We start from the raw sequence: 56152 nt of genomic DNA, 5'->3' as shown, positions 1-56152 counted from the left end.
CGCCGTGCGCGGGACATTCAGTCCGCTCCGGCGGCGCGTGCGGCCTGCGCTGACGCCCCTGCCTTCTCGCCCGGACGCCCGTCTGTGTGGAGGTCACGGCACCACAGGGGTGCCCCTACAGACTGAGGAGCAGACATGTCCCGATTCATGCAGGGCGACAGCGTGCAGCTGATGGCCACCTTTCCGGATTCCAGCATCGATTTCATTCTCACCGATCCGCCGTACCTCGTCGGGTTTAAGGACCGGTCCGGGCGCTCGATCGCGGGCGACGTGAGCGACGAATGGGTACGCCCGGCCAGTCAGGAGATGTTCCGCGTCCTGAAAAACAACAGCCTGGCCGTGAGCTTCTACGGATGGAACCGCGTGGACACCTTCATGCAGGCATGGAAAGCCGCAGGCTTCCGGGTGGTCGGTCATCTGGTCTTCACCAAATCCTATGCCTCGAAGTCTGCTTTTGTGGGCTATCAGCACGAAAGCGCCTACGTGCTGGCGAAGGGCCGCCCGGCACTGCCGCAGAACCCGCTGCCGGACGTGATGCCCTGGGAATACACCGGCAACCGCCATCACCCGACAGAAAAGCCCGTCAGCATCCTGCGTCCACTCATCGAGAGCTTCACACGCCCCGGCGATCTGGTGCTCGATCCGTTCGCGGGCAGCGGCTCAACTTGCGTGGCCGCTGACCAGTGTGGCCGGCGATGGATTGGCATCGAGTTGCTGCCCCAGTACCACGCCGCCGCGCTGCGACGGATCGGGGAGCAACGCGCCCGGCAGCGTCCTGTTGCCGCCTGATATCCGCACCCCACATACACGACGGGCGGCACTGTCGCCCGCAGAACCGAATCAGTAAGAGAAAAATCATGATGTACGGCACCCGTAAAGAACTGAATAAAAAACTGAAACGCGCCTTTGGTGACAATGAAAAATTTGCCCTGCTGGTCTGGACCCGTGAAACCATCGCCGGCGCGGCAGAGGACATGACGGAGCAGGAAGCGGAGAGCATTCTTGAGCAGATCGGCAGCACCGGCGGCGGCGATCATGCGGAAGAGGGGATTTCTTTTGCCACGGTGCTGGAACTGCTGGCCGGTCTGCGCTCCGCACCGGCAGGGCAGGGCGCTGCGGCCACGCCGCCAGGTGACTTCATAACGCAGGTGGCGGGTATCGAGGAGGCGCTTTATGAGCTTCATCTGCGGCTGTGGAACCTGACAAAAGACAATCTGTACCGGGATGCGTCCCCGGCGCAGAAAATGGCGGGGATGCTGACGGAGCACATGGACATGCAGCTACTGGAGGTTTACCGGCGGGCCGCCGAAATGCGGAAGCATCTGGCATAGCAGTGAGGGGAGGTGGTTGATTTATGACCACCTCCTTTTTTTTCACTGCCGGCGCGGGCGGCAGGCCGTTATCCACAGGTTAATGCCCGGTCTGTGCAGCCCGGCAGTGGAAAAGGCCGTCGCTGCGCTCCTCCATACCAGGCCGCGCCGTGGCGCGTCCGGATCTCCACGCCGTGCCTTCACTGTACCCCGGTGGTCCTGGCCTGCAAGGGTTCTCTTCGCCGTCATCCTCGCCCGTTCCCCGGCATTCGCGGGGCATTCAGCCCGCTCATCCCGGCGCATGCGGCCTGCGGTGTCGCCCCTGCATGCCGGACTGATCACCGGGGTGTCGTGCCGGCACGGCGCAAAGGGCGCCGGCACCACAGGAGACGTAAACGTGAACGAAATCATTAACGATCTGACCCTCAGCCAGATGATGGATCTGCTCTGCCATATCCTCCGCTGCCCCGGTACGCACCGCCACCCCGGCAGTTATCTCCCGCCGCAGGGGGCGGTCTGCCTGATGATGGAGAGTCCGGGTGAAACGGTCTGCCTCTGGATGCTGGACGGGTGGCCGGACGCGGTGACTGTCCCTGAAAGCGGGTTTGTGTATGTCACGGATGCACGCCCGTAACGGATGACCGGGCAGTAATACCAGGTGACCGCCCGCGCGGTCGCCTGTTCTGCGATAAGGCGGTCGTTGCACTCCGCATTCACAGGCCCGGCATACCGGGCCGGGGCTTCAGTCCGTGCCGCAACGGCATTTGCCGTGCCTCTACTTTAGCCCGAACGCTCAGGATGCAAGGGCTTCATCCTCGCCCGGTCGCAGTGTTACGAATGACTGAGTGGCGTCTTCCCGTCGTTATCCCGCTCATTTTTCGCGGGATAACCGTCCAGCCACCCCTCGCTTTTTATCTGCGCTGCGGCCTGCGGTACTTCCCTTGCATCCTTCGCTCGAAGTCGGGCTGACGTGTCGGCACGGCAAAAGCCGGATCTGTACACCACTTTAACGACGGAGGATGTGATGAATACAAAGGCAATGCACACAGAGGCGGTTTTGCTTAAGGGCGCACAACGACTGACATTTTTACCGGCACTTTTCGGACGGGATTTCGTGATGAGCGAGTCCTCAGTCTACGGCTACGCCACGAAATATATCGATAACTATCAGGGCGGGAGCTGGGAATTTTACCGCCTGCCGGGTGGCGGTGGCTTTATGGTACCGGAGATGGATTCCGCGTTTTTCAGCAACCCGCATAACGGCTTTGAGTGCGAACTCAGCGCGGAGGCGGCGGGGATCATCATCACCGCTCTGGTGCTCAGTCACCGGACGTTTGTTCATCACCACCACGATCAGGAAGAGTTGTGTCACCTCTTCTGCCAGCGGTACGGCCAGCTGATGGCCTGGGCTGAAACCCACTTTGAGGCAGACTATATCTTCCGCGCGCTGGACTGACAAAACCGGGGGCGTGAGCGCCCCCTTACCGTGCCCTTTGCAGAGACCGGCGACGGTCTGGCCGCGCGCAAAACCCTCTGCAGCCCTGCGGGCTGCCGGGAAGGGAGGCCCCGCGCCTGCGGCGCAGCGCCTCCCTTCCCGTGCCTCTCTTCCGGCAAAAAAAGTCTGGCCATCTTCAGCAAAAAGATTTTCATCCTGCGGGTGCGGGTGCGGGTGCGGGTGCGGGTGCGGGTGCGGGTGCGGGTGCGGGTGCGGGTGCGGGTGCGGGTGCGGGTGAACATGGAAGTGAAGTTGTGCAGCAGCTGCGCGGGGAAAAACCGGACACCGGAAAAACAAAAGAGGATACGGAACAGGCCACCTTCGGCTCCCCGTCCGTACCGGCCGGGTCGTCGGCCCTACTCCGCCCGTCGCCCGCAGGCGGGCTCCAGTCTCCGGCCGAACCCCTTCGGGTTTCGGGCTTCGCTAGGCCCCGATGGAGAAGGTCAACGGCTCCGCCTGCTGCGACCGTCCCGGTCGCGCCGCGTCCACCGCCCCGGCGCGGCCGGGGCTTTAAGGTCGCCACGTCGTTCCGCCGTGTCGGGTGCGCGCATTCTCTCAGCGTGGTGATGCCACCCCCTTGCCGGCCCCCTCGCGGAGGGCTGTCTGTAGCACCGTCATCCGCCTGCCCGCAAGGGCCGCGCCCCTGGCGCTGTCGCCTGCACCCGTTCGCACTCGCCGAAAATCCGGCTCGCTTGCGCTGCGGCTTTGCCGACACCCGTGCGTTCATTCGTCTGCCGTCGCTCCCTTGCCCTTTGCCGCGAGAGTACCAGCCAGGGAGATGGAGTAACCATCACCACAGGAGAAAACCAGAATGCGCACACGAAACGTCAACGGCAAGACCGCCGGAGGAGAAACCGCCGGAAGATGTGATCAAAACACGCAGGAAGTAATCGCTTTACAGGCGAAGGCGCTGATCGCCCGGTATCGCCGGTTACAGGACGGCGTGACCGTCTTTACCGCACGGGCATCATCACGCGGGGATGTACAGGTTGAGATACGCCAGTTTGGCCGCCTTGTCTGGCATGCATGGTCTTTTGAGCCGGAGTTTCTGGCCACGCTTGAAAACCGGCTGCGCGATGTGCAGCGAAACCACGACTGATTAAGCGCCGTGACCGGACGGCCATCCGGCCACGGCATAACCACCACCGTAACTGAAGAGGAAACAATAATGGTCACCACCCATACTACGGCGAAACCCGCCACACGCAAAGCCCGCACGAAAAAAGCCGCCGCCGCGCCGGCAGCCGTTGAGGCTGCCCTGCAACAGGCTCCCGTGGAATACGTGCCGTATTCCCGCCTGACCCGTTCGGACTATAACGTCCGCATCGTGCCCCATACTGACGAGGAAATCGCCGGGTACGCCGCCAGCATTAAGGCGCTGGGGTTCCTGCATAACCTGGTGGTTGTCGATCATCCGGACGGCCTGCTCGGTGTGGTGTGCGGCAGCGGGCGCACCCGCGCGACGGGCGTACTCGTCGCGGAAGGCTTCACCGGGGCTGATGAGCCGTTCGTCCCGGTCAAACGTATCCCGGAGCACCTGGCGGTCGCGGCCTCGATGGCTGAAAACGAAAAAAGCCGCAAAATGCACCCGGCAGAGCAGGTGACCGGGTTCCGCAAGATGGCAGAGCAGGGATTCACCCCGGCGCAAATCGGCGATCTCTTTGGCTTCACTGCCCGTCACGTCCAGCGCATCCTCAGCCTGGCAAATCTCGCTCCGGCGCTGATTGAGGAACTGATGCACGACCGCATTACCCTGGAGTTGTGTCAGGTGATGACACTTGAACACGATCATGCCCGCCAGGTGGACATCTGGAACAGCGCGAAAGAGACGTTTGGTAGCGGCATGCCGTCGTCAGTGTGGCTGAAGGGGCAGGTGAACAGCATCAAAATAGACATGGCTTCTGCCGCGTTCCGGTTCGTCGGGGAGGATGCCTACGTGGCGGCCGGGGGCGTGGTTGATCGTGACCTGTTCAGTGACGAAGGGCAGGGGTTTGCTGATCGCCTCCTGACACAGCGGCTGCTGCTCGACAAACTGGCTGGCGAGGCGGCACGACTGCAGCGCGAAGAGGGCTGGGCATGGTGTGAAAGCCGGATGGATGAAATCACGCTCCGTGATGCACAGACCCTGCGCGTGTGTCTGCCTGAGCCTGAACTGACTGATGAGGAAAGGGCCACGGTGGTCGGTCTTGAGCAGAAGTTACTGGAGAGCGAAACCGAAGAGGACGAAAACGCGCTTCAGCAGCGTATTGAGGACATTGAGAGTGCGGCGCGCGCGCGCCTGTTCACCCCGGCGTATAAGGCGGCCCACGGCGTGGTGGTCTCGTATGAAGCCGGGGGTTTCTGCATCCAGCGTGGCGTAAAACGCGTCGAACCTGCTCAGGAAAAAGGGGATGAAGATGGCGAACACCCGGCGACAGAAGCCGCGACAGACCGCGTGATCACCACCAGGACCCCCGGCATCCCGGCAGATGCCTTCTCCGAGAAACTGGTCCGGGCCATGTCGTCCGAACGTACCCTGGCGGTGCAGGCTGCGCTGTCCGGCAGACCGCATGTGGCGCTGGCCCTGATGACCTGGACGCTCTGCCGTAATGTCTTCGGCAGGATCGGGGGCAGGGTACAGGCTCCCCTCGGTGTCAGCATCCGCGACTGCACCTGGTCCCTCACGTCAGATGCGCCGTCAGGTAAGCAGGGTGCTGGCTGGCAGAGGATGCAGGACATGAAGGGGGCGCTGCTGCTGACCCTGCCGCCGCAGTGGGACACCGATTTTCGCACCATGCTGGGTCTCTCCACAGAGCAGCTTCTTACCCTCCTGAGCTACTGCGTGGCATGCGGCATCAACGGGGTGCAGGGACGGCAGTACGGACGCACCGGCGACAGCAGTCTGGAAACCCTTGAATCCGCGCTGGACTTCGACCTGCGCGAATGGTGGCAGCCGGATGCGGACTACTTTGGCAGCATCAGCAAGGATCAGATCGGCGACGCGCTGGCAGAGGCCGGGCACGGAGACCGCGCCCGCGAGGCGATGAAGCTGAAAAAAGGCGAGGCCGCGAAGCTGGCTGCCGCCACCCTCGCGGAAACCCGCTGGGTGCCGGACTGGATGACCCGCCCGCAGCCGGATGTTCCGGCGACGCTGAACGACACCGCTGACCACAACGCCGCATAACCAGGAGACGGTTGCCCCACCGGGGCAACCGGGAAAACCACCATGAGCATGAAATATACCCCCGCAGTCCTCAACAGCATGATCCCCGCTGAGCTGGAAGCCGTCCGAGAAAGTGGCGATGAAGAGCGTCGCCAGCTGAGCGACGCCGTCATGAACACTATTCCGGTTCCGCCAGGCTGGCGCGTGAATGCCGAGTACCGCTGTGAATTCGGCGGCCAGTTTCCTGTCCAGCTGCGCTTCGCCCCGGACCGGTCAGACTGTTACTTTCTCTGCCTGTGCAGCCCCGGTGAAATGCTCCCGGCCTGGACACTGTTCCTGCTGGCGGCAGACGGGGGGCTGGTAAGGATCCTGTCGCAGAGCGACAGGCATGACCCGGTGGCCGTCAGCGCCCTGCTGGCGCAGGTTGCCGGACTGCACCGTTTTAACTGCTCTGCGGCCACCATCGCTGAACTGATGAATGCGGAGGTGATGTCATGATCCCCGCCAGTCTCGCACTCGTTACCCTGAATCCGGCACGCCAGGCTGCGCTGCAGGCGGTGGCCGAAGTCGAGCTGCGCCGCGAGAACCGCAGGCGTCTGCCGGAAGACAACCCGCATGCGCGTGCATTCATGCGCCTGCTGACCGGCGAAAGTCGTCTCAGCAGCCGTACCGCTCAGGCCATTCCGGGTCTGGGCTGGGATCCGCACTTCAAAATCTGGTCGCTGCGCAGGCTAGAGGAGGCGCTCGAAGTCCTGCTGGTCAGCCGGGGTGAGCACTGCCACTCGCCGCTGCCGGCAACGGTGCAGGAATGTCTTTACCCGGACGTGGTGTTCCGGAATGCATCCCGGAAGGATCAGCGCGGGAAACTGCATCTGCATAAAGCGATCCGGCGTGAAAATAAAAGCCTCTGCCGGGAGGAAATTCTGCACCAGAGTCTGGTCGCGCAGGCCCGGACAGACCTGAACTTCCGGTCACCGGAGAACGTGGGGGCGTGGTACACGCGCTGGGCTGATGAACTGCGTGAGTACGAGCTGGCAGCACTGTTCTGGCAGTGGCGGAGACGTTTTTCCTCGCTGGCAGAGCTGGAATGGCACCGGCATGAACCGCTCTGGTCAGTACTGAATGTGCTGAGGGATGTGGTGAGCGGTATGAGCGCCAGTGAAAAGGCTGCCGATCGCTGGCAGGTGCCGGACAAGCTGGGCCACGCAGGATAAGGGCTGCAGAAAATGAGGCGGGTGATGCCGGGGCCTGAAAGTCAGTATCAGGGACAAAGGCAAGGGCAGGGGCAGGCCACCTTCGGCTCCCCGTCCGTACCGGTCGGGTCGTCGGCCCTACTCCGCCCGTCGCCCGCAGGCGGGCTCCAGTCTCCGGCCGAACCCCTGCGGGTTTCGGGCTTCGCTAGGCCCCGATGGAGAAGGTCAACGGCACCGCTTGCTGCGACCGTCCCGGTCGCGCCGCGTCCACCGCCCCGGCGTTGCCGGGGCTTTAAGGTCGCCACGTCGTTCCGCCGTGTCGGGTGTGTGCATTCTGTCAGCGCGTTGATGCCCGTCTCCCTGGCCGTTCTTCGCGGAGGGCTGGCTGTAGCACCGTCGGGTCGTCATCCAGGGGGTGAAATGCACTCCGCCAAAACTTTTTGCGAACGGCCGCAAAAACTTTTGTCTCCGCCCCCTTCCTTCCTCCCTTCGCCGTCGCTCCTGTGCCCTTGCCGCGATGAACTCACCAGGGAGATGGACTTAACCATCAACGAGGAGAATTAAAGAATGCACACACAAAACGTCAACGTCAGAACCGCCACGATTAAATCTTCCAGGAAGATGGGGGGCGAAACCCGTGCCGTTTATGCATCAGCTGAGTGGTGGGAAAGTGCCCTGCGCAGCGATGGCTTCGTCAGAAACCTCAATTCTTCAGGTGAGCATGACGTCATCTCTGTGAAGTCACTCCTTGACGCTTTTTCAAAGGCTGCCAGCAAAGGGTGTGGACAGCATCATGAAATTTATGAGTTTTTCTTTCTGGACAGGGCGTGCTCATACGCGAATTCACTGCCGCTGTCACACCGCCCGGCCTTCTACGATGCCGCAGCTGCGTCAGGTTTCAATATTTCTGACGATGCGTATGACAGAAGTGAGCGGGCATTTGAAGCGAAGCTCGAAGAAATTAACGAAGAAAACTACTGATCATTACCACGCTGCCCGTCCGGGCAGCAGATACACAACGAAATGGCGGCTACAGGCCGCCACCAGGAGGAAAAATGTCAGCACCTGAAGCAGCACTCAGACCCACCGAAATGGCCTTCTTTCAGGTATCGCGCTCGCGCATCTGGGCTTACGCCGTGCAGTCAGGCGGGGAATGGCGTTCGACGTTCGGCGGCCAGACCCTGGCGCAGATGCGCGAGGAGATGCCCGATATGGAGCTGATCTCCACCGTAGATGCACTAAAACGCGAGAATGACGGTTACCGGCAGCCCTGGCATGAAATCAGCGAGGCGCGGTACATCGACCAGCTGGAAGTGCTGCCGCCGATGGACTGGCACCGCAGCGGTGAGTGTGAGTCGTTCAAGTCTTCGGAACGGTATGGCGGGGATGTGACCAGCATTTTTGCCCGCTTCCGTGGGCGCTTCTTCGAGTGCCGCGATCTGGACACGCTGACGCCGGAGCAGATTAGAGAAAGTCTCGTCAGCACGTTTTTTGCCGGGGATTCAGCGAATTCCGGGCATTAAAAAAGCAGGGCTAAGCCCTGCTTAATCAAAGGTCGGCACGGAACAGGTGTCGACCACGTCAAAACAAACTGGAGGATGAGATCCGTGATATTTGACCCGCAAACTGTCGCACAGGCGACGGCATTTGTAAATGCTCTGCGCGCAGGAAAATCCGCGCACATTCCCGCCATGCCCTTTGCGCGCTGGCAGGAGTTTATGACCACGGTGTATTCCGGTCTGGGGGCGTCTGCGGACGCAGATAACGGCAGCAGCGTGTATCCGGCGCTGGGTCTGGCATAAGGGAGGCGGCCACCCCTGCGGGGGTGGCCTGCGCCTGAGAGGGAGAATAACAATGAAAGTTAACCTGACTGATACAGCCCCGGAACACACTGCGGCTGAGACAGTTCCGGCGACAGAGCTGGAAGCGCTGGCGGCGCAGCTGCCGATCGCGGAGTTTCCCGTGGTGATACACGACAACCGGCAACGCGTCAGCCTGGCAGCCGAAGCGCTGTGGCTGTTTGCCCAACGCACCGGCATGGCTGAAGATGGCGAGCCGGTGGGAAGCGTGATCGTCGATTTCATGGCGGATATGATGCACCTTTGCCACCAGGTGGGGATCATCTCCCCGGCGGGTAATGGTTTACCGGAGCTGATTAAAACCGCGGAGTATCACTTCGATGCTGAAGCGGAAACAGACCGCTGAGTAGGCGTCCGGAGCGGCTTCAGCCGCTCCGGACTTAACCGCGCTTTATTTTTAATTCACAGGAAATGCTTCAATGACAGGTTACATCAAATACATTACTGATCAGCGCCCTGGGGAACCCGATCTCCTGGTTGGCTCAGAACATGCCGCCCTGGATATTCGTGACTTAAATGGTCAGCTTTTGCTGAATGTTTCAGCTCCGCTAACAGGGTGGACACATGCTTCACTTAGTGAAATTCAGCCGCCGGAAGCGGAAGAGGGTGCTGATGCTTATCTGGGGGGCAACTGGATCGGTTCTACCGAGGTTTAAATAGCCCAGCGGTTGCGTGTGCCTGCCCTGATTCGGGTGCACGCTGCCTGCAATGCCAACCGCAGAAAAGGCGTTCCCCTTCGGGGAACCGAACAGGGCGGAGGCGCCTGCGGCGCTCCCGCTCTGTACCGCCCACCACCTAACCTCAATTCCCATTGTGATCCCACTCTTCCGTTGCTAAGTAACTCTTCTACAGTGGCTGTTGTGCAACGTTTTATTGTGTTGCTCATCATTACCTTATGTTTTCACTATCAACCCCAAAATCAAAATCAAAAACAAGGTCAGGGGCAGGCCACCTTCGGCTCCCCGTCCGTACCGGCCGGGTCGTCGGCCCTACTCCGCCCGTCGCCCGCAGGCGGGCTCCAGTCTCCGGCCGAACCCCTTCGGGTTTCGGGCTTCGCTAGGCCCCGATGGAAAAGGTCAACGGCACCGCCTGCTGCGACCGGAACGGTCGCGCCGCGTCCACCGCCCCGGCGCTGCCGGTGCTTTAAGGTCGCCACGCCGTTCCGCCGTGTCGGGTGCGCGCATTCTCTCAGCGTGGTGATGCCACCCCCTTGCCGGCACTCACGCGGAGGGCTGGCTGTAGCACCGCCGGGTCGTCATCCGGGGGGTGAAATGCACTCCGCCAAAACTTTTTGCGAAGGGCCGCAAAAACTGTTGTCTCCGCCCCCCTCCTTCCTCCCGCGCCGTCGCTCCTTTGCCCTTTGCCGCGAGAGTACCAGCCAGGGAGATGGATTAACCATCACCACAGGAGAAAAGCAGAATGCGCACACGAAACGTCAACGGCAAGACCGCCGGAGGAGAAACCGCCGGAAGATATGATCAAAACCTGACAGACAGTCAGATCCTGGATTTGTTTGACTGGGTGGTTTCCGCTGCGTGCGATGAACAGCAGCCGGAGGTGTTCTCTGTTCCCCCTGGTGCTGTTGAGCTGAATGTATTTGTGGAATGCGCCCCGGATTATTACGCCGTGTGGCTTCTGAAAAATATCCCGGTCGCGGCTGCGCTGCCACTGGATAACTTTTACCGTTTATTACCATCCTGAAAGGAGAATAATCATGATCCGTTTATCCACCCGTTACGCCGCGCCAAACACGATGCGAAATAATCGCCCGCTGACAAACGATGAATTAATGCGTGTCGTGCCGAGCGCGTTTTCGGTTGAAAAACATGAGTCGCGCTCTGAACGCTACACCTATATTCCGACCATTACGCTGCTGGATAAATTGCGTGAGGAAGGATTCGAACCCTATTATGCCGGACAGTCACGGGTTCGTGATCCGGAGCGCCGGGACTTTACCAAACACATGATTCGTCTGCGTCGCGGAAATAACGGCAGCGGGTCAGAGGTGCCGGAAATCGTTTTACTGAACAGCCATGATGGCTCCAGCAGTTAAAAATGATCCCGGGTATTTTCCGTCAGGTCTGCACAAATGGCCTGGTGTGCTGGAAATCGTTCGGCGAAATTAACGTACCCCACAAAGGGGATATTGTTTCGCAGGTTATCGAGGGGGCATATGAGGTGCTGGGCGTGTTCGATGCCGTCGCCGACAATATGGAAAAAATGAAAAGCATCCAGCTCGACAGCGCCGAACGTCGCCTGCTCGGCGCGATGGCGCTGGAATATAAATATGGCGAGGATAAATCGCCGGTCACCCCGGAGCAGATAATTCAGCCCCGCGCCTGGTATGACAAAGAAACCGATTTGTGGACGTCATTTAATATTGTGCAGGAGAATCTGATCAAAGGTGGCGTGCGTGGCAGAACGGCGAAAGGGAAAAGAACCACGACGCGACCGGTGACCGGAATTGATGGCGACATCAAACTTAACCAGGCGCTGTGGAAAATGGCGGAAGAGTTTGCCCGGCTGAAAAGCTGAATAAAAAAACCCGGTTAACCGGGTTTTTTTATATCAGTCTTTCAGCGGCTGCGGCGTTATTTTTGCTGTCAGCTGCGATTCTTCTTCAGATGCAGAACGCTGTTCAAGTATGGATTTTCTGGCCAGCAGAATGCGGTAAATATTTCTGATATCCTCGGCATAGGCCCGTCGCTGTTTGATCAGGTTTTTCGACGGCCCGGTATTATACATTCCCACGCTGTCCCAGTTTTTTCCGTATGACCTGAAGTTATGCGCAAGGACCCATCCGCCGGTGTAAACGCAGACGCATGGATCATTAAGCAGATCCGATCGCGTAATATTAAACTTTTTCAGCTTTCCGTAATGCGAACTGTTTATCTGCATCCCGCATACATCCTCCGAACCGTCATTGTTCGCCTTATTAATCGCAGCGGGCCTGAGTCGGCTTTCTTTGATTGAAATTGACATCAGCAGCAGCGGGTCGATTTGGTAATCCCGCCCGGCCTGGACAAAACACATTTGCGGTGCTGCGCTGCAGGACATTGAGACGCAGAGCAGAATGAGACCGAATTTATTCATATTTATAACCTTTGCGTTTTGCGCGCGTGGAATGTCGCTGGAGCAGCGCAATAAAAAATACCCCCGCCGATCATTTAAATCAATACCCGCTCTTACAAACGCGCAGAGAGCGCTGCGGGTACGTGCCCGGAGTCAGTCTCTGATATTAAAGAGGCTCTGGTGTCGCTTATTATTGGCCGCTCTTTGCAAACATATAAAACATGACACCCCACGCAAGACTTCGTCTTGCAGATTTTTCCTTTGGAATCAGGTTGTTGTTCTGATTATTTTGTGCGGTATTTGAAATATAACGAAAAAGGTGTGTTATTCCCCACACCTGACAGTGCCGTAACCGGCCACACAGCAGTGCCGGAACAGCACACCTGTTGGTGCCGCTGGCGGCACTGTAAGGTGGCCGAAAGGTGTGTACTACGTATATTCAGGAAGTTATAAAGCATATTTGGTTATACAGTGCCGGATTAACACACCATGCAGTGCCGCATGCGAACACCTGTATAAAAGTAATTTTTCATTGACAGGTGCCGGATTAGCACACCATATTACGCAAAATCATCCAGACTCATTTTTTAAAAATCTTTCGCTTACAGTGCTGCTTCCGGCACTGTTTGAACAGGACGGAAAATTAATGCCGCGTAAAAATATCTACTTTAAAGATAAAATCGATCGCGAGATTGAAGGTATTCTTGAAATTGAAAGACAGAAGGGCGCCACAAGCAGCGATGTGAGCTATTCCAATCAGGTCAATGAACTCGTTCGCCTGGGTATCATGGTATATAAATCGCGGGAAGAACCTGCCAGTTTCGATCTCGAAGGGTATCGTCGTGATTTAATAAAAAAAGCCAGCGGTGCCAGGGAAGGAACTATGATACTGATGACAATGATTACAGAAATGTACCTGAATTCTAAAGGCATAAGCCCGGACGGTAATCTGGAAGAGTTACTCAGCCAGAATTTCACAGCTATGAACAATGCAGAGGACGAGGCCGAATCTCACCACTTCATATCTGAAGAAGAATAACAATCTGACCGGCAATGCTGCCGGCCAGACCCGTCACGGTTACTCCGGTTTATTCCACGGAAGCGGCACACTCTCCGCTTCCGATAATTTCTCCCTGAGATACCACTCAAATGCCATGCACAGCACTTTAAGCGCCTGCGCATCCTCGTTCTGGTCGAGAAGACGCTGGGTTAAATAACCCATAGAATTCATCAACCTTGTCAGCATTTCGTCATTCAGGCTGCGTTTATGCACCCGCGCCATAATTCTTATTTCAGAGGCAAGATTTTCAGGAATGCGCATGCTGTAGCCTGACGTCTTTCCGGGAATTAACACCCGAACACCTTCACGCCACATCCAGGCACGCTCATCACGCGCCTTTTCCTTTCTGTTTTCATTTTCATCTTCATTACCATTACTTAATAAATCACACAGCCACTCTTCAAACTTCACTGCCAGAGAAATTAACCTTTCGCCCTCAACCGTTTTAATAACAGGTACATGCGGCTGATAGTTCAGTGAAATAAGCAACCGCGCGATAATTTCATCGTTAACACTCCTCTCACTAATTCGTGCACACACCCGCAGCTCCATCAGCAGATTGTCCGGCGCACGCAGCCGCCACTCCACTGTTTCGCCCGCCGTGAACTTCCGTGGGCGGCCACGCTTTCCCCACAGATTCTCTTTTACTTTCATATTCATAGATCCCTGACATCACAGGCGTCATACCTGCATGACTCAGGATATGTTGCGCCACTGCTCAGATAATTCCTAATGATGTTGAAAAGTGTGACGCAGCTCACAGTTTTTTTTTTTTAGGGTCATGAGATACTTATGCCCGCGTAAACAAGCACTTACGCAAACACATTTTGTTTACTTCCGGAGAAACAAGCATGTTCACTGAGGACAATGCCCTTAAGGTCACAAAGGGATGGGCGGTAGCGTCTTTATTTCGCAAAGCCCGTGAAAATATTCAGATGAGAAAGTATTTAAAAAATGGAGGGTTAATTCTCCTTTCTCTTCTGGCCTGCAATTACGCATTTGCGGGTAGCACTGATTTACTGGCATCACAGTCTTCCACCGTTTCCAGCACTTTCGGTCACGGGTCGTCACTTGAGAAATACTTCTACTACGCGGAAATCTTTATCGCTTTATTTTTGTATATTAAAGCCCGCTCTCCTCTGGTATTTCTCGGTCTCGTCATCGTCATTATTTTTACCCGCATGGGCTTTGCCATCGCAGGCTAAAAATGAACGGGGAAGATGATAAATATTACTTCCCGGAAACCCTCAATCAGCAGGCCCGATTCTTCGGTCTCCCCCTCGACGAACTCCTCGTTATTGCTCCCCTGACCTTACTGGGTATCGTCTGCAATATGTCGACCGCCCTGGGGATAGTTTCGGGCGTGCTGTGGTTGATTGTCAGGTATCTGAAAAAAGGGCAGGGCTCGTTCTGGTTACTGAATTTCTGTTACTGGTACCTGCCCACCTTTATTTTCAGGGTGACCTTCCGGTCAATTCCTGACTCAGGTTTCCGTCACTGGAGGGCGTGAATAAGTGAAAATGAATATCAAGCGAAGCAGGGATAAATACCTGCGACTCGCCTTTATCGGGATGGGCAGTTTCGCTGTTTTATGTACCACAGCAACGATTCTGAGCAGCTCTCTTGCGTGGCACTTTTACAGCACGCAAAGAACCATCACCACACCCATGCCTTACAACCAGCCTTTCAGCTCCGATGCCTCATCTGCCGATACCGCAGGCATGAATATGTTCGCCACTTCATTCCTGTATCTCAGGCTGAACGTCAGCCCCGAGAACATCGACAGCCAGCAAAAGATGCTGCTCAACTACGTGCCCGCGCAGAGCCGCGACGCACTGAAAAAAGCGCTCGATGTGGAAGCTGACCGCATTAAAAAAGGAGGCCTCACCTGGCGTTACGATGTCCGCGCGCTGCGCATGGTCAGTCCCGGCGTGATTGACGCGGACGTCGTGCTCCACCCCTCAACCACCAACGGCAATATCACCACCGAACTGAAGGAGCAGGCACGCACTTACCGGCTCCGGATGCGTTATGAGAACGGCATCATCAATCTCGATGAAATGTCCGAACTCATGCCGGTCACCACTAACTGAATCAGGACTGCCCATGAAAAAGCGTTTTTCACCGGCAGCTGCTGCTGTGTTAATGGCAACGGTCATGTTCACAGGCGGCCTTCGGGCCGCCACCGGACCCGTCGCCATACCGTTTGAGAATGACGCCTCATTCAGCGTTAATCTCAGTAACACCAACCCCAACAAAATCATCATTGACGGGGAACTGGTGACCAGCATCAGCGGGCCTACAGGTGCCTACGACCAGGACCACACTGCCGATGGCGCATTACTGCTCTCGCCACTCGTCGGTCAGAATTTCACGATATTCATCCAGACTGCCGGCGGTGCGGCGCTGAGCCTCAACGTCACACCGAAACCCGGCACGGGTAAGACACTGCACTTTACCCCGCTCAGCGCACCGAAAGTCGCCAATGAGGATGCTAAAGCGTGGGAAGAAGGGCAGAGCTACGAAAAAACGCTCGTCAGCCTCTCCCGTACCATCGCCCTCGGTGATGTACCGGAAGGATATAAAGAGTTACCCGTCAGCCGCATGCCGGCCTATAACCCGGCCGTCACCGTCAGGCTGACCCCGGAGCGCCAGTTCACCGGCTCCCACCTTCGCGTTGTGCGGTTTCGCATGACAAATCCCGGCGTGGTCACCACGCAGCTGCGCGAGCGTGACTTCTGGCGCAAGGGCGTCCGGGCCGTGATGCTGTCGCAGAACCAGCTTTACGCGAACGGGGAAGGGTATGTGTGGGTGGTTTTCTCGTATGACGGAGAGCCGCGCGCATGAACCTCAATGTGAAAACCCGCCGCACACAGCTCGCAGTACTCATCGGTGTCCTGGTCGCTGCAGGCGTCACCACTGCCCTGGTGCTGACCTTCGGCACCGAGGATAACAAAGCACAGCAGGCGCAGAACGCGCCCGCACCCAATATGACCGGCGTCGTCACCGCCACCTTTGACGAGCAGGTCAACCAGTCTGCAATGGCACAGCAGCAGGCCAGAACGTCTGCGCTCGAAGCGCAGCTGGCCCAGCTCGCGCAGTCATTTGAGCAGAGCAAATCCACTTTCAGCCAGCAACTGCAGAAGAAGGACGCTGAAATCCAGCGCCTCAGCGAGCAGATGCAGACGAAGCCGGGTGCCACCGGCAGCAACGAACAACCCTCCGGCCAGCAGACACCACCTGCTGTCGCAGACGGCACACCACTGCCGGGTCCCGTTGCTGCCGGTCAGGCCAGACTCCCCCAGTACACTGTAACCCCTGCGACAGGCACACCGGCCGCCACCGGTCCCGCCACCACGCAGGGCGCCGGATTCTATCCGGGCGGCAGTGGTAATCGCATGAGCGGGGGAATGCAGAAAACGTCTTTCAACTACGAGAGCCTGAAAAAGAAAGCCACAAAGCTGCCCTGGATATCGTCCGGCTCCTTCTCGGAAGCCGTGCTGATTGAAGGTGTTGACGCCAACGCCAGCGTCACCGGCCAGCAGGATTCCAGACCCGTGACCATCCGCCTGCGGGGCAAAACCACCATGCCGAACAACAAGCAATTTGACCTGGACGGCTGTTTTATCGTGGGCGAGGCCTGGGGGGACATCTCCAGTGAACGCGGCAACGTGCGGACACGCTCCATCGCCTGCAACCTGAAAAACGGCAAGGATATCGACATGGAATTCGAAGGCCATGTCAGCTGGCAGGGCAAGTATGGCATCAAGGGCACACCCGTCATGCGTAACGGCAAGATTATCGGGTATGCCGGTGCGGCCGGATTCCTGTCAGGGATTGGCGAGGGCGTCAAATCAGCTGCCACGCCATCTGTCGGGCTGGGGGCAACCGCGAGCGTCAGCGCCGGGGATGTGTTAGGGCAGGGGCTGGGCGGTGGGGGAAGCAAAGCAGCTGAAACGCTGAGCCAGTACTGGATTAAGCGCGCCGAGCAGTATCACCCCATCATCGATATCGGGGCGGGTAATGCGGTCACCGTGGTGTTCCAGAAAGGCTTCCAGCTCGAAACCCGTCAGGATATGGAAGAAGCGAAAGTCCTGGCCGAAGCACAGAAAGCCGGCCAGACAGCACAGAATGCCGTCAGCGGAAACACTGCCCAGGCTGTCCCGGCGTCCTCAACCTCCACGACCTCTGTCGGCAACATCGATCCGGATGAAGTCATGCGGCAGGCGCGTGGCCTGAAGATGGGTGACACCATTAACTGAGGCTGAAAGCATGAATGATGACTACAACATCACGATTCTTCGCAAGACTGGCAGTGATATTCAGAAATGGGAGCGCAACGCCTTTACACCCCGCCAGGTGAGTTTTTATGTGGTGCTCTTTGTGATTGTCATGGTAGTCGCGGCGGGGAACGAGCATATCCCTGTGCCTTTAGGGATGGTTATAGGAGCAGCGACAGGCGTCATGTTCCTTATTCCCGGATGGCGGGATGACGACTGGCCTCGGGCGATACGCCGGCGCCTGTCTCAGTACCGGCCCCGTAACAAGGCAGCCTGGCAGCACTTTCAGGAGACCATTGAACGGAAATTGCGTATGGACCCGGTCGACCTGCGGACCTGGTATGAAAGCGAATGCATGACCGTCTTTCACCCGGAAAAAGCAACGCCGCAGACTCAGGCGAATACGCCGGATAAGGCAACGGTGAAAACATGAGCAAAACACAAAGCAGAAAGCAGCTCCGCAAAATCGGCATGGATATCCAGTTGTGGGAGCATGGTCGCCTTACACTCCGCAGAGCGGCATTTTACGTGGTTGTCCTGATGTTGCTCTTAGCGGTGATGACCCCGGTTGCTTTACTGTTTTACCTTTCCGCCGGGGCTTTAATTGCTGGCTTCTTCATCTGCGCCGGGCTTATCGCATATTTTTGCAGGAAACTTCTGCCTGGATGGGCAGAAGACAACTGGGCCGATGCGATAGACAGAAAACTGGCCGTGTATCAGCCCTGCAACCATTCTGCCTGGCGATGCCTTCAGGAGGCTGTCAAAAGTAAAGGCGGCATTGAAAAGGACGACCTGCGAACCTGGTATGACGACGAGTACAGGGTTGCTTTCCTGCAAACAGACAAACCACTGCCGCACTTTCTGGAGAACACCCCGGATAAGGCAGAGCAGCAAGAGGATGAGCAGTTGCCATGAACCGTTATGCAATGCACACCCTGATGCTCGTTACGCTGGCCCTGCTCGTCTCCCTTGTGCTGATGGTCAGCGCCACTAAAAGCGAGGCTGCTCAGAAAGACTACATAACGCCGCTGCAGTGCTGTTCCTGCAGTGTCAATCCGCCGGAGGGGTATTTCTCATCATGAGCTTCATCAAAAAAGCCGGCTTCGCCATGCAGTGGCTGTGGATACCGTTACTGATTTACCCGGCAGCCCTGAAGATATACGCCTTGCTGATACCCAAAGGCCTGGCAGGTTTTGACTGGTCACTCTGGCGGGTTGCGCTGGTCCTTTCGGTGTTGAACGTGGTGTGTATGGCAGTGCATCTCAGCGACAGAAAAAGGCATTTATCCGTCATGACGGTAATCGGGTTAGGCCTTACCTGGCTTGCCTTCACTGCTGCCTGGCTCATTAAAATTTACTCAGACTGGACTTTTTCCTGGCCGCCCTCTGACTGGTTTCTGAAGGCTTTTCTCAGTACCTGTGCTCTCCCGCTTTGTTGTGGTGTCGCACACGTAATCACTTCTCGCAACTGACATCTCTTTTCCTTTTTTAACCGGAGTCATCCATGCATAAATTACTGGGTGCTGCACTGCTGTGCAGCGCGCTGACCGGCTGCGCCGGTATGAATTCAGATTTCGACTGTAATGCCACCGCCACCGATAAATGCCTGACCACCGCTGAGGCCAATGCCCTGGCCGCAAAGGGGAAAAGCATTAACGACATCGGTCAGGACGCTGCCGTAAAAAAGCCTGCGGGTGAAACCCTGCCGGCACTGCGTAACACGGCACCGGCGGTCAGTTCTTCCCGCCCCGTTTCTGTCGCAGCAACCGGTGTCATCGCCCCGCGCCCGATCGCCACCGTGCCGTCACCGGTGCGCAGCACCCTGACCGGTCAGACTGCACAGACCACATCGTATGTGTCGCCGGCGAGCTCTGTCAGCGGCGCAGGGCGCGTGACCGCGCAGCGTATCCCCGACGCCACACAGCGCCTGTGGATTGCGCCGTGGGTCGACACCGACGACAACTTTCATCAGCCCGCCGTCGTGGAGTTTGTGAAAAACAAATCTCACTGGGATGAAGGTTTCCGCGTTATCGGGGAGGGCGATGAATGAGCCGCAAATCAGCCCGGCGTGTCTGCCGGACCGGCAACGTTATCTGCACAGGGAAACCCGCTGCCGGTAAAAGCTTCCTGCTGTATGACACCCTTATTGCGAAAGGCCTGGTGCCGCCAGGCGATATCGCTGTCCGCCTGCACCACAGCGAGAGGACAAAATAATGTCTGACTTTATTGAAAGCATGATGGATTTGCTTAAAAAGGGTGCTGAGAAGGATGGCTCCGCGACAGCGAAAGCCAACCTGCAGCAGACCTGGGATTATCCCTCCCTGACCGCAGCGCTTCCGTGGCGTTATTACGATGATGCCAACGACATGTTCATCAATGCCGGCAGCGCGGGTTTTATCGTTGAAGCCGCCCCTCTGCCGGGGGCGAACGAGCGGGTGGTGGCTGCGCTGGATGACATGCTGCGCAAGAAGCTGCCGCGCAAAACGCCGGTGACCGTCATCATGGTCGCCAGCAAATGTGTGGGTGATCGCATCGCGCGCGGCGTCAGTACCGACATGTGGAAAGGTCCGATGGCCGCGCACCTCAACAGCATTACCCGCGCGTTCTGGGAAAAGTCGGCACTTGAGGGGATGGCCAACAAACGGGAATATCCCCTCTATCTGCGCCATTACCGGGTCTTTATCGTGTACGGCCGCAAGGTACGGCACTTCACGCCGAAAATAACGGATGAACTCAAACAGATCCGCAACACCATCCGCGTGTCGCTTGACGCCGCCCGTATCGACTCAGTGAACACCACGGCGAACGACTTCCTCTCGCTCATGCGTGAACTCGTTAACTACCGCTCCGGGCAGGTCATGCCGGCCGGTGATGAGTGGAACACCGAGGAGGAGATGAACCGTCAGGTGGTCGATCAGGGTATCGATATCAAGGTTCGCCCGTCGCATATCAGCCTGGCGCTGCCGGACACCATCATTGAAAAGCAGATGCGGGATAACGCCGGTAACGCAACGGAAATCCGGCAGACCCGCGTGGCGGCCTCATCGTGTCGCGTGGTGAACATGCAGCTGACCAAAAACCCGACGCGCTTTGCGCTCTGGCAGGGCGCTGACAACCTTCAGAACCTGCGTTTCCCTGACCTCGGCATCCCTTGCCCCTTCATGCTGACCTGGACCGTTGAGCTGGAAGAGCAGACCCGGAGCCAGGGCGAGGCGCTGCGCAAGAACATGGATCTCGGCAAAAAAGCCAGTTCGGCCTACGCCATGCTGTTTCCGGGCGTGAAAAAACAGGCGGAAGAGTGGCGCAGAATGCAGATGGAGCTGGGCACCAATGAGGTGTCCCTGTGCCGGTATTACTTCAACCTCACCCTGTTCACGCCGGATAATGATGAAGATGCGCTGTCCTGCGAGCTGGCCGCGATTAACGTCTTCCGTAAAAACGAGCTGGAGCTGACCACTATCCAGTATCAGCAGATGCGTAACTGGCTGGCCTCCATGCCGTTCATGATGCAGGAAGGGATGTGGGAAGATCTGAAAGCGACCGGTGCCACACTGCGCGCCAAGAGCTGGAATGCCGTCAACCTGATGCCGGTGGTGGGTGAGCGTCACCTGTCACGGCGCGGCATGCCGCTGCCGACCTACCGTAACCAGACTGCCTTCTTCGACATGTTTGATGAAACGAACGGCAGTACCAACTTTAACATCGCCATCACCGGCACCTCCGGGGCAGGAAAGTCCTTCCTCACGCAGGGGATCCTGCGCGACGTCCTGAATGCCGGCGGGTACGCCTGGGTCATCGATATGGGCGACAGTTACAAGAACTACTGTAAGCAGGCCGGGGGCGTCTATCTCGACGGTTCCGATCTGCGCTTCAACCCGTTTGCCAACATACGTGATATTAAAGTCTCGGCAGAGGGCGTGGTCCGGCTTCTCACCGTACTGGCCAGCCCGACAGACCCGCTGGACGCGGTCTGTGAAGCTATCCTGCAGAATGCGGTGACCTGGGCATGGGAGAGTAAAGGAAACAGGGCGCGCATCGATGACGTTCATGCCTATCTCACCAGTCAGGAGGTCAACGACGCGTTTCAGGACCGGCCAACGATTGTTGCCCGTCTCGCCGAGCTGGCTCTGTTGCTGGAAGCCTACTGCACCACCGGGCCTTACGGGGAATACTTCAACGCGGATCAGCCGACGCTCGATGGCGATACCCGCTTCGCGGTGCTGGAGCTGCTGAGTCTGGAAAACAAACCGAAGCTGCTCAGCGCTATCCTGTTCTCGCTCATTCTGGCGATTCAGGAAAAGATGTACCACAGCCCGCGTGACCTCAAAAAGGTGGCCATTATCGATGAAGCCTGGCGACTGCTCAGCGGCTCTAACCCGCATGCCGCAAAATTCATCGAGACCGGCTACCGCACCGTGCGTCGCCACCGTGGCGGCTTCATCACCATCACCCAGGGCATCAAGGACTTTACGGCGAGTAAAGAAGCCGAGGCTGCCTGGAACAACAGTTCCACCAAAATCACGCTGCTTCAGGATGCAAAAGCGTTCAAGCAGTACGTGGCCGAATATCCCGATCAGTTCTCTGAGATCGAAAAAGAGGTCATCAAATACTTTCAGCCGGCACTCGACACGGGCTACAGCTCGCTGCTGATCACGACCGGCGAGCGCAGTTCGTTCCATCGCCTGTTTGTTGACCCGGTCACACGCGCGATGTTCAGTTCGCGTGGCGAGGACTTCGCGTTCATGCAGGAAGAGCAGAAAAAAGGGGCCAGTTCCGAAGAGGCAGCATACCGGCTGGCAGGCATCAAATATGGTCAGGAACTGGCGGAGCTTGAAGAATGGGCGAAAGAAGCATGAGCGATAATAAACCTTATGACGCGGAGGTGGTGCGTGACGGTGTGACGCTGGCGGGCAGTATGGCATCGCGCTGGCCGAAGCTGGTTGCGTGCGGCGCGGGCGCGCTGCTGATTGTGACCGGCATCGCCTGGGGCGTGGCCAGACTGGTGACCCCGCAGGTGGTGACGTTCGACATGAAGGGCACGATGGACATTTTCATCCAGCAGTCTGCGCAGCAGAAACTCGATGAGGCGAGGGCAAAAGCCCTGGTCAGTCGTTTCAACCAGGCCATGATCGACAGCCTGGCCGCGTGGCAGCAGAAGCATAACGCGGTGATTCTGGTGCAGCCGGCCGTGGTGAGTGTGCAGCCTGACATCACCCCCGCAATCCGCAACGATATCGCGGCGCGTATGCAGTCTCCTGCCGGGGAGGTGAAATGAACCTGACCCGCTGTCTGGCCGTGATACTCCTGGCGGGCATCACGGCCGGTGCCGGGGCAAAAGACCTCGGCACCTGGGGGAATGTGTTTGAGCCGCAGGAGCAGGACATGCTGGTTTTTATCCAGAAGCGCCTGCAGTCGATGGAGCAGAGCGGTGAGCTGAACCAGCTGCGTAACGAGGCGGTTGAGCGCGTTAAACGTAACGCCGTCAGGCCGCCGCCCGTTGCCGGCCTGACGCCTGCCGAAAAGTACCGCGCCTTCAGTTATGACCCCACCTTCACCGTCAACGAAACCATCACCGATATGCAGGGCAACATCATTGCCCGCAAGGGCGATCAGGTGAATCCGCTCGACCGGGTGCCTTACAGCCAGACGCTCTACTTTCTCGACGGCGACAACCGCGGGCAGGTGGCCTGGATGAAGCAGCAGCTGGACAGCGCGACGGATTTCAAAATCATCCTGGTGAAGGGAAACATCAAGGAAACCAGCGATGCCCTGAACGAGCGCATCTACTTCGATCAGGCCGGTGTCCTGACCACGAAATTCGGGTTTGAGCACACCCCGGTGCGTATCACGCGTGACGGGCGGGTTCTGAAGATTGAAGAAATACCTTTACCGGAGGTGAGTCAATGAATGGCACTTATTTTCTTATAGCTTACACAGTGTTGTTGACACCGCTGCAGGTATGGCTCATTGCCCGTATGGTCAGGGAAGAGGATCGGCGGCTGTCGATATGTGCCTCAGTGATTACGTTTCTTATCCAGTGTGTTGCTATTACCATTCTCTGGAAAGACATCACAGCAAAACCCGTTCTCTTTATGTTGTCGTATATGTTTTGTCAGACACAGGTCATTTTCCAGATGAATACAGTGAGGGGATGGGGACCAAAAGATGTGTCCCGGCGTCCACAACCTGCACTGTTCTCAGTCGTTAAGAATTCTCTGGTGTACGCCGTACCCTGGTGGCTTATGACCGGTTTAATGTTCAGGCTGCTACCCTGGTAACCAAAAATTCAGCGCTCTTGTAAGCCCTCTTTTATTTCTGCCCGTGGTGACCACATGAATGTAACTCACTCGAACAGCAGTACCGGTCCGGTACCTGCTAAGCCGCTGCGTGTCAGCGGCAATCAACTGAAAGAAATCTATCCCGAACTTGATGGCTGGGCCAGTCATCTCGTGACCAAAGCCTTTGTGGGCTGGCAGCGCGCCACCGGCGTGATCGTTAAGGAGGCAGAGAAGCGCGATGAGCGGTTCACCGACTTTCTGATCAATGCCTTTCTTGATAAACACCGGGAGAGCCGCGCATGAGAATTCTTTTCCTTATCGGCATGACCGTGATTCCATTTATTTACCTTTTACGCCTGCAGGCAGGAGGTGCTGATGTGAACTTTCAGCGCCTCCTGATTATGTGGGGGATATTCATCGCGGGTTATTCAGTGCTTTATTATTTTTGTGTAATAAAGGAAAAAAAAGTAAAGCAATGGCGCTATGGCACCCCTGTTGAAGCGTCGAAAAACGAGACGCTGACCGATCTCAGCACGGCCATTTATCTCTGGCAGGAAGGTGGCCTCAGTTCGATGCTCCGGATGCTGGAAAGTCTGGAGCACGCGCTTGATGACGCCGGTTATGCACTGACGAGGGAGACCGGGCAGCTGCCCGGAACGCTGTCGATGCAATCCATGCCCTTCGCAGACCGGCAGCAGATTGCCGCCGCCCTTGTCCGTGACCGGGAGCAATACTGGGCACCGGCGCAGACGGAGGAGATGGTGACGGACATTGTCCGGCAGAGCCAGAAAACCGGCTACGGCGAGAGAATGCTGGAAGAGCTGCTCGAAAACCTGCGCAAGCGTGGCTGGCGCTTACAGCGGGTTGCGACACCGGAAAAACCCACCGCGCCAATGTTCTGGCAGCTGATTCTGGACGTGGAGGCCGATGAAGGCATCCCGTATGTCAGTATCTCCCGGGCGCTGGGCCGTATCGGCAGCACCTGGCGGGAAGACCGCTCACTCTTTTCGGTTGAAGCACAGACGGTCACCGGCGGGTTTGAGCACAGTGGTATCGCCGGCAATGACGCCTCACCCGTCCGGTGGTCTGTCACTACCCGGCTCTGTACCGACGGCGCGGGCTTCTTCCCGCAGACCGGCATGATGGCGCTGCCCCCGGCGCTACTGGAGATAAAGGACGCCGCGCCAGTTCCGGGGCGTTTTGTTGCCCGGATCATCGTCCAGGGGACGGCTCAGGATGACCGGGGCACCATGGCCAACCTGCTGCAGAAGGCGATTTTTAAAATGAACTGCGGGAGCGCGGAGGACGTTGAAGTTAATGGTGATGCCGGTTACGGATTCACGTCGCACGTTCCTGAACCCATGTACAAAACAGCCTGAAAAGGTGGACCCATGCTTAAAGACCCTGAACGGAGCGGGGCACACAGATTGATCATCTCTTCCGTCAGGCATAACGCGGATTCCGATGCTTGCCTGAAAGAGATCCTCGGCGAAAACCCGCTCTACAAAACCTCTGTAGTCATCCGTGCCGCCATTGTCGGGCTGCGCCGGATGGACAAGACCGCGCGTGAGCAGCTGATTATCGAAGCAGCGCCCAACGACTGATTTCCCATTTATCCGCCCTCCCGCCGTCCGGTGGCCGTGGCATACCCCGCTGAGGCATAACATGAACCTTCCTGAATCTGTCGGGCCGGTGCCGGTTGTCCGCACACCTGACGGCTACTGGTGCCACCCCGCACTGACTGCATTTTACCGTGACCGGGACTGTGTCCCGCAGGCTGAATATGACCACTGGCTGGCGGACAACGGCCTGGAGGACACGCTGGTCTGTCTGGATACCGATGATGACACGCCTGCGGCGCAGGCATACGCCCGCAATGCCGATATTTCATACTGGACGCCGCCCGTACCTGCTGGTGAGGGCTGGTTTACCGGCGCGATATTCGACGACGAGGATTACGGTCCCGCCTGTATCTGGCTGCGCCGGCGGGAGGTGCCATGCGACGCAGGCTGAGGGCGGTCTTCTTTCTGCTCGGTATTGTCCTCGTCGGTACGGCACTGCCCGTGTCGTCCGCCAGTAATGCCGGGGAAGGACGCTGGGTGAACCCCATCACGGACGTGTGCTGGAAGTGTCTGTTTCCCATGACGCTCGGCAATATCAAACTGGCCTCCGGGCCACAGCCTGACACCAGTAACCCGTCCAGTCCGCTGCAGATATGCCCGGTCGGGGTGTTGTACCGCGTCGGGCTGGCCATTGGTTTCTGGGAGCCGATGGCCATGACGGACGTCACCCGTGAGCCGGGCGTGATGGTCAACATGGGCGGATTTAAAATCGATCTGGGGCGGACCGGGACCGGAACGGCAGGACAGAGCGACAGACCCGCAGCCGGCGCGTTCTACCATGTTCACTGGTACAAATACCCGCTGATATGGTGGCTGAATATCATCACCAGTATCGGCTGCCTGCAGACCGGGGACATGGATATCGCCTACCTCTCGGAAGTCGATCCCCTCTGGAATGACAGCACGCTCTCGATGCTGATTAACCCGGAAGCCGCGCTTTTCGGCAACCTGGTGGCACAGGCCGCCTGTTCGGCAGATGCCGCTGCCGCGTCCGCCGGCCTGCCGCTGTCGCCGCTGTTCTGGTGCGCCGGGGCGCAGGGGTCGATGTATCCCCTGACCGGGTATACCACCGGGGAATTTTCACCGCTGGAGACGTCAGTTCTGGTGACCGAGCGCATGGCGTTCAAAATGCACCGGGAAGGGCTGGTCTGGAACTCGATCGGTGCCAACAACGCCGTCTGTAACCAGTACCCGTCCCCTATTATTCCCAAAGAGCGCTGGCGCTATCAGATGGTGAACATGCTGCCGGAGGCGTCAAACTGCCACCCGTTCGGGGCCAGTACGCAGCTCTGGGGCACGTCCCACAACTCCCCGTCGTCGAAGAAAAACTTCGGTTATCTCCTCTGGCGTAAACGTAACTGCGTCTTTCTCTGAGGTCTTCCATGAAAAATACTCTTTTCCGGGCGCTGCTTGCCGGCAGCCTGGTGCTCTGCCATTGCGCCGCAGCCAGTGAGCAGGCTGACGTTTCCGCCCGTGACCGGGCGTGGATGAAGCAACAGCAGGATAATTTACAGGCTTTCAAAGACACGCTGTCCGGCCAGACGATGACGCTGCCGGCGCAGCAGCAGGATCTGATTTCACGTCTTCAGCAGGGGATCGCGGCAGAGCATCCTGAAGGTGAGAAAAAGACCTTTCCGGCCATTTACTTTGTCAGCCTGGGGCTGCCGCGCGAAGGCCTGGTGCCGATGCTGAAGGATGCTAACCGCTTTAACATCCCGGCCACCCTGCGCGGGCTTCGCAACAATGATTTCCGCCAGACCGCTGCGGCCATGTTTGAGCTGGCCAAGGAGGACAAGGACATCGGCGTCCAGATAGATCCGACGCTCTACAGCGACTATCACATCACCGCTGTACCGGCGCTGGTCGTCACCTGTCCGGGGCATTACGACGTCATTCGCGGCAGTCTCCCGCTGCAGCAGGCGCTCGAGAAGGTGGCGTCTGACGGTGACTGTGCCGCCACGGCACGCCAGCTGCTGGAGGCCGCCCGATGAAACCGGTCATTTTTCTTCTGGCGCTGCTTGCCAGTGGCCTGGTCCGTGCGGATGCGAATCAGGATGCATGGAGTGCCGGGGCCGGCTTTGGTAAGGGACAGGCCTCACAGGGCACCTCGTCCCTGAAAAACCCCGGCACGGTGCAGGGCAGCATTCCGGGCTATACCGCCAGCCCGCCCGAAACGGGCTACTACGGCGGCGTGTCAGGCGGCGACGGTGGCCTGAACAGTAAAGGTCAGCAGGCGCTGCAGAACAGCGGGGCGGGGCAGGCCGTCATCGATGCCGGCACGAAAAACCCGCTGCCGGTGATTGACCCGAAAGCCCCCTTCATCACCGCCGGCAAGAACGCGGAAGGCGCTGCCGACAATATCGTCAATGGCACCGGTAATCCGCAGCAGTGTCAGCCGGGAACCGTCACGAAATCCGTGTTCGACAAATACACCTGCGAGCGGGATGTGTGGATTAACCAGAGCTGTAAACGCAGCGCGACCGTTGAGGTGGATGGCAGCGGCACCACCTGGGAAACGAAAACGGTGGAGTACGAAATGAGTCAGCAGCCGGTGCAGGAGATCAACGGCATGAACATCGCCACTATTGTTCCGACCGTCAGTGGCGAGATTGTCCGTGCCACATACACCTGGTCAGACCGGTTAGGGAACAAGCCGCGCTTTTACATGACCATTTATGTCCTTGGGGCGGAAATCCCCTGGCACAATAAGGGCAGTGCGCAGGATGTGGCGTTCACCCCGGTTCCTGCCACGCTGACGGCCGGCGTGGCATTCACTTCAAAACATCAGCACAGCATTCACTTCGGGTCAGGCAGCCAGACCTTCAAGAACCGGCATGTGCAGCTGAAAATCTCCCTGGTCATCCGGGTGAAAAAAACCAGCAGCGTACCGAAAGTGGTCTGGCGTGAAACCTGCGGCTTCGACAAGAACGGTGCCGTGCCGGTTTCCAGCGTCTGCACCGTGCCCGGCGGCAACCGCCCCGTGGTAATCGACGGCGAGACGCAGCAGGTTCACAGCGACTGCTGGGAGTATGAAGACCAGTACCTGCAGAAAACCGGATCGAACGGCACCTGTACCTCGCTGATGAATAACCCGGCCTGCACCGTTACCGGAACGCAGTGCAAAACTAAAACCGGAACGTACTGTGAGCATGAAGTGGTCAGTTACGAGTGCCAGCGCAACTTCTCCTCCACCGGGCTTATCTGCGGCGGGACGTACTTCTGTAAGTCCGGGAACTGCAGCGATACCGATGGCGCGGGTGACAGCGGGTTTGATACCGCCGTGGCCAAACTGGCCGGTCTCGCCTCAGCCGCCGCCGATGTGAAGGACGATCAGATAAATGTCAAAGCCTTCACCGGCAAGGCGATGAGCTGTCGTAAGGCCTTTGCGGGCTTCTCCAACTGCTGCAAGGACAGCGGCTGGGGACAGGATGCCGGGCTGTCTGCCTGTAATGACGATGAGCTGGCGCTGGGGAAAGCAAAAGCGAAGAAAATCACCGTCAGCGTGGGCGAACGCTGTGACCATGAAGTCCTCGGCCAGTGCGTGCAGAAAAGCAAAGTGTACTGCGTCTTTGACGGCAAGCTGGCGCGCATCATCCAGGAGCAGGGACGACGCGATCAGCTGGGTGTCGGTTTCGGCAGCGGCAGTAGCCCCAACTGCGGCGGCATCACCGTTCCCCAGCTGCAGGGCATCGATTTTGACCGTATCAACTTCGCTGACTTCTACGAAGACCTGATGGCTAACCAGAAAGTCCCCAACTCATCGGTGATGGTGAAGCAGGTGAAAGACCGCATCGCCGCACAGGTGAAACAGACAGGAGGCACAAAATGATGCGCCGCTGTATTTCCCTGTTGCTGATGCTGATGCTGATTGCGCTGCCTGCGATCGCCGAGGAGATTGTCACGCCGGCAGCGCCGTTCACGGGCTGGTCCTGGTACAACGAGCCGAAAAAAGCCCCAGCGCCGCCGCCGGTTCAGCCTCAGCCTCAGAAGCCGCGCGTGCCGGACCTGAGCAAAATGACCGCGCAGGAGCAGGCGAAGGTGCTGCGTCAGTACACGATGGAGGCGCTTAACCGCGCCATCCTGTACCCGACGCGGGAGAACACTGCCACGTACCTCAAGTGGCAGAAGTTCTGGACCGACCGCAGCAGCATGTTCAGTCAGTCGTTTGCCGCCGCGCAGCTGACGCACCCGGAGCTGGACTACAACCTGAAGTACCCGCACTACAACAGCATGGCACCGCTGGTACAGTCCCGCGATCAGGAGCAGCGTCAGGAGGCGATTGCGAAGATGGGGCAGCAGTACGGGCTGTTTTACTTCTACCGGGGCAGTGACCCGATCGATGCGCAGATGGCCGGGGTGGTGGCCGATTTTGCGAAGATTAATCATCTGTCCCTTATTCCGGTCTCGGTTGACGGGCAGGTGGCACCGTCGCTCCCGGACAGTCGCCCGGACAACGGGCAGATACAGGCCATGCGTATCACGCACTTCCCGGCACTGTTTCTGGTTGACCCGCGCAGCCGCAACTTCCAGCCGCTGGTCTACGGCTTCATGACCCAGGATGACCTGGCGAAGCGCTTCCTGAATGTGTCCACCGGCTTTAAACCCAACTTCTGAGGATTACCCATGAGTACATACCGCGCTGCCCGGAGCCTGCGCGCCTGCTGGCGTGCTGCCTGGTTCAGTTTAGTCACCGCGCCGTCACTGGTTCTGTTCTGCCTCTTTATGCTGCTTACGTTCAATAACTCTGTTACCGGTACGTTTCTGGATGCCGCCCGCGATCTGGTCGTGGACGCCCCGACCGGAAAAATATGGGACTGTGCGCCGCCCCTCAGCGCGCCCGTTGAAAAGGTTATGCCCACGGAAAGTGGTAATCCGGCGGTTCCGCCAGCGTTCAGGTGTGAGCGCGCGGCCGTTGATGCCATTGCCTGGCAGAAAAATGTGGATCGTCTGATACGCAATTTGTATGTGACCGTTGCGTTTGCCGGCGCGTTTTTCTGGTGGCTTTTCGGCAGTAAGCCTGGCGTTCCGGAGGCTGCTGAGTGGGCCGGCCGGAAGGTGAAATCATTGCGTAAGACTGTGCAGGAGAAGGAATAGCGCCATGAAACCATTGTCCCTGTCTGACATTGTCGTCATTTTCTTTGCGGGCATCATGTTCAAGTGCCTCAGTGATATCTACGGCGCATATCCCTGGCTTACCCAGTTAATGTGCCTGTGGGGAGGCTATCTCCTGATGGCGCTCTCCGCGCTGCTTCTGGCCTGTAACCGGTGGTGGTACTGGCGACACCGCCATGACGTTATACAGGAGGTACAGGATGAAAAGTAATGCCCTGACCGCGCTTTTACTGCTGTTTCCCCTGCTGGCCAGCGCCGGTGTGCGGGATGAAATTGCCGCCCTCGATGCGGCGAAAATCACACAGCAGCAACCCGCGACAGAGACGCCGGCAAAACCTGCTGACCCGCAGAGCCTGATGCAGCTGCCTGACGGTCGTCGCGTCAACATGGCGGATTATGCCGTGGTTGTCTTTATGCAGGCGCACTGCCAGTACAGCGCGAAGTTTGACCCCGACCTGAAGCACTGGGCTGACCAGCACAATATCCGGGTGTATCCCTACACGCTGGATGGCGGTGGCGATGCCTCGTTTCCGGTGCCGCTGATCCCCCGCAAGAGCGATCCGGCATCGCCCCTGGCGGACGAAATCATGACGTTCTTTGGTAACGGGCTGCCCATTGCCACGCCGACCGCGTTCATGGTTAACGTCCACACCCTGCGGGCCTACCCGCTGACGCAGGGGGTGATGGATATCACCTCGCTGGAAAGCCGCTACGCCAGCCTGATTCAGGCTGATATGGACCAGATTGATCCACAGTCACTTCCCCCGCTGCCGGCAAACGCGCAGGTAACGCCTCAGTAATACAGACGGAAAACAGAATGATCACAACTATGTATGCACCGCATAAGGCGGACTGCTGTCCGCTCCCCGCCGGGCAGGAGGGCGTCCATGCTTAAGACACTGATAACGGCCGGATGCGTGTTTATCGCAGGGTGTTGTGCGCTGCCGGCACAGGCTGACGTAAACGGCGATCTCAACGGCTTCTTTGGCAGCCTCGGCTACAGCGGCAACGTCACCCAGGCGCAGGCATGGCAGGGGCAGGCCGCCGGGTACTTCACCGGCGGGTCGGTTTACCTGCGTAACCCGGTCAAGAACGTCCAGCTTATCTCGATGCAGGTGCCCTCCCTGAACGCCGGCTGCGGCGGTATCGATGCCTATCTCGGCTCCTTCTCCATGATCAGCGGTGAAGAAATTCAGCGCTTCGTGAAGCAAATCATGAGCAACGCCCAGGGCTATGCCTTCGATCTCGCGCTGCAGACGATGGTGCCGGAGCTGAAGCAGGCAAAGGACTTTCTGCAGAAGCTGGCCAACGACGTCAACTCCATGAACATGAGTTCGTGTCAGGCTGCGCAGGGCATCATCGGCGGTCTGTGGCCGGTCACCCAGGTCTCCCAGCAGAAAATCTGCCAGGACATTGCCGGCGAAAGCAACATGTTCGCGGACTGGGCAGCCTCCCGTCAGGGATGCACCGTGGGCGGCAAGAGTGACAGTGTGACGAGCCGTGCCAGCGACAAGGACAAGGATCAGGTCCTGAAAAACAAAAATCTTATCTGGGATGCACTCAGCCGTAACCGGCTTTTTGACAACAACCGCCAGCTGAAAGAGCTGGTCATGAGCGCTGTCGGCTCCATCATCTTCAACAAGGAAGGGCAGGTGACCATCCTGACGCCGCTGGTTGATAACCGCGACCTGGTCAAGGTGCTGATGCGGGGCGGCACGGCGAAGGTGTATGGCTGCGACGAAGAGTCGGTATGCCTGACGCCGATGGTGGTGAGCATCAACGTTCAGGAGCAGAACGGGCTGGTCACGCTGGTGAAAAACCTGATGCTCTCCATGCAGTCGAAACTGGTCAATGACACGCCGCTGTCGGATCAGGAAAAGGGGTTCGTTAACACCACCTCCGTGCCGGTGCTGAAGTATCTCACTAACGCCCAGAGTATGGGGCAGAGCGCGACGTACCTGCTGCAGGTCAGTGACTTCATTGCCCAGGACCTGATGATTCAGTACCTCCAGGAGCTGGTCAAGCAGGCCTCGCTCTCGATGGCCGGGAAAAACTGGCCGGAAGAAGCGGCCTCAAAACTGCGCGACAACGTACTCCATGCTCAGGGACTTCTGGCTGACATGAAACTCCAGTCAGCTGCTGACCAGAATGCGCTGGACGGCATCGACCGCAACATGCAGTACCTGCAGCAGCAGGTCTCAACCATCGTTTCCGGCTCATACCAGAGCAACTACAAGTGGGGGAACCCCTGATGCTTGAAATCTATACAATCTACGGTGGCGGGATGTGGAAGTCTGCGTTTGACGCAGTCGTCGGTATCCTCGGCACCGGGACGTGGAGCACCCTGCTGCGTATCGCAGGCACTTTCTCGGTGCTCGGCGTGCTGGCAACGTTCACCAAAAGCCGTAACCCGATGGTGTTCGTGCAGTGGCTGGCGATATTTATGCTGATCACCTCCGTGCTGCTTGTGCCGAAGCGCTCGGTTCAGATTATTGATATCACCGACCCGGCGGCCGTGTGGGTGACCGATAACGTACCGGTGGGACTGGCCGGCATTGCCTCGGTGACAACCGGCATCGGGTATCGGGTTGCGCAGCTTTACGACTACATGATGGCGCGTCCGGACTCGGTGACCTACACCAAAACCGGCATGCTGTTCGGGTCCGGTATCGTGGCGGAAAGCAGTGACATCCAGACGCAGAACCCGGAGCTGGCGCAGATGCTGCCTGACTACGTGGAAAACTGTGTCATCGGCGATATCCTGCTGAACCACAAATACACCGTGAACCAGCTGCTGAACACCACTGACCCGCTGGGGCTTATCACCAGTAACCCCAGCCCGCTGCGGGGGATTTTCAAAACCACCTCCACGAACCGTGAGTTTCTGACCTGTCAGCAGGCCGCCTCGCAGATCCAGACGCTCGCAGGGCAGGACAGTCAGCTGACCAGCCCGACCTTCTCCATGCTCACACAACGCATCTTCGGAAACCGGATGAACGGGGCGGTGATGCTGGCCAACGCGATGAATGAAAGTTACGGCTTCTTCTACGCCGGCGGAATGAGTGCGGCGCAGATCATGAAAAATAACGTGACCAACAGCGCCATCCGTCAGGGCATCCGCGGCTTTGCGGCCCGCTCATCGGACACCGCGAACCTGCTGAATCTGGCCACCGAAAGTGCGGCCACCAAGCAGCGCCTCAGCTGGGCGGCAGGCAGCACCCTGGCCACGCGGCAGTTACCGTTCCTGCAGTCACTCATGATGCTGATCCTGGTCTGTCTGTTCCCGCTGGTCATCGCGCTGGCAGCGGCAAACCACAGTCTCTTCGGGCTGAACACCCTGAAGCTGTATATCGGCGGGTTTCTGTACTTCCAGATGTGGCCGGTGATGTTCGCCATCCTTAACTACGCCGCGACATTCTGGCTGCAGACAAAAACAGGGGGAACCCCCCTGGTGCTGTCCAACCGGGATGCGGTCGCGCTCCAGCACTCCGATGTCGCCAACCTTGCCGGGTACTGCGCAATGTCGATTCCGGTGCTGTCGTTTTTCCTGACCAAAGGGGCGGCGGCAATGGGATCGCAGCTGGCAGGCAGCGTGATGAGCTCGATGGCGTTTGGCTCTGCCGGCGTGGCCTCCACCACCGCAGACGGCAACTGGTCGTTCAATAACATGTCGATGGACAACCTGAACCAGAACAAGATGGACACCAATATGGTGCAGCGTCAGGGACAGCAGACCTGGCAGGCAGATAACGGCTCAAGCCACACCCTGACTTCCAGTGGACAGAATGTGATCGACGGCTCCGGTGCCATGTCCAACCTGCCGGTGAACATGCGTCTCAGCCAGCTGGCCAGCTCCGGCTTCCAGGAGCAGGCGCGCATGTCGCAGGTGCAGGCGCAGACGGCACTCGATGGCTACAACCACAGTGTAACCAGTGGCTGGTCACAGCTGGAGCAGGTGACTAAGCAGTCGGGCAGCACGGAAAGTCTCAGTAATGGCAGTGAAAACAGCCAGGCCGTGAATGCCACTCGCGGGGCGAACATGATGTTGTCAGCCGCAGAAAGCTATGCGAAGGCTAATAATATTTCGACACAGGAAGCCTATAACGATCTTATGTCGAAATCACTTGAAGGTAGTGTGAATGCAGGCGCAAGTATGAAAGTCAACAGTGGCGATCAGGCCCTCGGCATGGTTGGAAAATGGACCACGGGTGTCAGCGTAGAAGGGCATGCTGGAGCTGAGGTTAAAGGTACTAAAGGTAGTTCACATGGAACCCAGACCAGTAATTCCAACACGTCAGATATGCGCCACGATAAGAACGGGCAAATGGTTAATGACTTCAAACAGGGCATGGATATGGTGGCCAGCAGCCGTGTTAACGAGTCTGCGAGCCATTCCGAAAGTGCCGGCACCAGTAACGTTCAGCAGCTTGCTGCCACGCTTAACGATGCGCAAAGTCAGTACCATCAGTTCACGACCAGTTCGACGAACAGCAACGAATTCAGCCGTATGGCCACACTTGCTCAGAACGAGAGTGCATCGCTTGATACCAACTATACGCAGGAATTCGTGGACTGGGCATCCAACCGCTATGGTGACAAGGCGCAGTCCATGCTGACCAGCGCCCCGACTGCACGAGAGGCCGCGATGGAATTTGTTAATGAGCGCCTCAAGCCTGAAATTATGGGCGACTATGGGCAGGGGCGCAGCGACCTGCAGAGCGGCAATGAGCACGCCGCTTTCGGCGGAGAGCACATCGTCCGCACCGCTGGCGAACCGCAGCCACTTAACTCCACAATATCTTCACAGGGCGGACAGCCTGAAGGCGGTACTTACAGCCCTGCATCCTCCGCCAATCAGCACTTTGTCAGCGAAAGCGGTAATCATTCTGTCAGCGGTGGTAATCATGCGGCAGGCAGCGAAACGGGTGGGCAGACACTGCAGGGTGGCAGCCAGACCTATCACAATGAAAGTGGCAGTGCTCCGTTAACAACCGGGCCGCAAGCTGCAGGTTCTGAAATCAGCGGTTACGGGCATACTGAGCATCGCAGTGTGTCAGGTGTTACCACACCGGGCAGCCATGCACGCGCGAATGGTTCTGAAGAGCCGGTTACGAACAATTCTTCAGGCAGATTCAGTGAGTCAGGCAGCAATGAGATACAACGTGCGGGTGGCTATAATACACAGCATCATAATACTGAGCAGCAGACGGGTCACAGCCAGTTAACGTCTCAGAAAACAGGGGGCAATCTTGAAAGCTCAGGCCATCAGGTACGCGGCAGTAAGGTGCCTGGTGAGGATATGCAGACAGCATTCCAGCAAAATCAGTCACGGCTTCAGGAGCAGGCAGGACAGGGCTTTGCACCACAGGAAGAGCTGCAGCAGCGCGTGGCAGCACAAAGATCTGCTAACGAGCAAAATATCAATAAATCTTCCGGGGAAATAGGCAAAAAACAATCCACTGTTCAGGCATCCAGTGATATATTAAAAGGAGAAGAATACAACGCGCAGAGTAAATTTGCTGATGGTTATGAAGGAGAAAAAGCACGTCAGAAATTTATTCCACAGCAGGCTGATTCAGATGATGTTAAAGCCAAGCTTGAAGAAATGCGTAAGCAGGCTGGTAATGGAGATTAGCGATGGTAATTACTCAAAGTGATGTAAATGAAGATCTTCGTATGCTGATGCAGGATATCGAAGATGATTCTAGGCCCTTGGTTCGTCCTGTAAAAGCGTTAAAACTCAGCATGGCGTGGCCCTTAAGTTGTGCGCTTTGCTATGCAATAGTAATTATTCTCGTCGCAATTAAATTCGAGCCATATGTTAATCATTTTGATAACAAAGTGAATGTTATCAATGAATATGGCTTCGCGTTCTTATTCGGTGGCATGAGTATTTTTTTTGCATTATTTATAGGTGCGATGCTATACGGACCTATGCTGGCTTATCTCACTCTGAGCCAAAGCGTCCGGAATAAATCCATTATCATCAATAGGTTTAAACCTCTAGTGATTAAACTTGGACGTTTTTTCTTTATCTGCAATTTGAGCTTGGCAGTTATATGCATTTGGATACCAGACCTTTTGGTTGCTTCTCCTTTTGTATTTATGTTTTCCTTTTTGATCATGCAAGGCATAGTGAGCGCGGAAGCTACTCGCTATGGAGTTGGCTCATTTATGAGTAAACTGACCAAGCTATCAAAGAAAATATAATATTTTTAATAAAAGCCATCGAAGACCGGTGGCTTTTTATTTGCCACAACCACTCTCAGTCCCATCAATGCAATCCTAGATTCTCCCTATCTTAAACAATCAAAGATAATAAGGTATTTAAATGAAACTGAATAAATTTGCAGTTTGCGGCCTCGCTTTGTCTGTTTTTGCTCTCAGCGGCTGCGGTGCCATGAGCACAGCGGTTAAAAAGCGCAATCTGGACGTCAGAACGCAAATGAGTGAAACCATCTGGCTTGAGCCTGCCTCTGAAAGAACGGTGTATATTCAGGTGCGAAACACGTCGGACAAAGATATGTCGGGGCTGCAGACAAAAATTGCCTCAGAACTCACTGCAAAAGGGTATCAGGTATCAGCCTCTCCGGACGCGGCGTATTTCTGGGTACAGGCGAACGTGCTCAAGGCCGACAAAATGGATTTACGCCAGTCGCAGGGCTTCCTCAGTTCCGGTTACGAAGGAGCAGTGACGGGCGCTGCCCTGGGCGCGGGCATTACGGGTTATAACACCGGCTCCGCTGGCGCAACACTCGGTGCGGGGCTGGCTGCAGGACTTGTCGGTATGGCGGCTGATGCGCTGGTCGAGGACGTCAACTACACGATGGTGACCGATCTGCAAATCTCCGAGCGCAGCAAGGCTGTCGTCACAACGAACAATGTGGCGGCGCTGAAACAGGGCTCCTCCGGTGTGAAGCTGCAGACCAGCACAGAGCAGGGCAACCGGGCGAAATATCAGACCCGTGTGGTCTCGAACGCCAACAAGGTTAACCTCAAGTTTGACGAGGCAAAACCGGTGCTCGAGGCGCAGCTGGCCAGGTCCATCGCCGGCATCATGTAACACCACTTCCCCTCCGGGCATCCTGCCTGACTTCTCTGTTAACAACGCCTTTCCGGTTTCGCCTTCCTGTCGCGCGCAGCGTCGTCGGGTGCATTGCTGTATCCGGAAAGGCGCAACATGATGAGGTGCAATAGTGTCTGTATATATCCCGTATCGCAGGCCGGGTGGCTCAGAAGACCTGCTGGCGCTGATTGCGCTGGAAAGCGATCTGGTTCATGCCCTAGCCATTATCCGCCAGTCCGGAAGCGTTGAAGAGTATGAGCGGCTGGCGCTTGCGCCGTGGTGGGCCGGGTACGTTATGACCCTGGAGGGCCTGGACGCCAGTTTGTGGGACTCTGAAGCCTGCGCGGATGTGGCGTTGTCTGTCAGACATCTGGCCACTGAAATGGATGAACAGGCGTGGCGGACCGGCATCAGGGACGCAACGTATGAACTTAAACAGCAGGAGGAAGACCGGCATTACCTTTCAGTCTCATCGCCATAACCGCTTTCTGCAGGTCTTTCAGCCCGGCGCGTATGTGCCTTTCTCACCCACAGTGGATATTTCGCTTCCTCACCAGACAAACGGCTGCGCCGGTGTCCGGATTGCGGCGAGCGCTGCGGGTTTAACGTCAAGGGACTGTTTCCATCATGAATTCTGAAAACAAGCAGCATGATCTGCCCGGATTATGGTCGCTTATCCATCTTGAAAGTGAGCTGCTGATGACAGCCACCTGTCTGAAGGTATTCGGTTCGCTTCCTGAAGGTAAAGACAAGGCCCTCATTGCGTACTGGGCAGGCTACGTATTCACCCTCTATGGTCTGGCATCCCGGGCGGGACATTCACCCGGTTATACAGAGGTGGCCGCCGCTGTCCGTTCTGCGGCAGTGAGCATTAACGAACAGGACTGGGAGGACGGATGTCATCAGGCAGAGTATGAGCTGAGCCAGCTGGCATAGAACGACCTCCCCCGCAGTACCAGGTTAATCAGACCTGCTTCAACTTTTCTTCCCTGATAACGCACATCACCACACCGGTGATGCGATAACGGCCGGACAAAATCTATGAGCTTTAAAGGAAAAAACCTCACACAGGGCGGGCAGATGACCGCCTACCGCTGGCGCATGTTTCTGCAGGTGAACAACTGGATCGGCTACTGGGTATTCCTGTTGTTTGGTGCCATCACGGCATGCCTGTTCTTCTGGCTGACGCCCCAGGAAATGCTGGATAACGGCAGCTGGTACTGGTTTGCACGGGTCAACGAAAGTTTCATCGACCTGATGCCGGCCGGTCAGGGGAAGTTTTATGAGATCCATTACTTCTACGCGCCGACCAGCACCACCATGACGCTCAAAATGACTCTCCAGCAGATGCTGAAAGACCCGTACATGCAGTTCATGGGTGACAGGCTGGCGGGGCATCTGCAGACCGCCGCAGCGATAGCGGGTGTGATCAGCATGGCGGTCTTCGCCGGCGTCGCCTGGTACATCGCGCGGATTGGTAAACAGGAGAGCGAGGACGAATACCTCTCCGGTATGAAACTCACCGAGTTCGCATCGGAGGTCAATGCCCTGCTGCGTAAAAATGGCGAGCTGTCAGATTTGCGTGTCGGCGACCTGCACCTGGTTAAAAACGCCGAAGTGATGAATTTCCTCATACACGGCACCATCGGGGTGGGCAAGTCCACCGCAATCCGCTGGCTGCTGGATATCATCCGCCGGCGCGGCGATCGCGCCATCATTTACGATTCCGGCTGTACCTTCATCGAGACCCACTACAACCCGGACAAGGATTTCATCCTCAACCCGCACGATGAGCGCTGCGCCAACTGGCAGCTGTGGGAAGAGTGCGTGGATGTTATCGACTTTGAAAACTTTGCAACCAGCCTCATCCCCGTGGAGGGTGAGTCCGATCCGTTCTGGGTCTCCAGTTCCCGGACGATTGCCTCAGACCTTGCCATCCGCATGTCAGCAGACCCTGAGCGCAGTATCGAGAAATTCCTCAAAACACTTCTGTCACTGAGCATGAAAAGCCTGCGCGAGTATCTGGCCAACACGCCGGCGGCGAACCTGGTCGAAGAGAAAATCGAAAAAACGGCCATCTCCATCCGCTCGGTTGTCACCAACTATGCCAAGGCGCTGCGGTTTCTTCAGGGGCTGGATGACGGCACGCGGCCTTCATTCACTATCCGTAACTGGATGACCAGCGAACAGTACAGTGACAGCTGGCTGTTTATCTCCACACAGGCCCGTCACCGCAAAAGCGTGCGCCCGCTGATTTCGATGTGGATGTCGATGGCCACCCTCTACCTGCAAAGCATGGGCGAGAACGCCGACCGCCGGGTGTGGTTCATCATGGATGAAGCGCCAAGCCTTCAGCGTATTCCCCAGTTTGAGGAGACGCTGGCGGAAGGGCGCAAGTTTGGTGGCTGTTTTGTCATCGGTATCCAGAACATGCCGCAGCTTATCAACTCGTATGGCCGGGAAGTGGCCAAAGCGATTTTTGACCTGCTCAACACGCGCATGTATGGCCGCTCACCGAGTGCTGAGGTGGCGAAAATGGTCGAGGAAGAGCTGGGGAATCAGCGACGCCGCGAGGCACGCGAGCAGAACTCCTACGGCCTCGATCAGGTGCGTGACGGGATATCCCTGGGCAAGGACAAGGTCAGCCAGCCCATCGTTGATTATGAAGACGTCATGCAGCTGCGTAACCTGAAGTTTTACGTGCGGCTGCCGGGCGAATACCCGGTGGTGAAGCTGGCGCTGAAGTACCGCAACATCAAAAAAATAAACACGGCATTACAGGAGCGCAATATCCGTGACGCCCTCAGCCCCGAGCTGGAAAAGGTGATCAGGGAGAACGAGCGCGATGCGGCCCTGGCCGGCCTGGTGTTCCCGACCGGGGAAGAGCATCTGGAAAAAGCGGCGGCACAACCAGATACACAGCTGTCAGGTCAGCCGGTCAGTCCGGCTCCTGCTGCCACGCCATCACAGCGGGTCCAGCCAGCCCGCAAGGAAGCCGTGCAGCCTCCGGCCGGAGAATCTGTTAACGCTGCGCCGCTACAGGTTACACGTCCTGAACCATCCCTGCCCCGGCGTCCGGGTGTTGCCCATCTTCGTCCGGTTCCTGCAGAGACACCGCCGGAGAACCCGGCGACAGAGGCTGTTAATGATGCCCCCACAGCAATAAAGCCGTCTCCATTGCCAAAAACACCTTTGCACGAAACGCCTGCTTCTGCCTCCCCGGTAGAACTGCTGAACCGTATGCGTCGTAAGCCACTCGATGCTGATGCTGCAGAAAGTAATGAGAGTGAAGGCGGCGGAGAGGCACAGGAACTCAGGATGCAGGTCACGCAGCTGGAAAACGGTGGGCTGGAGCTGAAGGCCGCCGGCCAGCCCGGAACCGCGTCCGGACACCACAACGAAGACGGGAATACCCGCCAGCGGATGGAGCGCGAGGAGGAAAACATCCTCGTTAACCGCCACCCCGAAGACCCCGGCTTTGATGAAGCCGATTTTGAACGCGATTATGACGGAGAACCCGAACGATGATGTCACCCGCCCCCATCGTGTCTGCCGGTGATGCGGCAGGCTACTACAGCAACAAAGACAACTACTATTTTCTCGGGCAGCTGGAGAGCGAATGGCTGGGTGAGGGGGCCAGTGCGCTGGGGCTGGACGGTCCGGTGCGCAGCGACCAGCTGACGGCCGTGCTCGAGGGCCGCCTGCCTGACGGCTCCCGGCTCGGTAAGGAGGTCAACGGTATCCACTCCCATCGCCCCGGCCATGACCTGACGTTCTCGGCACCGAAAAGTGTCTCCATCCTCGCCCTGGTGGGCGGGGATAAAGCCATGCTGGAAGCGCATCAGTACGCTGTGCGTGTGGCGGCAGGCTACGTTGAAAAACTGATCTCCGCGCGCGAAACCGTGGACGGCAAAACCTCCATCATCCCCACCGGGAAAATGGTGGCCGCGCTCTACACGCACGACACGTCCCGTAACCTCGATCCGCTGCTGCACACACACATGCTGGTTGCCAACATGACGGAGCTGAACGGCAAATGGAAGGCGCTGGCCACGGACTACATCCACAACGCCGGTTTTATCGAGACAGTGATGAAAATGCAGGTCACGCTGGGAAAACTTTACCGCACCGCCCTGCGTGATCGCGTGGAAACCCTGGGGCATGAAATTGAGGAAGTCGGGCCACACGGGATGTGGGAAATTAAGGCCGTGCCGGAAGAGGTCCGTGAGGAATATTCCTCGCGCGGCCGCGAGATACGGGGTGCCGTCGGTGCCGAGGCCACGCTGAAAAGCCTCGATATCGCCGCCAAGAACACCCGTAAAGCCAAAGTCGATCCCTCCCGTCTTCGCCTGATGGAGCGCTGGCAGACCCAGATGAAAGAGAAGGGCTGGGATATGAAAGCCTACCAGGACAGCGTGGTGCCGCGCGATGCGCCCGACGCCGGGGCCGTGGCCATCCCTGCGGCGCACCGGCAACCTTTTCGTGACACCACACAACCGGACGCAACGAAAGCGCCGTCGCCGGCAGAACAGCCTGCCCGTGATGAGCAGGCGACACGCAGTAACGGGCAGCGCGACGCGGAACAACCGGCCCGATCTGCAGAAGGGCGTGACCCGGCTGAGCCTGTGCCGGCACGCAGTGTTCCGGAGCGGAATAGCGCACCGGCGAGCGCAGAGCGGGGCGGGAACGTGAAAACGGCAGATTCGCAGCAGCCCGACGTTCGCCAGGAGGTGACGGATGCCGTGCGCATGGCCGTTTCTCAGCTGAGCGACAGCAAAACCCGGTTCACCTGGGGGGAGCTGCTGCTGAGCACCACCGAATTCAGCGACAAAATACCCGACGTCAAAGAAATCAAACTGGCACTGGATGAGGCGCTGAAGGACGGGCTGATTGTGCCGCTTGATGCAGAGAAAGGCGTGTTCACCTCCCGCCATCACCTTCTCGATGAACTCTCCATTCAGGCGCTGGGAAAGGAGCACCTCAGCGAAACGCATGTTGTCAGCTTCACCCGTCCGGCACAGTACGCGCCGCCCGCCCTTGAGCCTGTTGAGAAGGATGCCCTGGTACTGATGAATGCCCCGAAGGGCGTGGCTGGCATCCGTGAACTGACGGAGCAGCTGGCCGGTATTTCTGCCGCGCATGGCCGCGAAGTGAAGGTGCTGGCCAGCTCGGCTGAACGTGCCATTTCACTGGCTAAATCAGATGCGCTGCGGGAACACATCACCGGGCGACAGCAGCTGCTGAAGGGGGAACTGAGCCTGCGGCCACAGAGCACGCTCATTATTGAGGGGGCAGAGCGTCTGGGGCTGAAGGAAACGCTGATCCTGCTGGGTGAGGCGCGGGAAAAAGACGCCCAGCTGGTCTTTCTCGACAGCGCGGGTCGTCAGGCGAACGGGAATGCCATGTCAGTGCTGGAATCTGCCGGCGTGAAGCGCAGCCGCCGCACGGAGCCGTCGCCGGGTCTTGAAGCGGAGGTGGTCAGCATTGCTGACAAGCGCGATCGGTACAGTGCGCTGGCCACCCGCTTTGCGGAGCTGAATCCGGGCACGGAGCCGGTGACGGCGGTGGTGATTGGGCAGCGCGAGCAGAAGCAGCTGACCGGACTTATCCGCGATGCCCTGCAGAACGCGGGGCAGCTTGAGCGTGACGGTGTCACCATTGAGGCGCGCACCCCGGTGTGGCTGGACAGCAAAACCCGCCGCATGGCCGGGTCTTACCGTGCCGGTCAGGTACTGGAGGACCGGTCGGAGCGTGAAGCCCGGCACTTCATTATCGACAGGGTGCATGAGGAGACACGTATGCTGTCGCTTATCGACAGCGACGGGGTACTGGTACGGCAAAAAATCAGCGACCTGACCGCCGACTGGCGACTCTTCAACAGCGAGCAGTTGCACGTTGCCGGCGGCGATAAACTTATTGCGCTGGCCGCCGACCGCAGTGCAGGCCTGAAGGCAAAAGACAGGCTGACCGTGACCGGCATCAGCCCGGAGGGCATCGGGGTCATGCGGGACGGAAAGGCCGTCACGCTGCCGGCAGACAGGCCGCTGTATGTGACCCACGGCTACGTGGCCGGGCCGGGCAACCGTGACAACGACACCGGCGTGGTGCTGGCCGCTCTTAATTCGCGTGATATCTCAGCCCAGACCATGAACTCCCTGGCGCAGTCCGGGAGCCGCGCCGAGATATTTACGGCCGAGACGCAGGACCGGGCGGAGGCACGGCTGCAGCGAATGCGTGTCGACAATTCGCCGGTGCAGCTTGTGACGAAACTCAGCGGTGAGGCCGACATCAGCAGCGCTGTCCGGACACTTCAGGCCGGTGTGCTGAGTGACGCCGCGCTGGCGGTCCAGCGTGCCATTGCCGATCAGCAGTCAGTCACCCTCAACGAGCTGAAGCTGGCTGAGGCCGCGACGGCGTTTCATCCGGGTCTGACGGAAGTGACGCGTGAAATCAATGCGATGATCAAAAACGGCGACCTGATCCGCGTCCCGAACAAAACAGAGCCCCTGCTGGTAGCCCGCGCGACCTGGGAGATGGAGAAAACCATCATCAGCGCCATTGTCGCGGGCAAGGACACCCAGGCGCCCCTGATGGAGCAGGTGGATAATGCCCTGCTCGACGGCCTGACGCAGGGGCAGAAGACGGCGGCGCAGCTGGTCCTCAACAGCCGGGATCAGTTTACCGGTATACAGGGGTATGCCGGGGTGGGTAAAACCACCCAGGTGCGCGCGGTGAAAAGCGCACTCGACACTCTGCCGGCATCCGCTCGTCCCGCACTGCATGGTCTTGCACCCACGCACCAGGCGGTGAAGGAGCTGCGGGCGGTGGGGATCGAGGCACAGACGGTCAAATCCTTCCTCGTCGAGTATGACCAGATGAAGGCCGCCGGCGAAAAGCCCGACTTCAGCAACCGCGTTTTCCTTATTGATGAATCCTCGATGCTGGGCAACCAGGACACTGCCGCCGCGTATCTGGCCATTCAGGCCGGCGGGGGGCGGGGCGTGTCGATGGGGGACATCGATCAGTTTGAATCCCCGGAATCAGGGGCACCGTTCAGGCTGGTTCAGGAGCGCAGCCCGATGGATGTGGCCATCATGAAACAGATTGTCCGCCAGAAGGAAGTCAACCTGCGTGACGCGGTACATGACGTCATTGATAACCGCATCGATGCCGCGCTTGAGCGGCTGAAGCATCAGCCTGCGGATCTCGTTGCCCGTCAGGAACCGGACTGGCAGCCCCCCTCTGAGGGACTGGCGGAGTCAGACAACCCGGTCAGTGACCTGGTGGCTGACTGGCTCAGCCGCACGCCGAAGGCACGGGACGAAACGCTGATTATTGCCCAGCTGAACGACGATCGCGCGGCCATTAACCGGGAGATTTTTGACGCACTGGACGCGCGGGAGGAGCTGGGCCAGAAAAAAATCAGCGTGCCGGTGCTGGAAAAAATTAAGCATACCCGGCATGAGTTCAACAAGCTGGCGGCCTGGGAGGCGGGGATGGTGCTGAAGCGCGGCGACACCTATCAGGATGTGGTGGCCGTCGATTATAACGGCTCGCTTGTTACCGTCCGGAACGAGAATGACCGGATCGCGATGGTTTCACCCCGCGAGCTGCTCACCGGCGACGTGGAGCTGTTTAAACGCAGCGAGAAAATACTCGCAGCGGGTGCCGTGGTGCGCTTCACCGTCACCGACCGTAACCGGGGGCAGGCTGCCAACCAGAAATTTACCGTTGAGAAGGTGACCGATAGCGGGGACATCGTGCTGCAGGGCGCGGACGGGAAGAAAACCATCAATCCCGTGCAGGTCAGGGCCGAACAGCATCTGGATTATGCCTGGGCCATCACAGGCTATGGTGCACAGGGTGCCAGTGAGGGGTCGGTACTGGCGCTGGAAGGGACGGAGGGAAGCCGCCAGGCGATGGCACACAAACGTGCCTTTTACATTTCGTTATCGCGTGCAAAACAGCATGTGCAGGTCTATACGGACGGGACGGAAAAGTGGGTCAAGAGCATCAAACGAACCGAGTACGATCTCAAGACGGCACACGATGCCCTCAGCCCGCAGACAGAGCGAAAACAGGCGAAGGTGATCTGGGCGATGGGACAGCCAGTCGGTAAAACCGCGATAGGGCGCGCGTGGTCGCGGCATGAGGCGATGGGAGAGCATAACCTCACCGCGAGAGTGATCCCGGCCACCCGGCGTTTCCCGGATCCGTCCCTGGCGCTGCCCCTGTATGACAACAACGGTCGCAGCGCCGGGCTGGCGCTCGTCTCACTGGTAGCAAGTGACACCGGTCACCTGATGCGGGGTGACGTGCGTATGGTGGCCACCGAGGGCGCGACCGGGGCAGTCATGCAGCGCAGCCGCAGCGGGAACACCCATGTGGTACGCACGGCTGACGAGGCGTTTAAAGCGGTCAGGGAGCACCCCGAGGACGGTGTGGTGTGGCAGACCGGCGACGAGAAGCCTTCACCGTGGATGCTGAAAGTCAGCCAGGGCGCAGCCCTGTCGGAAGAGGCTGCCCGTGCACAGACGATCAGGCTTGCTGAGTCAGAGGCCGTGACGGTGCCGACAATCGCCCCCGTTCGTGACGATGAATCTGTTCCTGCCCGTGCCATTGAGCAGGCCATACAGGCGCTGCGGGGAAGCGATGAATATGCGATTGCAGAGGCACAGCGTCAGCAGGAGATGCAGGCGTATGAGGAGTACCAGAGCCGTATTGTGCTGCCTGAAGAAGAGAGTGTCGCGGATATCCGTCTCAGTATGAAAGACGACGCCACACAGGAGCGCCAGCCCGCACCTGACGGGAAGGACATTGCGCGCATTGCCGGCGAGGAGCGGGAACTTCAGGCGGATAAAGCGCGTACCGGCCCGCTGCCGGCACTGTCGCAGGATAAAGCCACCGGCGAGCGTGCCGTTGCCGGGCAGGTTGCCCGGGATCTTGCTGAGCAGCAGCGTGACATGCCGCTGCCGCGCGATATGCCTGAGCGCGGACGTGAGATAGAGCATCAGGAGCACGCCCCCCCACGCACCATTCAGAAAGAACGTTAATCAGGAGAGCACACGTGAACGTAAGAAAGACAACACTGTCATTAGTTACAACAATCATATTGTCTTTATTTACCCCACTCCATGCAGCACCTGCACCGGCATTCACGCCAGAGCAGGAAGCCCGCATCGGGGAAATAGCCGCTGATTATCTGCTGGCACACCCGGAAGTCCTGGTGCAGGTCAGCCAGAAGCTGCAGCAACAACAGCATGCGCGTGAGCAGCTGGCCATGAGCCTGAAGGTCATGGATAACCAGGCGGCACTGCTCAGGGATACTGACACGCCGGTGACCGGCCCGGCCGGTGCGAAGGTAGCCGTGATTGAGTTCTTCGACTATCAGTGTGTGTTCTGCAGCAGGCTGGCGCCGGGGATGGAGCAGGTGATGAAAGCCCGCCCTGACGTGCGTTACATTTTCAAGGAGTGGCCGATATTTGCACAGAAGTGGGAGATGTCGTCCCTGGCGGCGCAGTACGGTATCGGGGTCTGGAAAGCGAAAGGTGCTGCTGGCTACCTGACCTACCACAACGGGATATATCACACGGGGCACATCGAGGGTGACCTGACAACAGAGGATCTTAAGGCGGCAGCTCACGCCGCCGGCGTGGATACGCTGAACGCCGTGGACCATGCCCCTGTTCTGGAAAAAAACGATGCGCTCGCGCAGGCGCTGGGGCTCACGGGTACGCCAGGACTGATTGTGATGCCAGTGGAAAATGCCTCACATGAAACCATCACAGTCTTTGCCGGGCTGGCGTCACCGGAGCAGATTCTGGCGGCGATCGATAAAGCACAGCGCTGACGCGCCCGGTTCCCGCCGGGCTTGTCCAGCCCGGCAAAAGCAGGATGACCCCCTGCCTTTACCGGGTTACTGGTTATCAAGTATGTAAACTTTAGCATGTGCTTGCAGACCGGCATCGTGCCGGTCCGGATTTACATATGCGTGAACATATTAGAAACATTGGAAAGTACAGTTTCTGTCAAAGGTGTCACAAACCTGAACGGACGTGCCGGGAGGCGGAAAATAAACATTTATAATTACATCGACCTGAAGTGTGGTATCGAAGCATAGATACAACTACGACCTGATAGATTAATGACATTTAATTTTTGCCCCATCAGACTACATACATCAATACAAGAGAGGGAACCGTGAAAAAACCAGAGCAGCATTATGACCTGGAAATTCCTGAAGACGACTATAAAATGGCCGCCGTCAAGAGACGGGATAAGGCAAATTTTGAGTCGCCTTACAAATGGGTATACGTAGGTGCTGACTCAAGGTCTCCCGGGGATGCAAAGGTAGGGATTACGATGAAAGACCTGCGTTCCCGCTCTTACAGCACAGGTAACCCAGGATATTTTCTTTTCTGTGCCTTTCAGTGTGACCAGAGAATCACGCAGCAACAGCTCGAAGACATTGAGAGAAGCGCAATAAATTATCTCGACAGAGTATTTGTCGACGATAACGGTATTACGAAGCGCGTGCGCCACTGGGAATCACAACGGCTGTCGGAATGGTATTACGGTATAAATTTTGAGGAGTTCTTTGTCCGGGTGCACGATTTCCTCTATGACAATTACGGCACGTATTTCCAGATTGGTGCTTTCACTAATGAGCTTGGTGAGATGGACGGCCAGGCACTTGCATGGTTTTTCAACCCTCGACTGGAACCTGGTGTGAGTGAGCGATATTTAAGAATGATACTCCGGTACTGACTAGTGAATACAGCCAGAGCGCGTGCAGAAAAAATCCCGCCGGAGCGGGATTTTTCATACCTGCCTCAGCGGTTTTCTATGTAATCCATAATTACCAGAATAATCGCGATCATCGGGTGCATCAGTTTCAACAACTTACTCATATAAGCCTCCAGGCTCAGTGTTTACGTTCATGCCAGTATTCCCTTAAGGTCAGAATGATGACCGTCAGGGGTTGCGCGAGTTTCAGTACCAAAAGCCACATATGCATTTGATTTCTTCCATCTCTTTACGCCTGGCTGTAAACACCCTTGGGCTCGTCTTTACAGTTGTTGTGTCTGGTGCTGGCAGACACATACGGCGTAAATCTCGTTGGGGTAAGGTTCAAGCATCACCAAGAACCCGACTTAGAAAATTCACTTTAGAATCAATGTCAAATCATTAAAGCAAGATAAAATAATTGAAGGATGCCGTTCTTATCGTTAAGCTAATTTCAGCTGGCAGACACATACGGCGTGTGGAAAAAGCCGCAAACTTTTTCCCGTTTTGAAAGGCCCGACCTCATCAGTCGGGCTTTTTCATATCCTTCTCTTGACCTAAAGCTCGCCACAACATCTAGCGGCTACCTCTGGTAACACACCCATATCTAGGCCTTGACAATCATTTTAGTAACCTTTGTTTTGAGTACAAGAGTTGATTTTGGTGCTAACTTGAGGTTGCTAAAGCGTAATAAACGCTAAGTCCTCGCCGCATAAGGCTTGCGGAGGTTGTCAAGAATCTGAAAAAAAAATGAAATTTTGATCGAGTGCTGATTGTTTATCAAAAGAATCACGAAAATGGGCGCGTTTACCTCTTTCCCATCACTTTTCCGTGATGTTACAAGTCAGAAGTAGCAACGTCTCACAGCAGCTTTAAGGTAAAAAAAGTCATTTTGAAGCAAGTGAAAGTGATTAAGCTATTAACATACAGTTAACGTAACAGGTTCAAAGATTTCTCCAGGCACTGGCCGGAACTTTATCCCACAACTGCTTGTGTTTTAGTTCTGCTCTGCGGTGATCAGACGCACTCATCATCGCGTCAAGTTCATGCCCGGACAATTTATCTCTCAAACGCTCAAACACCCTTTCCAGCGTGTCTTCTGATGAACATTTCCTGAATTTCATCAGATAGAAATGCTGCAACTCTTTGTATGCATTTTTATCGTCCACGTTGTTCTCCGGAAGATATATCGGCAGCGATAGCTGCGCATTGTACCTAGGGTCCGCTTGGAAAACGGAAAATATCCTACGTTAAGCCTGTTTTTTAAGCAGGAATGACAGGCAGTTTTGAGTGAACAGCGGACGCTGGGGTTCTTTATAAAAATTCGGTTTGTGTTGTTTTGCATTAGTTTAGAGACGAAAAATATTGCGTCGGTGATTTACCCAGCGCTTTTCTGAACATCGTAATAAATGCGCTGACCGAATCATATCCCAGCGTTCCGGCTACGCGCTGCACGGACTGACCTTCAGCCAGATGGCTCAGGGCAATCATCAAATGCAGTTGCTGACGCCAGCGACCAAAGCTCATTCCTGTCGCCTCTTTTATCAGCCTGGCCAGCGATCGTTCGCTGGTGACCAGATGCGCAGCCCACTGCTTTAACGTTCGCCGATCATCAGGCTCATTAAAAAGTGCCTCCGCCATATTCCGGATTTTAGGATGATCGGATACGGGAAGATGGAGCGCTTCAACCGGCACATCCGGAATATGCTCCAGCAGCACCGCTGCGAGCCTGGCAGTTTTACTGTCAGGAGAATAAGCCTGTCCCTGTTCTGCCAGATACAGAACAAGCTCGCGGACCAGAGAAGTAATCGCCAGGGTACAACAGATTTCCGGCATCGCTGCCGCGCCGGGTTCGATAAACAGAAAGCAGGTATCTGCATTCTTCGTGACCCGGCAACTGTGGGGGATTTCACCCGGAACCCAGACAGCATGTCCGGGTGGAACAAGCCACAGCGCATCCTCAACCTCACAGCTCACTGCACCGCGCAAAGAGATAATAAGTTGTCCCTTACGGTGAGCGTGCGGACTCTGACCTGCATACTCGCCTGACGATGATACATGCAGCGCGATAGCAGCCTGACTGAAAGCATCGGAATTAAACTCATCCGGTGAGGTCACCGGTTTTTTATTAAGTGGCATGATTTAGTTATATGTTGTCAGGTTATCTATATTCTGTAACTCATGCGTCCTTTAAAGTCTTTCTTTTTACCAGAGAAAGCAAAATTTATGTCCCACACTACGAACAAGTGGTCTTCAATCATACTTGTGACCGGCATCCTTTTTATAGCTATCAACCTGCGTGTTCCTTTTACCGCTATCGCACCCGTTTTAGAGTCTATTCGCCATGATTTTGGGCTAAGTATTACTGCCGTTGGGTTGCTTAACTCGCTGCCTTTACTGGCATTTGCCGCCTTTTCACCGCTGAGCGCATCCATCTCACACAAGTACGGTCTTGAACGCACCCTTTTTGGTGCCCTGGCCGTGATTTCAGCTGGCATCCTGCTTCGCTCCACAGGCAGTGTCTGGGCGCTTTATGGCGGAACCATATTGCTAGGTATCGGGATTGCCCTCGGCAATGTCCTGTTGCCTGGCCTTATCAAACGCGACTTTTCTGGTAACGTGGCTTCCGTGACGGGGGCATATTCCATCACCATGGGCGCGGCTGGTGCTATTGGTTCAGCCGTTGTCATTCCTCTGACGCAGAACTGGGGCTGGAACATCGCGTTAGCCATGTTGGTTATTGCACCGCTGCTTGCGTTGCTTTTATGGTTGCCCCAGTTAAAGATGAAGCATCAGTTGCCAGCAGCGGGTGAGAAAACAACGGCGACCGTCGCGGTCTGGCGCTCGCCTCTGGCATGGCAGGTCACCTTGTTTATGGGCCTGAATGCGATGCCGTTTTATGTTGCTGTCGGCTGGCTGCCCGCCATTCTAACGGACAGTGGACTCTCCTCAGCCCAGGCCGGTGAAGTACACGGCATTCTTCAGCTGACCACCGCCATTCCCGGCCTGATTCTGGCCGCCACGCTGCGTCGCCTCAACGATCAGAAAGCAGCCGCTGCCGGCGTCAGCCTGTTAACCGCTGCGTCCTTTATCGGCATCATGTACCTGCCGAATCTGGCGATGCTGTGGGCTGCTCTTCTCGGCTTCAGCTCGGGTGCCAGTATGATGCTGGGCCTGACCTTCATCGGACTTCGTACCAAAAATGCCGGTGACGCCGCCGCGCTGTCAGGCATGGCGCAGAGCGTCGGTTATCTGATGGCGGCGATGGGTCCGCTGCTGCTGGGCAAAGTACAGGAGTTGTCCGGAGGCTGGACATTGCCATTACTGATGACCGCAGCAATCGCGGTCGCAGGTGCCTGCACCGGAATGGCTGCCGGACGAAATGCGCATCTGGAACCTGTACAGCAGACGGGCTGAATTGGCTGGCACCACAGGGGAACGATCGGTTCCTCTGCTGTGGATGCAGTCCATTATCGTTCTGAAGCGTACTCTTGCTCTCAAGACCATCTCTTACCGGGAAGGCCGTTTCTCACCTGCGACATCGTTGAAAAGTTCGCCGACCCAGTCAGCAAAAGCACGCACGGCGGGAGAGAGAAAACGCTGATGCGGATAGAGCATCGTCACCGGCACGGAAGGTGGCTGCCAGTCCGCCAGAACCTCGACCAGTTTGCCTTGCCGCAGATTCTCCGAAATCACATTCTCAGCAAGCTGCGCCAGCCCAAAACCCTCAAGGCACAGTCTGATATAGAGTCCCGTTTCGTTAACGGCTGCATCCCCCTCAACCGGCACAGAGAAGGCCTCAGTGCCTCGTGTGAAACGCAGTTCATTAGTGCGTCTTCCCGAACCGGAAAAGTAATGAATCGCCCGATGCAGCGACAACGCTTCCGGCGTCTCAGGCACACCGTATTGCCTGAGATAGTCAGGCGAGGCGCAGGTCACCCAGCGAAACCGGCCAAGTGGCCGCGCAACCAGCGTGGAGTCGGTTAATTCTCCGGTTCGGATCACGCAATCTATCCCTTCCTGAACAAGATCGACCTGCCGGTCGCTGACGCCAATCATCAGGTAAATATCCGGATAGAGCCGGTAAAATTCTTTCAGATTGGGCATGACGACGAAGTGGGCGATACCCCCTGGCATATCAACCCGCAGCCGTCCCTGGGGTCGCCTGACGGAATCACTCAGGCTGGATTCACTAAGTTCAATTAGCGACAGGATCTCCCGGCACTGCACCAGATACTGCAGTCCTTCAGGTGTGAGGCTGACCCGTCTTGTTGTCCGGTTAAGCAGACGTACCTGCAGGTATTTCTCCAGATTTTTAATCGTGCTGGTGACGGTGGAAGCTGGCAGTGACAGTGTCTCTGCCGCGCGCACAAAGCTTCCGGCTTCAGCAACCCTTATAAAAACCTGCATAGCCTGAATCCGATCCATCGTCCTGCTCCTGGGTAAAAGTGAGTCTGATTATTCGCGAATTATGAATTATGAAAACGCTTTAAGCATCTTATTCAGGCTAATAACGTGGTGTATCGTTTCCCCATTAATCAGGAAAGAGGCAGGTTTAATGACCAAATACATCCGAAATATTGTTAATAATCAGAATAGTACTTCACAGGCTACGTTGATTCGTGGCGCCACGATACTGAGCATGGATGGGAGCGTCGGTAACATTGAGCACGGCGATATTCTCATCAACGGCTCAACTATTACCGCCGTGGGCCAGAACCTGGATGTGCCTGGTGCGCATGTCATTGATGCCACCAACATGATCGCCATGCCGGGAATGGTCGATTCTCATCGTCACGCATGGGAAGGACAGTTGCGCCGCATTAACCCAAACGCCACCTGCCTGGACGACTACAGCAACGCCACGCACTTCTCCTTCGCTAAATATTACCGTCCTGCCGATATCTATGTTGGCAACCTGCTGACGGCGCTGGGCGCTATTGACGCGGGCATCACCACAATGATCGATAACTCGCACAACAGCCGAACCGCAGCGCATTCCGATGCCGCCGTCGAGGCCCTGCTTGATACCGGCATTCGTGCCATTCATGCTTCCGGCGCACCGGTAGCTGGCGAATGGGATAAAGCGCACTGGCCGGGAAACTGGCAGCGTCTGCAGGATAAGTATTTCACCGACAACCCTGAAAGCCTGGTCTCTCTCGCCGTCATGGCCCAGCTGGAGCCGGAGTTGTGGGCCGAAGCCCGCCGGCTGGGACTGTCGATTGTCACTGAGTTCTTTGGCGCTGAGATGGGGTCTGAACTTGAGTCGCTGCATCAGCAGGGGCTTCTGGGTCCGGACAATATTTTCAATCACTGCACGGCGCTGCCCGACAGGGGATGGGAAATTCTGCGGGAGGCCGGTGTCCGGGTGAACGTCTGTCCGCGCTCAGATTCGCACTATGGCATCGAAAGCGGGATGTTCGCCATTGAGGCCGCGCAGCGTCATGGCATCAACCCTGGCCTGAGCGTAGACAATGAAACGTCGTACAGCACCGATATGTTTATGGAGATGCGCGTCGCCTTTTACCTGCAGCGCGTGATGGGCATGCATCAGCAGCAGTGCTGCGATTCTGAACATGCGCTGAAAACGCTTCCGGCGGCGCAACTCCTTAAAGCCGCGACTCTTGATGGCGCTGCCTGTGCAGGGCTGCAGGACAAAGTTGGCAGCCTGACGCCAGGCAAACAAGCCGACCTGGTGCTGATTAGCGTCAGTGATCTCAATCTTTACCCGTCCGGCAATGCCTTTGGCACGGTGGTTCATGCCGCCGAGCGCAGCAACATCGACACCGTCATGATCGGCGGACGCATCGTTAAACAGAACGGTAAGGTGCTGGGCGTAGACAGCGCGCGACTACGTGCGGCGATTGATGAGTCGCGTGAGCACCTTTTTGCAGCCTCTGGCTACCAGCCTGACATTTTTGCTGACACCTTCCTGCCGCTGGTGCAGGCCGACTGACCAGGATGAAAAGCATGGGCATGACCTATTACGTAATCGCTTTTGCCGCAGGTCTGGGGATCACCCTGCAGACGACCCTGAACAGCCAGCTGGCAAAGGGACTGGGCGGCGACCCGGTCACTACGGCGCTGTTTTCATTTACGGCGGGCGCGTTCAGTCTAGGGATTTACGCGCTGCTGCGGGGTGGGTTGATGACATCGCTAGCGGCGATCCCGTCGCAACCCCTCTGGAGTCTGGCGGGCGGAATGATAGGTGCATGTGCACTGTTCAGCTATGTCGTGCTTGCGCCGAAAATTGGGTTTTCAGCTCTGCTCGGGCTGGCGATTGTCGGACAGTTACTTTCCTCGCAGATGATTGATCATTTTGGCTTGTTGGGCGCTGTGCGGCGTCCGGTTTCGTTACTCAGGCTGGGGGGAATGCTGGTTATGCTGATCGGACTTGCCGTCATGCTTTTCAGCGATCGACTTTCTGCGCGTTATCTGCAGTAACTGCGTTTACCCACGTTTACCACAGCGCAGACGCGGGTGAGTCACGCTCAATGTGCAGTACGACCTTTATTTATCCGGAGGATTAACATGTTTTCAATTGCAGCTGATGTCAGGAATACGCTGGGAGAGTGCCCCCTGTGGTGTGAAAGAACATGCAGACTCTATTGGACTGACATTGAATGCAGTGAACTACTCGCCTTAGAAGAAGGCGATGACGCTGTGATGCGCTGGTCGCTGCCAGAACGCCTTGGATCCTTTGCCCTGACCGAAAAGAGTCACATTCTGCTGATGGGACTCGCGTCCAGGCTGGCTTTCTATGATCTCAACACCGGTATTCTTACAACGGTGGCAGCCTCACCGGGAGAAACAGGCACCCGCACAGGTGACGGACGGTGCGACCGTGCCGGTAATTTTGTCTTTGGGACTATGGATGAAGGTTATCCCGTAAAAGTCATCGGTAAGTTTCACCGACTAAATGCTGCAACGCTGACTGTTGAAACGCTTGCGCTGCCCGAGGTCGCCATCCCGAACAGCATCTGTTTCAGCCCCGATGGCTGCACGATCTATTACAGCGACTCGATGCAGGGCAAAATATTCTGCTGCGATTATCCATCTCTGGAGAACCCGCGCGTGTTCACCGAAACAGCAGGCAATGGTGCACCTGACGGCTCCTGCGTGGATGCGATGGGCTATTTATGGAATGCTGAATTGGGAGGGAATCGTATTGTTCGTTACAGTCCGGATGGGACCACAGACACTATCCTGCCATCCCCTGGTATCCAGAGCACCTGTCCGATACTGGCCGGTGAGGGCTTCACCAACCTCTACTGCACCACTGCTTCTGTGGGGCTTTCTGCGCCATCAATTTATGACGGTGCTTTACTGAAGGCCGAATCTGCAGTCTTTGCCGGTTTACCAGAAAGCCGGTTTGCAGCATAAACAATGTGAGAGCTCTAATTGCCGCATGCGGGCAGGACTTTATCTGCTTCAGTCTGCCAGTAATGTCCGCTTCTGGCACCAAACTGCTGTAGGTGAAGCCCATCAGGCTGCTTCGAGCGAGCAGCGGATCTTTGACACTGAGATATTCAGCTTCTACTGGCATTTATTTTGTACCAGCCCTTTTCGGCCTAAATACGAACCGGACATCCCATATATATTTTATTTCAGACGGGTGACTCGCCCAGCACCCAACTGGATCCGGTATCGGTAAAGCCCGCAGGGAAACGACTCGCGGCATTATATGACTGTATCCAGCCCGGATAACGAATCCCTGGATGACTGACCTCATCGAGCATTCCTTTTTCTTCTTCACTGAGCTCAACAGACAGTGCGCAGAGGTTGCCCCTGAGTTGCTCCACATTACGCACGCCCGCTATAACGCTGGTCACCTGCGGTGACGAAAGCAGCCAGGCGAGCGCAATGCAGGCTGGTGTGG

The 56152-nt window shown here is 57.1% G+C and carries 59 protein-coding genes and 2 pseudogenes; 55 read left to right on the top strand and 6 right to left on the bottom strand.

Going from position 1 to position 56152, the window contains the following annotated elements; translation table 11 throughout:
- The first annotated feature begins 135 nt into the window (after positions 1-135).
- From ABIC80_RS21830 to ABIC80_RS21760, 15 genes and pseudogenes are all read left to right on the top strand, one after another.
- Entirely contained in the window at positions 136-789 is a 654-nt protein-coding gene (locus tag ABIC80_RS21830) for a DNA methyltransferase (RefSeq protein ID WP_429178542.1), read from the top strand.
- Between the two features lie 68 nt (positions 790-857).
- Positions 858-1331 carry a DUF1380 family protein gene (locus ABIC80_RS21825; protein WP_225975751.1) on the top strand — a complete coding sequence of 158 codons (474 nt, stop codon included), beginning with the start codon at positions 858-860 and terminating at the stop codon, positions 1329-1331.
- A gap of 376 nt (positions 1332-1707) precedes the next feature.
- A complete protein-coding gene (locus ABIC80_RS21820) occupies positions 1708-1944 on the top strand; it encodes a hypothetical protein (RefSeq protein ID WP_094419039.1) in 237 nt (78 codons plus the stop codon).
- 483 nt (positions 1945-2427) lie between these two features.
- Complete coding sequence (locus tag ABIC80_RS21815; protein WP_277170556.1) at positions 2428-2766, top strand: antirestriction protein; 339 nt, start codon at positions 2428-2430, stop codon at positions 2764-2766.
- 850 nt (positions 2767-3616) lie between these two features.
- On the top strand, positions 3617-3904 hold the full coding sequence (locus ABIC80_RS21810) for a hypothetical protein (protein ID WP_429178541.1): 288 nt from the start codon (positions 3617-3619) through the stop codon (positions 3902-3904).
- Positions 3905-3973: 69 nt separating this feature from the next.
- Complete coding sequence (locus tag ABIC80_RS21805; RefSeq protein WP_429178540.1) at positions 3974-5968, top strand: ParB/RepB/Spo0J family partition protein; 1995 nt, start codon at positions 3974-3976, stop codon at positions 5966-5968.
- 42 nt (positions 5969-6010) lie between these two features.
- Entirely contained in the window at positions 6011-6445 is a 435-nt protein-coding gene (psiB, locus tag ABIC80_RS21800) for a conjugation system SOS inhibitor PsiB (protein ID WP_429178539.1), read from the top strand.
- Positions 6442-7161, top strand: coding sequence for a plasmid SOS inhibition protein A (locus ABIC80_RS21795; RefSeq protein WP_429178538.1), 720 nt, complete (start codon positions 6442-6444; stop codon positions 7159-7161). Before psiB ends, ABIC80_RS21795 begins: the two co-directional genes overlap by 4 nt.
- A gap of 546 nt (positions 7162-7707) precedes the next feature.
- Positions 7708-8121 carry a hypothetical protein gene (locus ABIC80_RS21790; RefSeq protein ID WP_429178537.1) on the top strand — a complete coding sequence of 138 codons (414 nt, stop codon included), beginning with the start codon at positions 7708-7710 and terminating at the stop codon, positions 8119-8121.
- Positions 8122-8195: 74 nt separating this feature from the next.
- Positions 8196-8663 (top strand): hypothetical protein, encoded by a 468-nt coding sequence (locus tag ABIC80_RS21785; RefSeq protein ID WP_429178536.1) that lies wholly within the window; start codon positions 8196-8198, stop codon positions 8661-8663.
- Positions 8664-8738: 75 nt separating this feature from the next.
- Positions 8739-8885: pseudogene (locus ABIC80_RS21780) on the top strand (succinate dehydrogenase flavoprotein subunit); the annotation flags it as partial.
- A gap of 109 nt (positions 8886-8994) precedes the next feature.
- Positions 8995-9345 carry a hypothetical protein gene (locus tag ABIC80_RS21775; RefSeq protein ID WP_429178535.1) on the top strand — a complete coding sequence of 117 codons (351 nt, stop codon included), beginning with the start codon at positions 8995-8997 and terminating at the stop codon, positions 9343-9345.
- A gap of 73 nt (positions 9346-9418) precedes the next feature.
- Positions 9419-9655 carry a hypothetical protein gene (locus tag ABIC80_RS21770; RefSeq protein ID WP_429178534.1) on the top strand — a complete coding sequence of 79 codons (237 nt, stop codon included), beginning with the start codon at positions 9419-9421 and terminating at the stop codon, positions 9653-9655.
- Positions 9656-10418: 763 nt separating this feature from the next.
- Entirely contained in the window at positions 10419-10700 is a 282-nt protein-coding gene (locus ABIC80_RS21765) for a hypothetical protein (RefSeq protein ID WP_054804373.1), read from the top strand.
- Positions 10701-10716: 16 nt separating this feature from the next.
- Positions 10717-11534, top strand: a pseudogene (locus ABIC80_RS21760) (DUF932 domain-containing protein).
- Between the two features lie 33 nt (positions 11535-11567).
- Here the strand turns inward: ABIC80_RS21760 and ABIC80_RS21755 are convergent.
- Positions 11568-12092, bottom strand: coding sequence for a lytic transglycosylase domain-containing protein (locus ABIC80_RS21755; RefSeq protein ID WP_429178533.1), 525 nt, complete (start codon positions 12090-12092; stop codon positions 11568-11570).
- 403 nt (positions 12093-12495) lie between these two features.
- Here ABIC80_RS21755 and ABIC80_RS21750 point away from each other — a divergent pair, with 403 nt between their 5' ends.
- The gene (locus ABIC80_RS21750) at positions 12496-13110 is read left to right on the top strand and encodes a relaxosome protein TraM (protein ID WP_346441169.1); all 615 of its coding nucleotides are present in this window, start codon (positions 12496-12498) and stop codon (positions 13108-13110) included.
- Positions 13111-13149: 39 nt separating this feature from the next.
- Here the strand turns inward: ABIC80_RS21750 and ABIC80_RS21745 are convergent, their stop codons facing one another.
- Entirely contained in the window at positions 13150-13785 is a 636-nt protein-coding gene (locus ABIC80_RS21745; protein WP_429178583.1) for an Arc family DNA-binding protein, read from the bottom strand.
- Between the two features lie 197 nt (positions 13786-13982).
- On the opposite strand from ABIC80_RS21745, the gene ABIC80_RS21740 reads away from it, so the two are divergent.
- From ABIC80_RS21740 to ABIC80_RS21570, 35 genes are all read left to right on the top strand, one after another.
- A complete protein-coding gene (locus tag ABIC80_RS21740; RefSeq protein WP_042718119.1) occupies positions 13983-14336 on the top strand; it encodes a type IV conjugative transfer system pilin TraA in 354 nt (117 codons plus the stop codon).
- Between the two features lie 2 nt (positions 14337-14338).
- Positions 14339-14641, top strand: a complete 303-nt coding sequence (gene traL / locus ABIC80_RS21735) for a type IV conjugative transfer system protein TraL (RefSeq protein WP_289745831.1) — start codon at positions 14339-14341, stop codon at positions 14639-14641.
- Positions 14642-14651: 10 nt separating this feature from the next.
- A complete protein-coding gene (locus tag ABIC80_RS21730) occupies positions 14652-15224 on the top strand; it encodes a TraE/TraK family type IV conjugative transfer system protein (RefSeq protein WP_429178582.1) in 573 nt (190 codons plus the stop codon).
- A 13-nt stretch (positions 15225-15237) separates the two neighbouring features.
- Positions 15238-15978 (top strand): type-F conjugative transfer system secretin TraK, encoded by a 741-nt coding sequence (gene traK, locus ABIC80_RS21725; RefSeq protein WP_429178532.1) that lies wholly within the window; start codon positions 15238-15240, stop codon positions 15976-15978.
- Positions 15975-17393, top strand: a complete 1419-nt coding sequence (gene traB, locus ABIC80_RS21720; protein WP_429178531.1) for an F-type conjugal transfer pilus assembly protein TraB — start codon at positions 15975-15977, stop codon at positions 17391-17393. The genes traK and traB overlap by 4 nt, the downstream gene beginning before the upstream one ends.
- Before the next feature lie 10 nt (positions 17394-17403).
- A complete protein-coding gene (locus ABIC80_RS21715; protein WP_429178530.1) occupies positions 17404-17844 on the top strand; it encodes a hypothetical protein in 441 nt (146 codons plus the stop codon).
- Entirely contained in the window at positions 17841-18326 is a 486-nt protein-coding gene (locus tag ABIC80_RS21710) for a hypothetical protein (RefSeq protein WP_346441162.1), read from the top strand. Before ABIC80_RS21715 ends, ABIC80_RS21710 begins: the two co-directional genes overlap by 4 nt.
- The gene (locus ABIC80_RS21705) at positions 18323-18493 is read left to right on the top strand and encodes a hypothetical protein (RefSeq protein WP_346441160.1); all 171 of its coding nucleotides are present in this window, start codon (positions 18323-18325) and stop codon (positions 18491-18493) included. The genes ABIC80_RS21710 and ABIC80_RS21705 overlap by 4 nt, the downstream gene beginning before the upstream one ends.
- On the top strand, positions 18490-18882 hold the full coding sequence (locus ABIC80_RS21700; protein WP_429178529.1) for a hypothetical protein: 393 nt from the start codon (positions 18490-18492) through the stop codon (positions 18880-18882). The genes ABIC80_RS21705 and ABIC80_RS21700 overlap by 4 nt, the downstream gene beginning before the upstream one ends.
- Positions 18883-18914: 32 nt before the next feature.
- Entirely contained in the window at positions 18915-19460 is a 546-nt protein-coding gene (traV, locus tag ABIC80_RS21695) for a type IV conjugative transfer system lipoprotein TraV (RefSeq protein WP_346441157.1), read from the top strand.
- Positions 19457-19624 (top strand): hypothetical protein, encoded by a 168-nt coding sequence (locus ABIC80_RS21690; RefSeq protein WP_429178528.1) that lies wholly within the window; start codon positions 19457-19459, stop codon positions 19622-19624. The genes traV and ABIC80_RS21690 overlap by 4 nt, the downstream gene beginning before the upstream one ends.
- The gene (gene traC, locus ABIC80_RS21685) at positions 19624-22266 is read left to right on the top strand and encodes a type IV secretion system protein TraC (protein WP_429178527.1); all 2643 of its coding nucleotides are present in this window, start codon (positions 19624-19626) and stop codon (positions 22264-22266) included. Before ABIC80_RS21690 ends, traC begins: the two co-directional genes overlap by 1 nt.
- Positions 22263-22685: a type-F conjugative transfer system protein TrbI gene (gene trbI, locus ABIC80_RS21680; RefSeq protein ID WP_429178526.1), complete on the top strand. Its 423-nt coding sequence runs from the start codon at positions 22263-22265 to the stop codon at positions 22683-22685. Before traC ends, trbI begins: the two co-directional genes overlap by 4 nt.
- Positions 22682-23317 (top strand): type-F conjugative transfer system protein TraW, encoded by a 636-nt coding sequence (traW, locus tag ABIC80_RS21675; RefSeq protein WP_429178525.1) that lies wholly within the window; start codon positions 22682-22684, stop codon positions 23315-23317. The genes trbI and traW overlap by 4 nt, the downstream gene beginning before the upstream one ends.
- Positions 23318-23742: 425 nt before the next feature.
- Positions 23743-23991: a hypothetical protein gene (locus tag ABIC80_RS21670; RefSeq protein WP_042716998.1), complete on the top strand. Its 249-nt coding sequence runs from the start codon at positions 23743-23745 to the stop codon at positions 23989-23991.
- The gene (locus ABIC80_RS21665; protein WP_429178524.1) at positions 23988-25067 is read left to right on the top strand and encodes a hypothetical protein; all 1080 of its coding nucleotides are present in this window, start codon (positions 23988-23990) and stop codon (positions 25065-25067) included. The genes ABIC80_RS21670 and ABIC80_RS21665 overlap by 4 nt, the downstream gene beginning before the upstream one ends.
- Before the next feature lie 12 nt (positions 25068-25079).
- Positions 25080-25292 carry a hypothetical protein gene (locus ABIC80_RS21660; protein WP_094419028.1) on the top strand — a complete coding sequence of 71 codons (213 nt, stop codon included), beginning with the start codon at positions 25080-25082 and terminating at the stop codon, positions 25290-25292.
- A 61-nt stretch (positions 25293-25353) separates the two neighbouring features.
- A complete protein-coding gene (locus ABIC80_RS21655) occupies positions 25354-25701 on the top strand; it encodes a hypothetical protein (protein ID WP_312200602.1) in 348 nt (115 codons plus the stop codon).
- On the top strand, positions 25686-26684 hold the full coding sequence (traU, locus tag ABIC80_RS21650; RefSeq protein ID WP_429178523.1) for a conjugal transfer pilus assembly protein TraU: 999 nt from the start codon (positions 25686-25688) through the stop codon (positions 26682-26684). The genes ABIC80_RS21655 and traU overlap by 16 nt, the downstream gene beginning before the upstream one ends.
- 8 nt (positions 26685-26692) lie before the next feature.
- Positions 26693-27301 (top strand): type-F conjugative transfer system pilin assembly protein TrbC, encoded by a 609-nt coding sequence (gene trbC, locus ABIC80_RS21645; protein WP_429178522.1) that lies wholly within the window; start codon positions 26693-26695, stop codon positions 27299-27301.
- The gene (gene traN, locus ABIC80_RS21640) at positions 27298-29139 is read left to right on the top strand and encodes a type-F conjugative transfer system mating-pair stabilization protein TraN (RefSeq protein WP_429178521.1); all 1842 of its coding nucleotides are present in this window, start codon (positions 27298-27300) and stop codon (positions 29137-29139) included. Before trbC ends, traN begins: the two co-directional genes overlap by 4 nt.
- Positions 29139-29924, top strand: coding sequence for a type-F conjugative transfer system pilin assembly protein TraF (gene traF, locus ABIC80_RS21635; RefSeq protein ID WP_429178581.1), 786 nt, complete (start codon positions 29139-29141; stop codon positions 29922-29924). Before traN ends, traF begins: the two co-directional genes overlap by 1 nt.
- Before the next feature lie 9 nt (positions 29925-29933).
- A complete protein-coding gene (locus ABIC80_RS21630) occupies positions 29934-30404 on the top strand; it encodes a hypothetical protein (RefSeq protein ID WP_429178520.1) in 471 nt (156 codons plus the stop codon).
- Between the two features lie 4 nt (positions 30405-30408).
- A complete protein-coding gene (locus tag ABIC80_RS21625) occupies positions 30409-30633 on the top strand; it encodes a hypothetical protein (RefSeq protein WP_429178519.1) in 225 nt (74 codons plus the stop codon).
- A complete protein-coding gene (gene trbB, locus ABIC80_RS21620; RefSeq protein WP_076770378.1) occupies positions 30623-31222 on the top strand; it encodes an F-type conjugal transfer protein TrbB in 600 nt (199 codons plus the stop codon). Before ABIC80_RS21625 ends, trbB begins: the two co-directional genes overlap by 11 nt.
- Before the next feature lie 87 nt (positions 31223-31309).
- Positions 31310-32674, top strand: a complete 1365-nt coding sequence (gene traH / locus ABIC80_RS21615) for a conjugal transfer pilus assembly protein TraH (protein ID WP_429178518.1) — start codon at positions 31310-31312, stop codon at positions 32672-32674.
- Complete coding sequence (traG, locus tag ABIC80_RS21610; RefSeq protein WP_429178517.1) at positions 32674-36057, top strand: conjugal transfer mating-pair stabilization protein TraG; 3384 nt, start codon at positions 32674-32676, stop codon at positions 36055-36057. Before traH ends, traG begins: the two co-directional genes overlap by 1 nt.
- A 2-nt stretch (positions 36058-36059) precedes the next feature.
- Complete coding sequence (locus ABIC80_RS21605; RefSeq protein ID WP_346441141.1) at positions 36060-36632, top strand: hypothetical protein; 573 nt, start codon at positions 36060-36062, stop codon at positions 36630-36632.
- A gap of 121 nt (positions 36633-36753) precedes the next feature.
- Complete coding sequence (gene traT / locus ABIC80_RS21600; protein WP_429178516.1) at positions 36754-37485, top strand: complement resistance protein TraT; 732 nt, start codon at positions 36754-36756, stop codon at positions 37483-37485.
- Between the two features lie 133 nt (positions 37486-37618).
- Positions 37619-37969 carry a hypothetical protein gene (locus ABIC80_RS21595; RefSeq protein WP_277170515.1) on the top strand — a complete coding sequence of 117 codons (351 nt, stop codon included), beginning with the start codon at positions 37619-37621 and terminating at the stop codon, positions 37967-37969.
- A 146-nt stretch (positions 37970-38115) separates the two neighbouring features.
- Entirely contained in the window at positions 38116-38424 is a 309-nt protein-coding gene (locus ABIC80_RS21590) for a hypothetical protein (RefSeq protein WP_429178515.1), read from the top strand.
- 105 nt (positions 38425-38529) lie between these two features.
- Positions 38530-41016, top strand: a complete 2487-nt coding sequence (gene traD, locus ABIC80_RS21585) for a type IV conjugative transfer system coupling protein TraD (RefSeq protein WP_429178514.1) — start codon at positions 38530-38532, stop codon at positions 41014-41016.
- Positions 41013-46541 (top strand): MobF family relaxase, encoded by a 5529-nt coding sequence (gene mobF / locus ABIC80_RS21580; protein ID WP_429178513.1) that lies wholly within the window; start codon positions 41013-41015, stop codon positions 46539-46541. The genes traD and mobF overlap by 4 nt, the downstream gene beginning before the upstream one ends.
- 14 nt (positions 46542-46555) lie before the next feature.
- Entirely contained in the window at positions 46556-47338 is a 783-nt protein-coding gene (locus ABIC80_RS21575) for a DsbA family protein (protein WP_429178512.1), read from the top strand.
- Positions 47339-47688: 350 nt separating this feature from the next.
- Positions 47689-48255: a hypothetical protein gene (locus tag ABIC80_RS21570; RefSeq protein ID WP_312200639.1), complete on the top strand. Its 567-nt coding sequence runs from the start codon at positions 47689-47691 to the stop codon at positions 48253-48255.
- A 962-nt stretch (positions 48256-49217) separates the two neighbouring features.
- Here the strand turns inward: ABIC80_RS21570 and ABIC80_RS21565 are convergent.
- The gene (locus ABIC80_RS21565) at positions 49218-49442 is read right to left on the bottom strand and encodes an Hha/YmoA family nucleoid-associated regulatory protein (protein WP_376748750.1); all 225 of its coding nucleotides are present in this window, start codon (positions 49440-49442) and stop codon (positions 49218-49220) included.
- Positions 49443-49617: 175 nt separating this feature from the next.
- Entirely contained in the window at positions 49618-50412 is a 795-nt protein-coding gene (locus ABIC80_RS21560; RefSeq protein ID WP_187510456.1) for an AraC family transcriptional regulator, read from the bottom strand.
- Positions 50413-50499: 87 nt separating this feature from the next.
- Here ABIC80_RS21560 and ABIC80_RS21555 point away from each other — a divergent pair, with 87 nt between their 5' ends.
- Positions 50500-51690: an MFS transporter gene (locus ABIC80_RS21555; RefSeq protein WP_429178511.1), complete on the top strand. Its 1191-nt coding sequence runs from the start codon at positions 50500-50502 to the stop codon at positions 51688-51690.
- A 93-nt stretch (positions 51691-51783) separates the two neighbouring features.
- Here ABIC80_RS21555 and ABIC80_RS21550 read toward each other — a convergent pair whose 3' ends face one another.
- On the bottom strand, positions 51784-52701 hold the full coding sequence (locus tag ABIC80_RS21550; RefSeq protein WP_015697045.1) for a LysR family transcriptional regulator: 918 nt from the start codon (positions 52699-52701) through the stop codon (positions 51784-51786).
- A gap of 130 nt (positions 52702-52831) precedes the next feature.
- Here ABIC80_RS21550 and ABIC80_RS21545 point away from each other — a divergent pair, with 130 nt between their 5' ends.
- From ABIC80_RS21545 to ABIC80_RS21535, 3 genes are all read left to right on the top strand, one after another.
- Positions 52832-54229 (top strand): amidohydrolase family protein, encoded by a 1398-nt coding sequence (locus tag ABIC80_RS21545; RefSeq protein ID WP_015697044.1) that lies wholly within the window; start codon positions 52832-52834, stop codon positions 54227-54229.
- Positions 54230-54243: 14 nt separating this feature from the next.
- Positions 54244-54717, top strand: coding sequence for a DMT family transporter (locus ABIC80_RS21540; RefSeq protein WP_429178510.1), 474 nt, complete (start codon positions 54244-54246; stop codon positions 54715-54717).
- 87 nt (positions 54718-54804) lie between these two features.
- Positions 54805-55656: an SMP-30/gluconolactonase/LRE family protein gene (locus tag ABIC80_RS21535; RefSeq protein WP_429178509.1), complete on the top strand. Its 852-nt coding sequence runs from the start codon at positions 54805-54807 to the stop codon at positions 55654-55656.
- A gap of 224 nt (positions 55657-55880) precedes the next feature.
- Here the strand turns inward: ABIC80_RS21535 and ABIC80_RS21530 are convergent.
- Positions 55881-56152, bottom strand: a 272-nt coding sequence (locus ABIC80_RS21530) for an aldo/keto reductase (protein WP_429178508.1), incomplete at its 5' end; no start/stop codon positions are given.

Origin of the sequence: Kosakonia sp. 1610 (assembly GCF_050435845.1) — a bacterium.
GTDB lineage: Bacteria > Pseudomonadota > Gammaproteobacteria > Enterobacterales > Enterobacteriaceae > Kosakonia > Kosakonia cowanii.
Note: the sequence above shows the minus strand (reverse complement) of the source record. Positions and strands in the feature narration are given on the sequence as shown.

Excerpts from the sequence above, each read along its gene's own strand:
- ABIC80_RS21830 (WP_429178542.1), top strand. The coding sequence starts at position 136 with ATGTCCCGATTCATGCAGGGCGACAGCGTGCAGCTGATGGCCACCTTT.
- ABIC80_RS21825 (WP_225975751.1), top strand. The coding sequence starts at position 858 with ATGATGTACGGCACCCGTAAAGAACTGAATAAAAAACTGAAACGCGCC.
- ABIC80_RS21815 (WP_277170556.1), top strand. The coding sequence starts at position 2,428 with ATGAGCGAGTCCTCAGTCTACGGCTACGCCACGAAATATATCGATAAC.
- ABIC80_RS21810 (WP_429178541.1), top strand. The coding sequence starts at position 3,617 with ATGCGCACACGAAACGTCAACGGCAAGACCGCCGGAGGAGAAACCGCC.
- ABIC80_RS21805 (WP_429178540.1), top strand. The coding sequence starts at position 3,974 with ATGGTCACCACCCATACTACGGCGAAACCCGCCACACGCAAAGCCCGC.
- psiB (WP_429178539.1), top strand. The coding sequence starts at position 6,011 with ATGAGCATGAAATATACCCCCGCAGTCCTCAACAGCATGATCCCCGCT.
- ABIC80_RS21795 (WP_429178538.1), top strand. The coding sequence starts at position 6,442 with ATGATCCCCGCCAGTCTCGCACTCGTTACCCTGAATCCGGCACGCCAG.
- ABIC80_RS21790 (WP_429178537.1), top strand. The coding sequence starts at position 7,708 with ATGCACACACAAAACGTCAACGTCAGAACCGCCACGATTAAATCTTCC.
- ABIC80_RS21785 (WP_429178536.1), top strand. The coding sequence starts at position 8,196 with ATGTCAGCACCTGAAGCAGCACTCAGACCCACCGAAATGGCCTTCTTT.
- ABIC80_RS21775 (WP_429178535.1), top strand. The coding sequence starts at position 8,995 with ATGAAAGTTAACCTGACTGATACAGCCCCGGAACACACTGCGGCTGAG.
- ABIC80_RS21770 (WP_429178534.1), top strand. The coding sequence starts at position 9,419 with ATGACAGGTTACATCAAATACATTACTGATCAGCGCCCTGGGGAACCC.
- ABIC80_RS21765 (WP_054804373.1), top strand. The coding sequence starts at position 10,419 with ATGCGCACACGAAACGTCAACGGCAAGACCGCCGGAGGAGAAACCGCC.
- ABIC80_RS21755 (WP_429178533.1), bottom strand. The coding sequence starts at position 12,092 with ATGAATAAATTCGGTCTCATTCTGCTCTGCGTCTCAATGTCCTGCAGC.
- ABIC80_RS21745 (WP_429178583.1), bottom strand. The coding sequence starts at position 13,785 with ATGAAAGTAAAAGAGAATCTGTGGGGAAAGCGTGGCCGCCCACGGAAG.
- ABIC80_RS21740 (WP_042718119.1), top strand. The coding sequence starts at position 13,983 with ATGTTCACTGAGGACAATGCCCTTAAGGTCACAAAGGGATGGGCGGTA.
- traL (WP_289745831.1), top strand. The coding sequence starts at position 14,339 with ATGAACGGGGAAGATGATAAATATTACTTCCCGGAAACCCTCAATCAG.
- ABIC80_RS21730 (WP_429178582.1), top strand. The coding sequence starts at position 14,652 with ATGAATATCAAGCGAAGCAGGGATAAATACCTGCGACTCGCCTTTATC.
- traK (WP_429178532.1), top strand. The coding sequence starts at position 15,238 with ATGAAAAAGCGTTTTTCACCGGCAGCTGCTGCTGTGTTAATGGCAACG.
- traB (WP_429178531.1), top strand. The coding sequence starts at position 15,975 with ATGAACCTCAATGTGAAAACCCGCCGCACACAGCTCGCAGTACTCATC.
- ABIC80_RS21715 (WP_429178530.1), top strand. The coding sequence starts at position 17,404 with ATGAATGATGACTACAACATCACGATTCTTCGCAAGACTGGCAGTGAT.
- ABIC80_RS21710 (WP_346441162.1), top strand. The coding sequence starts at position 17,841 with ATGAGCAAAACACAAAGCAGAAAGCAGCTCCGCAAAATCGGCATGGAT.
- ABIC80_RS21705 (WP_346441160.1), top strand. The coding sequence starts at position 18,323 with ATGAACCGTTATGCAATGCACACCCTGATGCTCGTTACGCTGGCCCTG.
- ABIC80_RS21700 (WP_429178529.1), top strand. The coding sequence starts at position 18,490 with ATGAGCTTCATCAAAAAAGCCGGCTTCGCCATGCAGTGGCTGTGGATA.
- traV (WP_346441157.1), top strand. The coding sequence starts at position 18,915 with ATGCATAAATTACTGGGTGCTGCACTGCTGTGCAGCGCGCTGACCGGC.
- ABIC80_RS21690 (WP_429178528.1), top strand. The coding sequence starts at position 19,457 with ATGAGCCGCAAATCAGCCCGGCGTGTCTGCCGGACCGGCAACGTTATC.
- traC (WP_429178527.1), top strand. The coding sequence starts at position 19,624 with ATGTCTGACTTTATTGAAAGCATGATGGATTTGCTTAAAAAGGGTGCT.
- trbI (WP_429178526.1), top strand. The coding sequence starts at position 22,263 with ATGAGCGATAATAAACCTTATGACGCGGAGGTGGTGCGTGACGGTGTG.
- traW (WP_429178525.1), top strand. The coding sequence starts at position 22,682 with ATGAACCTGACCCGCTGTCTGGCCGTGATACTCCTGGCGGGCATCACG.
- ABIC80_RS21670 (WP_042716998.1), top strand. The coding sequence starts at position 23,743 with ATGAATGTAACTCACTCGAACAGCAGTACCGGTCCGGTACCTGCTAAG.
- ABIC80_RS21665 (WP_429178524.1), top strand. The coding sequence starts at position 23,988 with ATGAGAATTCTTTTCCTTATCGGCATGACCGTGATTCCATTTATTTAC.
- ABIC80_RS21660 (WP_094419028.1), top strand. The coding sequence starts at position 25,080 with ATGCTTAAAGACCCTGAACGGAGCGGGGCACACAGATTGATCATCTCT.
- ABIC80_RS21655 (WP_312200602.1), top strand. The coding sequence starts at position 25,354 with ATGAACCTTCCTGAATCTGTCGGGCCGGTGCCGGTTGTCCGCACACCT.
- traU (WP_429178523.1), top strand. The coding sequence starts at position 25,686 with ATGCGACGCAGGCTGAGGGCGGTCTTCTTTCTGCTCGGTATTGTCCTC.
- trbC (WP_429178522.1), top strand. The coding sequence starts at position 26,693 with ATGAAAAATACTCTTTTCCGGGCGCTGCTTGCCGGCAGCCTGGTGCTC.
- traN (WP_429178521.1), top strand. The coding sequence starts at position 27,298 with ATGAAACCGGTCATTTTTCTTCTGGCGCTGCTTGCCAGTGGCCTGGTC.
- traF (WP_429178581.1), top strand. The coding sequence starts at position 29,139 with ATGCGCCGCTGTATTTCCCTGTTGCTGATGCTGATGCTGATTGCGCTG.
- ABIC80_RS21630 (WP_429178520.1), top strand. The coding sequence starts at position 29,934 with ATGAGTACATACCGCGCTGCCCGGAGCCTGCGCGCCTGCTGGCGTGCT.
- ABIC80_RS21625 (WP_429178519.1), top strand. The coding sequence starts at position 30,409 with ATGAAACCATTGTCCCTGTCTGACATTGTCGTCATTTTCTTTGCGGGC.
- trbB (WP_076770378.1), top strand. The coding sequence starts at position 30,623 with ATGAAAAGTAATGCCCTGACCGCGCTTTTACTGCTGTTTCCCCTGCTG.
- traH (WP_429178518.1), top strand. The coding sequence starts at position 31,310 with ATGCTTAAGACACTGATAACGGCCGGATGCGTGTTTATCGCAGGGTGT.
- traG (WP_429178517.1), top strand. The coding sequence starts at position 32,674 with ATGCTTGAAATCTATACAATCTACGGTGGCGGGATGTGGAAGTCTGCG.
- ABIC80_RS21605 (WP_346441141.1), top strand. The coding sequence starts at position 36,060 with ATGGTAATTACTCAAAGTGATGTAAATGAAGATCTTCGTATGCTGATG.
- traT (WP_429178516.1), top strand. The coding sequence starts at position 36,754 with ATGAAACTGAATAAATTTGCAGTTTGCGGCCTCGCTTTGTCTGTTTTT.
- ABIC80_RS21590 (WP_429178515.1), top strand. The coding sequence starts at position 38,116 with ATGAATTCTGAAAACAAGCAGCATGATCTGCCCGGATTATGGTCGCTT.
- traD (WP_429178514.1), top strand. The coding sequence starts at position 38,530 with ATGAGCTTTAAAGGAAAAAACCTCACACAGGGCGGGCAGATGACCGCC.
- mobF (WP_429178513.1), top strand. The coding sequence starts at position 41,013 with ATGATGTCACCCGCCCCCATCGTGTCTGCCGGTGATGCGGCAGGCTAC.
- ABIC80_RS21560 (WP_187510456.1), bottom strand. The coding sequence starts at position 50,412 with ATGCCACTTAATAAAAAACCGGTGACCTCACCGGATGAGTTTAATTCC.
- ABIC80_RS21555 (WP_429178511.1), top strand. The coding sequence starts at position 50,500 with ATGTCCCACACTACGAACAAGTGGTCTTCAATCATACTTGTGACCGGC.
- ABIC80_RS21550 (WP_015697045.1), bottom strand. The coding sequence starts at position 52,701 with ATGGATCGGATTCAGGCTATGCAGGTTTTTATAAGGGTTGCTGAAGCC.
- ABIC80_RS21545 (WP_015697044.1), top strand. The coding sequence starts at position 52,832 with ATGACCAAATACATCCGAAATATTGTTAATAATCAGAATAGTACTTCA.
- ABIC80_RS21540 (WP_429178510.1), top strand. The coding sequence starts at position 54,244 with ATGGGCATGACCTATTACGTAATCGCTTTTGCCGCAGGTCTGGGGATC.
- ABIC80_RS21535 (WP_429178509.1), top strand. The coding sequence starts at position 54,805 with ATGTTTTCAATTGCAGCTGATGTCAGGAATACGCTGGGAGAGTGCCCC.